Here is a 57671-nt window from a genome sequence, read left to right as displayed (position 1 = left end):
AAAAGAAAGTATACGGATTCAAGCCTTCAGAATTGACTGACACTTTAAAAAGCCTGAAAAACAATGATCTCGACCTGTTTTGGAAAACAGCAAGAAACAATCCAAAAGAGGCAGCTTCCTGCTTAAAAACACTAATTGATAATGAAACTGCAGATTCTTATTTTTGCTTTGACGCTTCATCACTTTTAATAAGGCTTGATAGTACTGATACTTATTTACCAACAGTAATTGAAGGTCTTAAAAAGTGTGAATTGAATGATTTACAACTTTCAACCTATCTCGAAATTTGTTTTTATCTTAACTATCGGAAACAAGATATTACTGAACTGGCCACAAAATTAATTAGTGTTCCGGATGCTAAAATTTTTCTGTCAAATCATTTTCTAACGCTAAATGCTATTGATGCTAGTATCTTTTTGTTCAACAATATGAGTGCTGAAATCGCAGAAAAAACGCTTATCTCAGCTATATCAAGTGGCAATTCAACTGCAAAGCATAATGCTGCTGTACTACTGAATTTAATGGCGACAGATAACGGAGACCAATTTCTAAATTCATTGATTGAAACAAAACAGCTTAAAGATTTCACGATTCAATTTATAATGAAAGACCGAAAAACCTTTATCATTAAGCCAAAAGGATCAAAAAGCCGCTCTGAAATTCTGGAATCACTAAACGATGTTCCTTATAATTTTGAAAAAGAGTTTTTTGGATTTGCCGGAAATAAGGAATTGACAGGTTCAGCCTGTAAAATGCTTAATAAACAAGATCTGGATAAAATAAGAATTGCCAGACAAAAAACAACGCCAGGGCTTTCTGACGAAGCTTTGCATGAATATTTTGCATTAACAACAATCCTGATGACAGTGAGAGACAAAAAAGAGAGTAAATAAGTTGGTAATGTAAAATATTACTATTGATATCAAATCCGATCTGTGAAAGTAAGTCGGATTTTTTTATGCCATATTGAAATAATTATATTTATTTAACCAGTTGGGTGAAATTAAAAATGAGTGTCAGGCTGAGTCCATTAGTCTTCGCTCAGGATAAACTTAGTCGAAGCCCTTTCGTGTTCAAAAGCCTTCGACTCCGCTCAGGATGACATCAATTCCTTAAGTCATAAATGATGTTTTACTCCCGATTTATACTTTTTATAATCAAATCAGTTTTTTTAATCAATTTCACCCAACGGGTTTATTTGTTAATTTGATAAATTTCAGAAATGGTAAACTGCTTTTTTGTAGTAAAAAAAATATATTTACAATATCAAATAAAATTTAAAATACATTATGGAAAGCACACCTATATTTTTTGCAGACGGCGAAAGCCCGAAAATGATTGACGCCTTCAAAAAAGCACAGGAAACGTTTAAATATTTCTGGAGAGAATTATCCTGGGAATATCGACGCATTATTCCCGCATTAGAAGTAGCCTGCGTAAAACTGGCCTTTACACAGGAAATTGAGAATGAAACAATCGTTGAGCATATGTGGATCAATGACATCAATTTTGATGGCGAAAAAATATATGGCATTTTGGTTAATGACCCTAACGAATTAACAAATGTAAATAATGGCGACGAAGTAGAAATTCCGTTTAATCAGATAAGCGACTGGTTATTTGCAACGCAAGGCAAAACATATGGAGGATTTACCATTCAGGCGATGCGTTCAGAAATGACTCAAAAAGAACGAGAAGAACATGACGATGCCTGGGGTATGAATTTTGGAGATTTTAATGACATTCTGGTTGTATATGAACAAAAGGAAAACCCTCAAAATTTAACTGAACATCCTATGAGCATAAATATGAAAGAAAGTCTGGAAGATTTCATCAAAAACAATCCTACGGAGCTTACTTCAAAAGATGAATTGGGCTACACCTTTTTACATCGGGAAACAATTGCCGGAAATAGTACTTCTGTACAAGTTTTAATCGACTCTGGAGCCGATGTTAATGCAAAAACCAACAATGGTAAAACAGCACTCGATTTTGCCAGACAACTAAACTGGGAACATGTAATTCCGCTTTTTTAAACAGATACAGCTACATTATGACATTAGAAGAATACAAAAAGCAATTTAGAGACGATGATGCTGTTGGATGGCTCGAAATAGACAAAGAGTTTGATCGCCTTTATCCAGGTCAGGAACCGAAACATTATGCCCCGGCAATCAGTTATATGCTTGGAGGAGATAATCCGCTTGATGGAGTTAGTGTTTACGAAAGTAAAAAACAGACAGACCATTTTCACTTTATCACTTATGGATTTTCAGAATTATATTATGATGAAGAAAAAGTAGCAGGCGAATTCAGCAAATGGGGATTTGAACTTACCTTTAGATTAAAGCCTTTCGAAAAAGATAACGGAAATCCCTCCTGGGCAATTGCACTTTTGCAGAATATTGCAAAGTACGTTTTTAGCAGTGGAAAATGGTTTGAAGAGTATCATTTCATGCCTGCCAATGGTTCAATACGGCTTGAGACTGACACTGATATTACAGCTTTGTTTTTTGTTGAAGATCCTGAAATCCCTAAAAAACAAACACCTCACGGAGAAGTTTCATTTTTGCAGATTGTAGGGATAACGAATGTAGAATATGAATCCCTTTTAGAGAATCCCGGTACAGCAGAAGAACTTGTAAATAAATTAAAGGAAAATAATCCATTGTTAATAACAGATTTAAACAGAAAATAATGGCACATTTATTCTATTCACATCTGGTTTTTATTCCGCCATCATCAAATGCAACAATTGCTATTTTAAAAGAATACCTGGATGATTTTTATCAAAGACCTGTTATTGAAGATAAGCCCAAAATTGTTTCTGATAATAAACGTATAACCATCACTTTTAGCGACGGTTACAACTTTTACATTCATTTAGCAAAAGAAGATTATGTTATTACAGAAGCTGCAGAAATAGCAGACTACAGAAAAACAGACTGGAATGAAAATGCTTTTGACAAAGAAAAACTAAAGGCTTCTGGAAAACGATTTGAAATTTGGGGAGATCCGGATTTTGACATGGATTATTTTAATGACAGCCTTTTTATATTGGAAATAATAGAAAAGTTTAATGATGTGATTATTTTAGAAAATCAATAATTTTTTTGCAAAAGAAATTGAGGAAGTTATCATGAAAATCAAAGAACATTATGCTTAAATGAAAATTGAAACTCACATTATAAGTAACATTCGAATTGCAGAAATAATTGCAGAAAATATTATAATCGATTCCAGCGAAGATGGTGCACAATTACTGGCAGATGTCTATTACCAGGATTTTGATCACATTATAGTATATGAAAAAAATATAACTCCCCTATTCTTTGATCTTAAAACCGGTATTGCTGGTGAAATTCTTCAAAAATTCTCTAATTTTCGTGTTCGTCTGGCAATTATTGGTGATTTTGAAAAATTCCAAAGCAAAAGCATCAGGGATTTTATTTTTGAGAGTAATAAAAATCGACAGATTAATTTTACTGCTTCTTTGAAAGAAAGTCTGGAAAAGCTTTCAAGATAATTTTTTCATGGATTTAATCCGATTTTTTAAATTTCAGAAAACATATTTCACTACTACGCAACCCTTTAACAAAATCTGTATCTCTTAAGTAAACTATCCTAAATTTTTAACCCATGAAAAAGTTTACTATACTATTGATTTTCGCAGCCCTTATTTCATGCAGTAATGATGACAACAATGTATCCTCTAAAAATGATTTAAATGGCAAATGGAACTGGATTATTACCTCAGGAGGATTTGGAGGCGGTGTTCAGACTCCGGAAACGACAAAGCAGACGAGAGTTATTCAATTCTCAGACAACACTTTAAGAACTTATATAAATGGAAACCTATTCCAGACTCAAAAATTTACTATTCAGACTAAACCATCTGTTTTTGGTGGCAATCGAAAAGTAATTGTCATAAACAAGGAAAGTTTATTAAATAATGAGGTTAGTATTGATCATTCTTTTAATATTATTGGCAAAAAACTCTATTTAAGACAAGAGTGTGTTGATTGCTCTACATCTGAATATGAACGCATAAAATGATACTTTTTCTCATTTTTAAATTCTTATAAAAACGAAACCTCTATCCTAGCCATGATCGAAGCGGTATCCTCTGGCTGCAGGGTTTGCAGGCAGAGATATAGCGCAGAGCAGGACAAAAGGTGCTGATGAAAAGGAATGTTCTGCTCTTTAACTTCATCATAAAAATTGTCCGAATTGATACTGAAGTTGTCCTTTTAACCCCCTAATCTATTGAATTTTAAAGTTTAAATTTGTGTTATGACTTTTTAAAACATACAAAATGAGTATATCAGATTTTAGTACAGTAATACAGGTTGATCAGTCTCCGTCAACAGTTTTTAATGCCGTAACAAACGTTCGTGGCTGGTGGTCGGAAGAAATTGAAGGCGATTCGGCAAAACTGAATGATGAATTTAATTATCGTTATGAAGATATTCACCGCTGCAAAGTGAAATTGACAGATGTGATTCCGAACCAAAAGATCGTTTGGTTTGTGGAAAAAAACTATTTTAAGTTTACAGAAGACGAAACCGAATGGACAGGCACAAAACCAACTTTTGAAATTACGGAGAAAGACGGTAAAACAGAACTTCGGTTTACCCACGTTGGCCTGGTTCCGGAATACGAATGTTTTGATATCTGCAGGGATTCGTGGACCAATTATATTCAGAACAGCTTAAAAAAACTCATTACAACAGGCAAAGGCGAACCGAATGCGAGCGGAAAACCCCAGACGGAAAACGAAAGAAAGCTGAGTGCCGGCGAATAATGGTGTTTTAAAAACCAACAATAAAATTTATTCTGTTTACAAAACTACAGGCACAATTGTCAAAATATTCAGGTTATCAGCTTAACTTTACAGTCTATAAAACTAAAAACGTTAAAATACAGCACCATGGATATTTTGGAATTAATGAAAAAAAGATACTCTGCGAAAAAGTATAATGCTGACAAGGCTGTTCCGCAGGAAAAAATCGAAGCTTTGAAAGAGATTTTATACCTGAGCCCTTCTTCTATAAATGTTCAGCCATGGAAATTTACATTTGTTCAAAATACGGATGTTAAAGCACAATTAGCCGCGGTTTCGATGCACAATCAGGAAAAAGTAAATCAGGCGCAGCTGGTAGTGGTTTTTAGTGTTGCAGATGATCTGGATGCTTTTCAGCAAATAGTAGATACACAAATGCCCGAAGCCCGCAGAAACTGGTACAACCAGATTAAAGCCAGTAAGCCTGAAGCCGAATTAAAAACATGGTTGTCTCAGCAAGTATATATCGCCCTGGGAGTTGGTTTGACCGCAAGTATTGCATTAGGCCTGGATTCGACAGCTATGGAAGGTATCGAGTCTGATAAATACAAAGAAATCCTTAATATGTCGGCCTTCAAACCATTATTTGCAATGGCAGTTGGTTATGGTGCTGAGGATGATTTTAACCGAATTGAGGCTACACCAAAATCGAGAAGATTACTGGAAAGCGTGATTGAGAGTATCTAAACCAGCTGTACACATAAAACATGACCACCGACATCATAGAATTAAACAATTTTATCGTACTCATTGAGCAATCGAATGCCGAGAAAACTTTTGTTCAGAAATGTGAAATAGACGGAGATGCGGTTGGTTTTGCTTTTTATGGTTCAGGTAATGTAGAGTTAGAAATCAAACACAACAATCAGACAAAATATTTAACGAATACTACCGGGCTGGCGATTTCCTTTTTCGGCAATCAAAAAGTAGAATTTGCCCATAAAATTGCGCCTGATAAGCCTTTGCAGTCCATCAGTATTTTTACAAAACTTAAAAACCTGCATACATTATCGCAGGTCGAAAAAGAAATTTTCGAAAAGCAGCTGCCTGATTTATTACATCCAAAAGAACATTTTGTAAAAGGCCCTACTCATTTTATGACGCTTGACATGCAGCTTGCTGTTCAAAAAATTTTTAATACTACCTACTCCGGCAATACCAGACTGCTATTTTTAAAAAGTCAGGTTAATGAATTACTGGCACATTATTTTGCGCTTTTGTCTGATAAGCGAAAAGTAGAACTGAGCGAAAAGGATAAAGAAAAACTTTTTCAGGCAAAAGATATTGTGAGTGATCAGTATTCAAAACCTCCCACTATCTCAGAATTGTCAAAATTAATTGGTCTCAACAGCACCAAATTAAAAAAGAATTTCAAGGAGTTATTTGGTATTCCAATTTTCAAATACATCCATGAAGAACGGCTAAACAAAGCTTACCAATTACTTTCTCAAAGTGACAAAACGGTACAGGAAGCTGCCTGGGAAGTAGGTTACGAAAGTCTGAGCTCGTTTTCGAATGCTTTTCAGAAGAAATTCGGGTCAAGACCGAACGAAGTAAAAAAACAATTCCTTTCAAACAAATCTTAATTCTTTTCCGACAAATGATTGGTTTATGATATGTGCAACTTTGCAGTATCATTAATCTTAAAATCATATAAAATGGAAAATCAGAAAATCTTGGTCCTTGGCGGAAACGGAAAAACCGGACGCAGAGTAACTCAATTATTAAAAAAGGTAAGCGACACCGAAGTTTACATCGGTTCGCGAAGTGGCATCCCTCCTTTTCACTGGGAAAATCCCGAAAGCTGGTCTGAGGTTATCGAAGGAATTGATACGGTTTACATCACTTTTCAGCCCGATCTTGCCATTCCGTCAGCACCGGAAACGATTCAGAAATTTACAACTCTGGCCACTCAAAACGGTGTTCAGAAAATCGTACTCCTTTCCGGAAGAGGCGAAAAAGAAGCGCAGGTTTGCGAAGAAATTGTAAAATCAACAGCAAAAAACTGGACGATTGTAAGAGCCAGCTGGTTTAATCAGAATTTTAGCGAAAGTATCTTTTTAGATCCTATTCTGGCTGGTCATGTCGCCATAGCACGAGCCGAAACACCGGAACCTTTTACTGATGCCGATGATATTGCGGCTGTGGTAACCGAAGCGCTTTTAAACGAAAAACACAACGGAAAAACATACGAACTTACCGGTCCAAGGTTACTCAGCTTTGAACAAGCCGTTGCCGAAATAGCCCAGATTACAGGCAGGGAGATTCAGTTTCAGTCGCTTTCTGTAGACGAATATATTGGCATGCTCCGTGAATATCAGGTTCCCGAAGAGGAGCTTTGGCTGGTAAACTATCTTTTTACTGAAGTTTTGGATGGCCGAAATTCGAGCATTACCAACGATATTGAAAAAGTCTTAGGCCGAAAAGCCAAAGATTTTACTGACTACGTAAAAGAAACTGCGCAAACCGGAATCTGGGAGACTCCTAAACTGATAGCAACACAATGAATTATCCAAGAGCCATTGTAGCAGGCTTTATTGCATGGCTTTGTGTTGTGATCACTTTTTACGTTCTGGAACACATTCCGTTTTTTAAGGAATCGGCGACTGTCCAAGCCTTCATTGCCGCTTTTACCATTATATTTTATGCCTGGTTTGCCGCCTGGTTTTATTATAAAAAAGCAGTAAAAAAATCGGGACTTCTGGAAGGAATTGTGATCACAGGCACTCCATTGATCCTGGACGTTTTGGTAACGATCCCGCTTATCGAAATCCCAAAAGGAAGCAGCTACGAGGCCTTTTTCAGCAACCCTTTGTTGTGGATTCTGGCGGTTCTCAATGTACTGACTGTTTTTGTGTATTTCAAAAGCCCCCCATGTCAAGCCAAAACTAACATGCCACATTTTTACACCCATCCGGTTTGCGATAAGCAGATCGGATTTTTTTATGGCATGCCCCGCAGAAAAAGCGGGTCGGGCTATTCGCTAAATTTTTTGTTCCGTTTCTCTTCACAAAAAGATACCGCTGCTATCCCTCATGCGGCAATTGTTTCCATCAGAAATTTTCATGTAATTAGGTACGATATTTTTCCCGAAATGTCTTTCCGAAAACAAATATTTAAAACAGAATTTTCTTATATTTATTTTTCCTTAAAATCAAAAAAATGAATTGGTCTTCCAAATTAATCCATCATAAAAAAGAAATACGAATCGCTGTCTATTTTGAAAAAAATGTACAATTAATTGAACGGATCAAACAATTTCAAGGTGCCAAATGGAGTCAAACCTTAAGAGTATGGCATTTACCGGATAATGAACAGAACCGAATACATTTTAAAATACCTGCAGCATACTTATCATTTCCCTCACAAGAAGGAATTTTAGCCGTACAAAAGTTTAGCTATTGGCTTGCTTCGAGACGCTACAGTACTAATACTGTAAAAACATATACTGAAGCTTTAAAGTCCTTTTTGGTTTTTCATCGGGAACTTCCTGTTTCCGAAATCACAAATGAACACGTCATTGCCTACAATAATGAGTATATATTAAAAAACAATATTTCGGTCTCTTATCAGAATCAGATTGTAAATGCCATCAAATTATTTTTCAGAACTGTCGAGAACAAAAAAATGGTAGTAGAAAGCATTTATCGTCCCAAAGGTGAAAAAAAGTTACCCAATGTATTGAGCAAAGAAGAAGTTAAACTAATATTAAACGCTCATCATAATATCAAACACAAAACAATGCTTTCATTAATCTATAGCTGCGGATTAAGGCGTGGTGAATTATTAAATCTAAAACCCGCCGATATTGATTCCAAACGAAACTTAATCCTGATAAAACAATCTAAAGGCAAAAAAGACCGCATCGTTCCGCTTTCTCCAAAAATATTAGAAATGCTGCGAAGTTATTATATCTGTTATAAACCAAAAACCTGGCTATTTGAAGGACGAAACGAAAACGAACCTTACGACGAACGCAGCTTATCAAACGTTTTGAAACAAGCCTTAACAAAAAGCAATATTCAAAAACCTGTAAGTCTGCACTGGCTGCGCCATAGCTATGCCACTCACCTATTAGAATCCGGAACCGACCTCCGCTTTATTCAGGAACTTTTGGGACACAGCAGCAGTAGAACAACAGAAATTTACACACATGTAAGCACGAAAAGTCTGCAGCAAATAAAAAGTCCGTTTGATGATTTGTAGTAAAATATTTCTATATTAGCATTCAGTAAAAAAAGCCAATTTATGGCATAAAGCCAACACAAAAATAGCTTATTGAAGCCATTTTATGGCTGGTATAAGTAAGTTATGAGCAATACTAGAAAAACATTATCTTAAAATAACATTATGTCATTCTTTAAAAAATTATTTGGAAAAGTCAGTGAAACTGAAAAGGTAAAAGCAGAAAATATTGCTTCCCAAGAGTTAACGCAAAAATCATACGTTGAAGAAAATGAAACTGATAAGGAAAGTATAGAAAATTATCCTGCTGAAGAATTAAAGCAAAAGTTTTTTAGAAATTTAGAATTAATGGTGGAATATGACATTCTAATAGATAATTATTGCGATATTTTTGAAACTTGGGAAGACAAACCTATAGGTAGTAAATTATCATATAATGAAATTCATCCAAAAATAAAACACATTTTAGAAGTAGAATTTTCAGAAGACATATGTGAAAGAGTAAAAAATGGCGAAATAAATTCCGACGAAATTGAAAGTTTTATTTCAAAATTAGATGCGGATTATCTACTTTATAAACCACAATGTGATTACACACAAAAAACAGAAGATAATCTACTTGATAAGTTCAAAAATGGTGAACTATAAGTACTGCTCATAACAAGCTTTTGGCAAGATTGCGAATTTTGTGGTAAATTCACGTTTACGTTTCGCAAGAAACTTTATCTTTGATAGAAAATAATCGGTTCCAAAGTTCGCAACCTCGCCAAGCGCCGAAACGTTAGCCGTAATTACAAAACCGAACATACTAAATTCATGAAAATAATAATATTTTTTTCAATAATATTATTAACCTGTGTTTGTTTTTCTCAAGGCGATGAAAAATATAAACTTGAAAAGGATTTCTTTCTTTTAGGAACTTTATCAGATTATGAGGGCAGGTTTAAAGATCCATTAACACAAGATGTGGTTGATTATTATAATGGAATTGAAAAGCCTATTATGTCTTTTAATTATAATTTATTTAAAAATACATACGAAGATTTAAGTGTGTTTGAAGACATTTTAAAATCTCAAAAACTTACTGCAAAAATAAATTCATATTTTAATTGGAAATACGATGAAAATTTTACAAATGCAAATAGAGATAGTCTCTATAACGGACACATTAACATTAAAAAGATTAAAAATGTATCTCAGAAAGTTTCATTTATCTTAGGAGTTTATACTCGTTTTGGAGCAAAAAACGATACTACTTTCTGTATTAGAATGGCTAATTGCTATGATAAATTTGAAACATGTAAAATAGTACTTAAAGATTTGAACTGTAAAAATATAACGACAGAAATTTACGAAGCGATACCATTTACCTATACAATATATTTTCAACCAAGTGATAGATTAAGAAAATACTTAACTCATTATTATTTTATTCGTGAGAAAGTTTGGAAATAAAAGTAACTACGGCTAACAGCTACTCAGCAGGTCATAATCCTTCTTTTGGGTTTTTCTGCAATGAGCACGCATTTGATTGGCAATTTCCAAATACTCTGACCTGATGAACTTGTACATCCGTATTTTGCTACAAACTGTACTGAATTTTATATCTTCAAGCCATACCATAAAATCTTTGGTCCAATTTGAATTATCAAATTCTTTAGGTATTACTATTCCATGAAAGAGCAGCATGCTTTTGATATGCAGTTTGGCTTGTCGGAGTTTTTTAGTCACTTGGGTTCTATGACGGGCCAAAGTCGTAAACTGTTCGTATTCTTCACTAGGAATATAAATTCCCCTGAGACCGCCTGCCTTTAATTGATTGAACAGGTTTTTGGAATCCAGGGCATCTGTTTTTTGATAGCGCTCCTTGTCTGCTGTCTTTACATCGGATGGATTGACTACCAGAACACTCCAACCTAAGTTTAAAAAATAGCGCGCTGCAGAAAACCCGCAACAGCCGGCTTCGTAAACTAGATCCACATCGTGACTCAGAAATGTTTGCTCCACATATTGAAATAAATCCTCATCAACAGAAGGCATCAAATACGTTTTATGAAAAAACAAATCAGTTTGAATGGAAACTGTCCAGCTTTTTTTGTGAATATCTAAACCAATGAATATCTTTGGTTTAATTAAGGCATCTTGTAATGGCATAATCTTCGTTTTTAGTAACTCTAAGTTATGCTTTTACATAGATGCTACAACTGATTTGGGCATTTGGCTTAATGGGAAATTGGTTTTGTATTTGGGATAATTTGGCAAATCCGAAAGATAACGCTGATTTAATCCCAAACTGCTTGTAGCGCGAGAACGTTGGCATACATTTAAAAAAAACGAAGGAGAAACCAATATCTAAAATAGAATGAAGAAAATATTATTTTTAATTATCTTAAGTCAACTAAGTTGCAAATCACAAACAGATTGTCCCGAAGGAATAAATTTACTACCAATGTATGGAGAAGTAAAGAAATGTGAACAACAAATTGAATTAGATGATAAATTTATTCTAGAATCAGAAAAACAATTCAAAGACAGAAAAAAAGCATCTGAATACTATGTATCTAAAGGTTGGGAATATTTCTATAAAGATGATAATGATACATCTATGAAACGATTTAATCAGGCTTGGCTTTTAGATAAAACAAATCCACAAGTCTATTGGGGTTTTGGAAACCTATTAGGTAGAAAAAACGAATTCGAAAAATCTATCAAATATTTACAGAAATCAATCGAATTAGAACCAAAAAATGCTAAAGTTTATGAATGTATATCAACTAGTTACGGACAAATATTTTTTAAAACAAAAGATATTAAATACTTAAACCTAACAATTGAGAACTTAAAAAAAGTAATAAAAATTGAACCGAAAAATGGAAGAGCATTAGGACAATTAGCAGGTTCATATGCTTATATTATGCAAAAAGATAGCTTAGCAAAATACATAAAAAAAACCGATGAAATAGACCCTAATTTTGTCAATCCAAAAGTAAGGGAAATCGCGAAAAAGAAATAAACGCCTGCCAACAGTAAGTTTTAAAAAACCCTGCAGAAAATGAACTATAGAATTTTATACATATTTATTCTTTTTTTGCTTTTCAATTTTGATTGTTTTTCGCAATCCAAACTTCCTTTTTATGAACAATTAGCTTTTGACTTCTACAAAGAAAATATTCTAAAAGCCTATCCAGTTAAAAGTAAAATAACTATATTTAAGTCTCTTAATTATGATTCAAGTGAGGAAATTTATTATGTCCCTTCTGAATGTTTAAAAACAGAACTTCAAAATTATGGAAAGAATATAGAAAAGTTAGAGTATTCAAAATACTGGAAGAGTTTTGAAGATATGAAAATAGATCTCAATTTAACAAATATTGACAAAAACCAGTTTAAAATTAAAAAGTTTAATCATGGTAACTTTCCAAAACTATTTATTCATTATCCAAAAATATATCAAAATAGAATTTTTGTTATTCTACATGAAAAATATGAGAATGGTGGAAATTACTATACCGTTGAGTTTAATCAAGCTGGAGAAATTATAGATTGGTGTAAATCAAAATATGAAACCGTAACTTTACATTAAAACCTACTGGTAACAGCGGTTTCACTCAACGGCTGGTTTTATTTTTCTAAGGTGGAAAGTACTAAAAGGATAATTCTATATATTTAACTAAACAATTAACGAGTTGCCGCTGCGTGAAGCCGCGAAACGTTAGGCGTCAGTTTAATAAAATTCAAAGAAACTCCAATGAACAAAATTATTTTATTTGTATTCGCATTTATAATCTTTTCTTGTTCGAAAACAAGAACTTTAATTCTTAAAACGGAAAATGCCGAAGGAATCTCCAATGAGACGAAATTAAAAGTTAATGGATTTGAAATTGGAAAAATTGAAGATGTCCAACTTGATGAAAATGGAAATGTATTAATTACAGCAAATCTAAAATCGGAATTAAAACTTCCAATCGATACAGAATTTGCAATTGAAGATGAAGGATTTATTAGTGGAAAAATTATAGCTGTTAAACTTGGGAAAAGCAACGAGCAACTTAATGAGAAAAGCATTGTAATTTTAACAACACAAAAAGAAACTCTTTTTAAAGATTCACTGAAAATTAAAATTGAAAAAGCAATAGATCAAATTAGCGGAAAGGATAAAAATGATTCAATTTTAATAGAATTGAGGAGGCTAAATAAAAATCTTGAGAAAAAATAAAACCGAACGCCTAACAGCTACAATGGAGTTTGGCAATTGGCATAATGGGAAAATTGGTTTTGTATTTGGATGGTTTGACAAATCGAAGAATGGGCTTAATTTAGTCCAAAACTGCTTGTAGCGCGAGAACGTTATGCGAAATTTCCAAATATCTTAAACAGGCAACAACTGACCACAAAATAAGCATGAACTTTTATATAAAAAATCTCATTACATATCTCTATTTAATCGTTCTGAGTCCTATTGTATTTTTACTATATGTATATTTTCAACATTATAGTGGACAGCACGTACTTATCGGATTAATCCTAATGATATTAAATTGTCTAATAGCTTCTGTACTTTCATTTTTATTGCTCTTTATTTTTAAACGCAGTTCTCAAATATCGTTATTTAAAAGCTCATTAATATTTTCAATAGTATATGGGCTCACACTCTTAATCATTTTTGACATTAATCCATTTCAATATCACCAAACTGAAATTCAAAATATTAAACGTTGCTTTTTATTTAGCGAAATAATTGCTTGGTCAACTCTCTGCATTTTATTGAAAGTGACAAGAAACTTCGAATAACAGCAGGTTTGTGCAATTTGCTCAATTTTAATTACAGGAAGTTTTTCTTCACGAAAAAGTTTTATCTTGCCGAAAGAACTCAGTTCGCTGGCATCACAAACTAGCACCACCCGCAACCGTTATAGGGCATTTTAAAAAACGACACTAAAGAATAATGATAATCATCAAATATATATTGACTTATTTATTTATCATATCTATAATGACCATAATTGGTTTAGAAATGGAGTTTGACATTATTATATACTTAATTATATATGCACTTGTAGGACTTTGCCTTTTTTACTTTTCAATGAGATTCAATTTATTCAGATTAAAACCAAGTGCTATTAGTTTCATAATTACTACTTCCCTATTTTTTACATATATTCTTACGTCAAGTATTATAATTTATGAAACTGATTTAGCTTATTCAAAATTAAAATCAATTCCAATTGACAGTTTGATTAAATATCGTAATACTAAAAATATTAAAGCTATACCTCAAGAAAATAGACGAACTTGGATAGGAATCAGATACAAAGAAATAAGAATTGTATCCGAAAACAGAATTGGAAATATAAATGCAGTTGGATGGCAAGGAAATTCAGTATTTGCTTATTATGATTTTGACAAAAAAGAATATCATGGAAGTTACCACTAAAATGAGAAGAAAAACGCCCTATAACAGCTACAACGGATTTGGACAATTGGCGTAATGGAAAATTGGTTTTGTATTTGGATGGTTTGGCAAATCCAAAGAATGGGCTTAATTTAGCCCGAAAACTGCTGATTACCATAACGCTAGCCGTAATTATACCAAAAAATCGTGAAAAATTACCTTTATAAAATGGAAAACGAAAAAATATTCACAACTAAAACAGGATTCTGTCATATTTTATCAGACAAAATAATTTTGTCAAGAGACGGAATAATTGGAAATGTAGCGAAAATAACTGTCGGAAATGGAATGTCTAGAACTTTATTAATTTACTCTACAATTTCAATTTTCTTACTATATTCAGCATATTCAAGCTTTCAAAAGGGAGAAAATGTTTCAGTTTTATTCTTTGGTTTATTAGCAGTATTCTTAATTTACGGAATTATAAAAAGTATTAACAACTCTGCAACTCCAATAATAGAAAGAAGTAAAATAAAAGAAGTGAAATTTATAAATGCAAAAGTTGGACTAACACGTTCAAGATTTGAAATTTTGTTTGAAGACGAAAATGGAAAATTAAAAAAGCGTTTGATTATGCTTCCAGGTTCATTAAATGACGGAACAAACGAAACAGAAAAAGCTTTGACGATAATGAAAAGCGAAAGAATATTAGCATCTTAAAGAAATAACGCCGGCTAACAGCTACAACTAATTTTGGGCAATTGGCATAATTGAAAGTTGGTTTTCTATTTGGATGATTTGGCAAATCCGAATAATGGGGTTAATTTAGTTTCAAATCGGCTATAATACCAGAACGTTGGCAGATATTGACCCAAAAAACATGAAAAAAGCACTCATTTATTTAATATTTTGTACAACCATTAGTTTTGGTCAAAACCTTGATACTGTTAAAAGGATTGAAATTTCATATGGATACGGAGAGCAATGTTTTCCTAAAAATGGTATTTATTCTCGCTCAGAGAACTTTACTTTTGAGAAATCTGAATCTAAAAATTTCTATTTAACAAGATTTAAAAAGTTTAAAGCACGAAAAAAAGGAACAGTATTTAGTAAAGATTCTGTAATAACAATTCTGGAAAAAAAAATTGATTCAAACCTTATTAAAGACTTAATAGTAAACATAAATAGCAATAAAGAAAATTTCTCTTTTACATTTTTAAAATCAAAATTAAAAGAACCTACTAAAAAACAAATAAAAAAATCAGCTCATAAAAGAGATAAATTTTACAAGATAGAATGCGATGGATTATTTGATTGTGAATATAGAAATCAGATAATCGATTCAATAAAGAGTTTTGATAAATTTGACAAATTTGTTTCATCTTTAGACTTATCTTCTAATTAAATGCTTGTGATTGGATATTGGAATAAAGCACAAATAACTTTATTCTCTGAAAATAATACTGTGATTTATCAATTTTCTTTTATTAATAATAAAATTGGACAACCTATCATAAAAAATTATGATAAAAATTTTATGAATAGCTATAGTTTTATAAATCTAATAGCAAATGAAGTTATAAGAGAAATAATCCCCAGAAATTCAATGACATTTAAAGCATTTGATTTGAAAAATGTGAATGATGATTATATTAATTGGTATTTAGGAAATAATTAAAAAATGCCTGCCAACAGCTACAACGTATTTGGGCAATTGTATTAATGGAAAGATAGTTATTATCCGATGAATGCGATTAATTTAGTTCCAAACCAGCTGTAGTGCCAGAACATTATAATCCATTTCATGAAAGAACTGCAAAAAATAACATTTTTACTTTTTTTACTTCTTATTTCTTGTAAGAACGATAAACTAAATTTATCTTTTGACAAGGAGCATGAAAAAATACATCAAGAAGATGAAAAAATTGATGAAGCATTTACAAATTTTCAGAATCTTTTAAACAAACTATATACGGAGTCTGAAACAACTCCAAAAAAAGTTCTATTGAAAATTGACAGTTTATCTAAAGTAAACGAAGTTGAAAAGACAAATATAAATCTCAAATAAAACACAACATAGCTGAAGATTTAAGAATGTTTAAAGCTGAATTACTTTATAATATTGGTAAATATGATAAATCTATAGAAGAATTAAAAATTGGAAATAGTGAACACGATAAAATAGGATTGGTTTGTAATTATGTAAAACTCAAAAAATTTGATAAAGCAAAACGAATTTTAGATAGTATTCCTGATTACACCTTTAACACTTTTATTTATGCGAATTTTTATGAAACAATAGGAAAAAAGAATGAAGCTTTGAAAATCTACAGAACTATACAAAAAGATAAAGACATTAATCATTTTGTATATTATAAACTAGCTGTCAAAAGGATAAAAGAATTGAAGAAGCAAAATCCAATTTTATTAAAGAGTGTTTATTATGAAACCGGAAGGCCAGATTTTGAAGTTTGTGATGCAGACAATAAAAATAGAACTAAAGTCATTGAATTGGTTAGAGAACTTCCGGAAGTAAAAGACAAATTTGAAAAAAATGCAGGAATTTCAATTTTAGAAGCACCAAAAAATAATGGGAAAAACTATTATTGGGTAAACTTTTATGAAACTAACTCATTAATTTTCAAAACAGAATATGATTTTTTTATTTATCAAAAAACATTTGAAATAAAGTACTATGATAAGAAAAATAAAAAAATTATGAGCTTGGAAGAATGGAGAAAAACGTTGTAAAAAACGGCTTATAATATACTACAACGGATTTTGGCAATAGGCTTAAGGGGAAGTTGGTTTTGTTTTTAAGATGATTTACTCTGCCTGTTCACTATCTCTCCGGTGGCAAATTCGTAGAATGAACTTAATTTAGCCCCAAACCCACTGTAGTAGCCAAACGTTATGTAACACTTTGACTAAACGAAACTGAATAAAAATGAGATTTTCAAATAAGGCTTCAAAATATCTAATAAAATTAAACCGAAACAAAAATTTTGTAGTTAGTCGGGAAAATTTAATTGATTATTTTAAAAGACATAATATTCCTGTGTTTGAAAAAATAATTGAATTTCAAATAGATTTTTCAGGACTAGAACTGACAATTCAAAATAAAAACTCCTCAAAATTTAATGCGTTTCTAATTTCTAAGGAAAATATTTTAAAAAATTTAGTAATTGATTATTTAATAGTTAACAACAAATATTATTTTTTTTGTGGTGACCATGAAACTGCTCAATTTTGGTTTGTAATCAGTGAAAACGGAGAAATATGCACTTATGATAATAATGACGAAACTGTAAATATTATTTATTCTTCTTTTGAAAAATTCATTGAGAGTTATGCTTTCATTGACTTAATAAATCAAAATAAAAAATATGAATATCCCGGTTATTTTAACTTAATAGAAAATAATCGTTTTGAAGAATTAACTAAAAATTATTTTATACATAATTCTTCAAATGATGAATTTAATAAATGGATAACAACTGAAAAATTGATCATAAACAAAGGAATTTGGCTGCATGAACATTCTTTTTATATTCATATTTATGGTGAAACAAAAAGTGAGTGTGAAGAGTTTATTGAATTATTAAAAAGAGAGGAAATAATAAAATAATAGCGATCGCATAACAGCCACAACGGATTTGGGTAATTGGCTTAATGAAAAGATGATTTTGCATTTGAGTGCATTTGCTTAGCCTGTTCACTATAGGGTGGCGAATCCCAAGAATGGGTTTAATTTAGTAGCTGTAATACCAGAACGTTAACCCAAATATTTGATTTTGAATAAAATGATCTTAACAACAATTGAATACAGAAAATTGAAACTAAATAAATCAAGAAATGAATACAAAATACTGTTGGTAACACACTATAATGTCAATACTAATATCTAACCCCATGAAACAATATATTTTTTGGATTGTTCCCTTCATCATTTTTATAATATATAAGAAAAAATATGTAAAAAAGGCTGAAGCTGAAATTCAAAAATTCAATATTCTAAAAGACATGGAAACAAAACAAACCCAGCAATTAGAATTCTTAAAGGTTAATGTTTTTAATGGACTCAAAAACTTAAATCAGGGTTTTGATGCAGAAGAGATTTATTATTTTTCAGAATCTGACTTTGAAATAGTTCTCGATAGAGTTGAAAAAATTGGAATTGGAATTCTAGGAATTGAACCTTGGCTAAATGAAAAATTTTATAATGTAAAATCTTTTGACGATTACTCTAACGACTGTAAAGATCCAAAGTGGTATAGAAAAGCATTTACAGAATTCAAAGAAGATGGAGAAAAAAATCTTTTATATGCAGCTAGTTATCAAGTTTAATAAATAGTTTAAATACTACCACTAACAGCGATTTAGTGAAATGGCTGGTTTATTCTTTCCGCTTCCTAAAAACTCATATCTTTAACAGAAATAAACCATTCCAGCAACCCACAAATAACAACTAAAAACAGTGTCTAATATTCAACAAAAAAGCAAAAAATGAACAGAATCATCCTATTCCTTTTAATTACATGCAGTACTCTATATGCCCAAAGTGAACAGAATAACAAACCAAAAATTAGCGCAATAGGTGTAGGAACTGTTACAGCTTTTCCAAATGCCTGTCAAATTACAATTGCTTTCAATCATGTAAAACCTACTTTGCGCGAAGCAATTAATGAAAATCAAAAAACAACAAATCAGGTTTTAAAAATTGTAAAAAAATATGTTACTGATTCTTTAGATATTAAAACGAGTCTTATAGCTACAGATAAATCAACCCGATGGGACCAAAAACTGAATAAAGAAGTTTTTGTTGGTTTTGCATCATCTCAAAAGTTAATATTTACGCTCAAGGATATCAAAAGAATGCAGGATTTTACAGAGGAATTACTCGCTACCAAATTCAATAAAATTGAAAAAATTTCATATTTCAACACCGACGCTTTTGAATATTTAAAAAAAGCTCAGGAATTAGCTGTTCTTGACGCAATTGAAACAACAAAAAGACTCGCAAAAACCAGTGAGATAAAAACAGGCGGTATAATTTATATGCAGTCAAACAAAAGCCCTAACGATAATTCAGGAAACAGAGTCGAAACCTATCAGTTTGAGTCTTACGGAAAAGGAATGGGCGGAAGAGGTGTAAGTTCAAGTGGCGAACTAATAAATTATGTTGTTTCAGTAACCATGTACACAGAAATAATTCAATAAGGCATATTCAACAGCAGAATACTAAAAAATGAAAATATGAAGACCATTTTTTTTCATTTTTGCTATTTAGCAAAATTTTTAGTTCTAAATGAAATCAACGATTTTAAACAACATATGAATACTTTAAAAACGAAGAGAATTAATCGAAAACAAATTTGAAAATAATTGACTTACAAAACAGGAACAAAAGATTATTTAGAATTACCAGACAACTATCAGTAGTAGCGATTTGCATTCTAATTTTTCTGATTTGGTACAAAAACAACAAATCAGAATTTGTGTATGACCCGACCGTACCCTATCCGCTTTTAAATTCAGGAGATTTTTGGGTTGATAAATTTGATGATAGAGGATTGCAAAATGCAATTATATACCGTGACAAAATATATTGCAACACGATTGATATTGGGGACAACAATAACTTTTTTTATTGTTTGAATCCTAAAAACGGACTTGTAGTTTGGCGTGCGCCTGTTGACGCTTTTGCGAGTCAGCCTGCATCTTTTCAAGACGAAACAGTTATTTATTGTTCCTATTTAGGCGATATTTCAACATTTAACAACAAAGGAAAAATAATATGGAAAGCTAAATTTGATTCCCCTTATGGAGGACATTGGGCAGACACAATTACTTCCGTGTTATTAGTAAAAACGGTTTATTGGAAACAGGTAGCTGCTTACGATATAAAGTCGGGAAAACTAATTTCGAAAACTGAAAATGACTCTCTCTAAAATCTAATTCGTAACAAAATGAGAGACGGAAGTTTAATGAAAAAACATAATTATAAATTTACGAGAATGGATAAAACCTACACGATCAAATGCAAACCATTCATCACTACTGAAGTCTGGAAATATAAAATTGAAATAAGTAAATAACCATTTACATTTTGAACTAGATAAAGTGGTTACAGAAGCAAATTTCGTTTGGATAAAAAAGACATTTAAATAAACCACATCTAACAAGAACGTTAGCAATAAAATTTTATGAAATACACATTCAAGATAATAATTGGACTTTTATTTTTCAATAATTCATTCGCACAGCAAATTGACACACTAAAAGTAATCGTCTTGTCACCATATAAAATAGAGGTTGCCGACAACTATTTGACTGAATATAATAAATTAAAAAAAGAAATAGTAGAAAATCGCAGTGCTCTAAAAGAGCAAAAAACAAAAGACAAACAAGCAAACATAGAAGAATTTAACAAACAGCCCGATTACACAAAAGTTATGTTCGAGAACGAACTTAACTTTTACGACAGCCTTACAATTGATAACTATGTTGCAACGATTGTTAGGGAATATATTGCATACAGGCTTTACAAACCATTTAAAATAAAACCAAGAATTATATTAGTATCAACGATAACCTCAACCTCAGATAAGAAACAATATTCAGATATTGCAAATAACAAAAAAAACTTCTTCATTATAAATTTCCCTAAAATGAAGTTTTACAAGGAAAAGGGTGAACTTAAAATACAGACAAATATTGAATTGTATTCAGCTAAAACAAATGAAATCTTATTATCCAAAGATAATATTGGTATTCCCAAAGGTGGTTTAACAGATTATCCTATGTGTTCAGGAGATAACTGGGACTGTGCAATCGTAAATTCAGTTTATCCAAATTTAATTGACGTACTAAGGATTATAGCTGAAAAGAATGCTGAAGTAAAATGATATCAATACTAACAGCTTTCGTGGACATTTAGTAGAAGTATCGTTTTAAATTCTATATTCGTAAAACAGAGAATAGGTTGATTGAAATTACGAAACTTTTACAAAGCCCAATACTGCTATTCAAAATACAAATAAATTATGATCAAAAAATTAACTCTTTTAGCCATCATTATAATGTCTTTTTGTGTGAATGCACAAAAAAACCTGATATCCGATTTTCAAAAGGCAGATATTCTTTTAAAAACAAACAATATTGATTCGGCATACTTCAAATTCAAAATACTAGAACAGACAATTCCTAAAACCGATACCCTTTACAAATACTCCCTGTGGTATTATACATTGACCACAAGTCAATTGGAATACGAAAACAGACTCAATGAAAAATTTGACAAATCTTTAAAATTGGGCATTGAAGCATTAGCAGCTATCGAAAAAGGAATCCCTTTATTTGATGCAGAATTTGCCAAACGCAAATATTTTATGATCAAAAACATTGTTGTGTCAAACTTTGGCTTAGGAGATTTTAACGAAGGAAAAAAATGGAAAGAAAAATTATACCAGGCAAAAGAAAAAAAAGAACTTCCGGAAGGATTAGATGAAAGCTTTAATTTTGACTTTTTTAGGTTCGAAAATAAAAACATTTGGGCTTACGAATGGTTTCATCCATTACCAAAAGACAGATTTAGCAGTACGTTTACAAAAGTGGTATATTACGTTTACAGCACAGACGAAAATGGTAACGACAAAGACCAGCTTTATAGATTCCATGTTTTAATGTTTCATGGAAGCAACTTAAATTTCGATTATGTACTGACAAAAAAAATCGAAACCGCTCAAAACGAATCCAGCGGAACACTCTATGCCTACACATACAAAGAGGATATTGACTTTGCTCAGCTGCAGCTCGATATTAAAGAGGTTTTAAAAGGAAACTTAAATCCTAATATAAGAAAACTTCAAAATCAAAAGTAATAGTACTCCAATCTGGTACTCGTCTGTTAATAGTACCTATTACATTATTGAACAAGATCAGTCCGTATTAGACTGAAGTTAACCAACATTACTTAAAAACCGAATCCAAAGCAAAAAAATCATGAAAAAACCAAAACTGAGATTTGTAACTCAAAAAGCGATTGAAGAATTGACGAGAGATTTAAATTTTGTATTTGATTTGGAGGATTATCAGGATTGGGAATTTATTGTTGGGAAATCAGAGAACATAGAAAAGTATATTAAACATTACAATTTCGAAATTGACGACGATAATAAATTTGCGTTAATGGAAATTATAATTCAAGCAATTGAAGAACAAGAAACAGATAATGATTTTGTAAAGTATTCAGAAATTGTTCAAGAATTGCTTTCAGAAAACTTTCAACTACACGAGCATTCAATATTTTATTGGTCATGTTTTGACAATGAAAACCTGGAAGATTGTTGGAGAATAACACCATTAATGAGAAGTTTGTGGGAAAAACGCAACGTCGGCTAACATAGGTTTTGGATTTGATAAATACGTCAATCGAAATTATGGAGATAACTTTAGTGCATATACTCCTCATATTGCCGACACTCTAATTATAAAAGAAAAAAATAAACAAAACATAATTCAGTACAGCTATTGTTTATTGTTTATTTTGCCGGATGATGATTTTCCTTCAGACATAATTTTCTCACGGTGCTGCATTCCCCATTTTGTCATCGCTCCCACAACTTCTTCCAGCGTATGACTATAAGGCAGTAATTCGTATTCAATAGTTACAGGATAACCATTTTCGACTTTTTTTACAATAAGACCATTCATTTCCAAATCTTTAAGTTCGCTTGACAATACCCTTGCCGAAATTCCGCTTACCTGTTTTTGAATTTCCGTAAATCGCTTGTTTCCTCTCGCCATTGAAATGATAATCATCAATTTCCATTTGCCGCCTATTACATATTGAGCGTCTGAAACCGCCCTTAAAACAGCATTGCATTCTTCTGTAAATTCCTTGTTATTTGTTTGATTCTCTTGCTCTTTTAACATAACTAATCTCTTTGTTAGTTGCTAACCTTTAAGTAACGACTAATGATTTGTTAGCAAATGTACATTACTTTTGGAGAATTATAGAAACAAAAAACATTAAAAAATTATGACACTGGAAACTTTAAGAGCAAAAGAAGAATTAAGAGATTTAATTGATGCTTACGCCTATTTAGGCGATGAAAAAAAAATCCCGGAAGTGATGGATTTATTTACGCAAGATATTAATTACAAAGTATATATGGGAGGTAATCTTGTGGCCGATGTTTTGGGAAGAGAAAACATGGAAAAAGACTTTAATGTACACGCTGCTCTTGTAAAAACCTATTTTACAATGAATGGACAGCATACTGTAAAAATCGATGGTAATACTGCAACAGGCTTGTCCTTTTCCCAATTAAAAATGATAAGAGAAGTAGAAGGGCAAGATGTATTAACTGATTACAGCGTAAAATATGAAGACAACTATGTATTTCAGGATGGTAAGTGGCTAATAAAAGACCGAATTGGCTATTTTATGATTATAGAGACAAGAAACTTAAATCAATAATGCTAAAATGAAAACAAACAAAATTATTACCATATCGTTAACGGTATTGATAACGACAATCGTATTTGTAAGCGGTCTTATGAAATTTATTCATCTTCCGTGGTCGGTAGCAGGTTTGGAAAAATATAACCCAACTATTTTAGGATTAATGGAAATGGCGTTTATTATCTTATTTGCTATACCAAAAACAATAAAAATAGGTTTCATTCTGCTTTGCTGCTATTTTGCCGGTGCAATAGCTACTGAGTTATCCAGAGACGCTTCAATGCTTAATCCGGCTATTCCATTGGTATTAATTTGGATTACAGCTTATCTTCGCGACAGCTCAATATTTATAGGCTCTTCTAACTTATTAATTGCAAAGAAGTAGCGGACGAATGATTTTTGAATGAAAGCTTTGCGACAAAAAGTTGCAGGGCTTTCATTTTTATATTTATGCTATACGGCAAAATTCGCTGCACTAAAAAACGGTTACAACTAAACTTTTACCGACGCTCCAAGTACTATTAAATAAACGTTTTTATAATATTAATTGAATTAGCAAATGAAAAAAGCATTAAAATATTTGCACAATAATCAAGGTAATACAGAATTAACTAACTTATATGGCTTAAGAACTGAAATAAAATGGAAGGAATAGCGAATGCTCACATTAGAAATGGCATTTTCAACAAGCTTAAAAGCACCTCTTGACTATTTTTTGTGCTTAGGCAGCTGCTTTTGCTTTACGTGAAATTGTAGTCAACAGACAAAACAAAACCAGACAAATTAACAACAACCTGCAATTGGGGTTTGGTATAATACCCTGATAACCATAGACACTTCTACATTTATGTTTTAACGAAATCCATATATCCTTGCCTTTCCTGCTTTTAGGCATATAAATTAAGGAATGAACACTTTAATTTCATAACTTAGATTTATTTTAAAGCTATAAATCATGACTAAGAAATCTATAGCCCGAAACTTTTTAAAACTCGCTGCATCAGGACATTCACATGAAGCGTTCAGGCTGTACACAGGCGAAAATTTCAAGCATCATAATGCCTATTTTAAAGGAGATGCAAACACTTTGATGCTGGCTATGGAAGAATCTTCAAGAACCAATCCTAATAAGATTTTTGAAATTCACCATGTTTTAAGAGATGGTGATTTGGTTGCAGTTCATTCGCATGTCAAACAAAACTCATCAGATTCAGGTGTCGCTGTTGTTCATATTTTTCGATTTGAATCGGACAAAATAATCGAACTTTGGGATTTAGGACAGCCTATTCCAAAGAAAAGTATTAATGAAAATGGAATGTTTTAAACTAAAAAGAAAATTTAAAGACAATAAAATCATCAAAAAACAAATCACAGTAATGAATGTAATTCTTAGAATATCTTCTATATTTTCTTTTCTTTTTCTTCTGTCCAACTACAATTCATTCGCTCAAATAAAAGACAATTATACAAACCAAATTGACAGTTTAATTAAAGTTACTGAACCTAAATTCAATGGTGTTATCCTCATTACTCAAAAAGGGAAAACTTTATACAACAAAGCGTATGGTTTTACCAATTTTGAAACTAAAAAGCCTTTACAATTAGACAGCCAATTTGAAATTATGTCAAACACAAGACAAATCACAGCTGTTTTAATTCTGAAAGAAGTCGAAAAAGGCCTAATTGACTTAAAGGCACCCATCAAAAGATATTTGCCCGAACTTAAACAAACCTGGGCAGATTCTGTTACTGTTCATCAATTATTAAATCATACACATGGAATAGTTGACTTAGAAAAGCCGCTGTTATTCAAACCCGGAACTGAATTTAAATATGGAAACCTGAGTTATAGTTTACTTGGAAAAATAATTGAAACTACTTCAAAAAAAAGCTATTCAGAAATTGTAAATGCGTTTTTCAAAGAATTAAAAATGAAAAATACATTTTGCTATTCTAAAGATAAAATGACGGATGTCGTTTCTGGTCATATCAATACAAATAATATTTTTGAAAAGGTAACCAAAAGTGTAATTACTCCCGAAAGCACAGCTTCAAACGGAATTATTTCTACTGCAGGTGATTTAGCGATATGGAATCAAAATTTACATCACGGAAAACTTTTAAAATCTGAAAGCTATCAATTAATGTTTAAATATAATATCACGGCACAACACGGCTTTTTTGGAAAAGAAAAAGAAGGTTATGGGTTAGGCATTAGAATAATTGAAAAAGATGCTATAAAATATGTGGGACACACCGGTTTAGGAGATGGATTTTCTTCGGTTAATATTTATTTTCCGGAAAATGACTTAAGCATGATTGTTTTAGAAAATCAGTCAAATGATAATATGGATTTATTTTATGCTTCTGAAATTAAAATAAGAGCCATTTTATTTAAAAGCGATCTTTTTCATCAAAAATAAAAGACAATGGCAAAAAATAAAACGACAGAAACAGAAACCAGTGTTTTAGATTTTATAAATACTTTTGTAGATGAAGAAGCAAAAAGAAATGACGCTTTTGAACTTCTCAAAATAATGCAGAACATAACTGGTTTTGGACCTAAAATGTGGGGACCGAGTATTATTGGTTTTGGCAGTTATCATTATAAATATGCCAGCGGACACGAAGGAGATTCACCGCTTGTTGGATTCTCGCCAAGAAAAGCCGCTATTTCACTTTATATTTATCTTTCAGATAATAAAGAGGAATTGGTTTCAAAATTTGGAAAACACAAAGCGGCAAAAGGGTGCATTTACATTAAAAAACTAACTGATATTGATCTTGAAATTCTGAAAATAATGATTTCAACATCAGTAAAAGAATTACAAAAATTATATCCTTCTAACTAAAAAAGATCATGAGCCTAACAATAATTCTTATTTTACTAGTATTCATATTTTATTTTTTATTCCATCCCAGATTCGGAAAACAACCTTCTGGAGAAAGATTGGCTTTAATACAAAAATCTCCTCAATACAAAAATGGAAAATTCGAAAATGAAAATTTCACTCCGGAACTAGCCGAAGGCTATGGTTATTATGATGTTTTAACCGAATTTTTATTTAAGAAGGTTGACCGAAAAACCCCAACTGATATTATTCCTTCAATAAAAACGAATTTAAAGGAACTTCCTTTATATCAGGATGTTTTAGTTTGGTTTGGGCATTCCTCCTATTTTATTCAGCTTGAGGGAAAACGTTTTTTAATTGATCCTGTTTTCAGTGGCAACGCCTCTCCTATTTACGGAACTACAAAAGCCTTTAAAGGAACTGATATTTACACCTATGATGATATTCCTGAAATTGATTATTTGCTAATCACGCACGACCATTATGATCATTTAGATTATAAAACCATAATGGAACTGAAACCAAAAATAAAAAAAGTAATCACGGCACTTGGCGTTGGTTCGCATTTTGAATTTTGGGGCTTTTCAGTAGAAAATATTATCGAAAAAGACTGGCACGAAAAAGTAACATTAGATCAAAATATAATGCTTTATACTGCTCCATCAAGGCATTTTTCCGGCAGAAGTATCAAGCGCTGTAATACACTTTGGACTTCTTTTATTTTAGAATCCAAAGATTTCAAAATGTATTTGGGCGGCGACAGTGGTTACGATTTCCATTATGCAGCAATTGGCGAAAAATATGGTTCTTTTGATATTGTACTTATTGATAATGGCCAATATAATCCGGCATGGAAATACATTCACAATTTGCCGGAAGATGTAATAAAAGCAATGAAAGACTTAAAAGCAAAAAGGGTCTTTCCGGTGCATAATTCGAAATTTCCTTTATCTCTTCATTCATGGGATGAGCCTTTAATTAAAGTAACCGAATTGAATAATTTGTCTGAAAATCCGATTCCTTTAATAACTCCGATGATTGGAGAGATCGTTGAATTGAAAAATGACAAACAAGTTTTTCAGCAATGGTGGAAAGGAGTCAAATAATAAATTGTTAATGGTGAATTGTAATTATTAATTTAAACCATATATTCTTAAACTTCGGAATTTTTCACCCCATAAAAAGAAAAAAAATTGAACCTAAAAAAAAACATACTCGCCCTTAGTTTACTAATTTGCACTTCTGTATTTTCTCAAAACACCTACGTCTTTTTAGGATCCTACAACAGAGATAAAACCGCAGAATCAATTCAGGTTTATCAGCTGGATACTTTAAATGGAAATTTAACTAAAATTACTTCGGCAAAAGACATTATAAATCCATCGTATCTGACTGTTTCTCCAAACGGAAAATATGTTTACGCCTGCACAGATACAAAGACACCAAACTCAGGAAGTGTAAGCAGTTTTGAATTTAATTCGGAAAATAAATCACTGACTTTTTTAAACAAACAGGGAAGCGGCGGTGAAAATCCGGTTTATGTTTCGGTTCATAAAAGTGGTAAATGGCTTGTAAATGCTAATTATACTGAAGGAAGTGTCTCAGTTCATCCTTTATTAGAAAACGGAAAAATCGATTCAATTGCTCAAAATTTTCAATATGCTGACGGAAGTGTTCATAAAGAAAGACAAACCCGCTCCCATGTGCATTCTGCTATATTTTCTCCTGAATTTGATTATCTGTTTTTGCCCGATTTAGGTGCTGATAAAATACGCTGCTATGCTTTCGATGAAAATAAAAAACAGCCTTTAACAGAAACAAAAAATCCGTTTACCAAAACAGATTTAGAAGCAGGACCGCGACATTTTACTTTTCATCCCAATCAAAAATACGGTTATTGCATTGAAGAAATGGCGGGTTCCATAAGTGTTTATCAATATGAAAAAGGAACTTTAACAAAGATCCAACGCATCAATACACATCCTGATAAAATCAAGGAAGGTTTTGAAAGCTCCGACATTCATATTTCGACTGACGGAAAATTTTTATATGCTTCTAATCGGGGAAAAGAAAATAATATTGTCATTTTTTCTATTGCAGAAAACGGGCTTTTAAAAAATATTGGTTATCAATCGACTTTTGGAAATCATCCCCGAATTTTTGCCATTGATGAAACAGGGAAGTTTTTGATTGCGACAAATGTAAATTCCGGAAATGTGATTGTTTTTAAAAGAAACCCAAAAACCGGATTGCTTAAAAAAGCCGGAAAGGAAATTAAAATGGAAAATGTTTCCTGTGTTCAGATTAAACAAATTTGATTTTTTACTTCCCACTGATTTGAACTGATTTTTTCTCAATTACGACTAATCTTTTTCAAAAAACTAAAAAATGAATAAACCACAATTTAATTTACAGCCAGAAATTTTAGAAAACGAAATCACAAAATTAATTCCGTTACAGGAAAAACATTTTGAAGCATTATTTGAAGCTGCTTCCGACCCACTTATTTGGGAACAAAATCCTGTAAAAGACCGATATCAAAGAGAAGGTTTTAAAACTTTTTTTGAAATCATAATTACAAAACATTCATTCCTAATTCTCGATAAACAAACAAACGAAATAATGGGAACGACTAGTTTTTACGATTACAATCCCGAAAAATCAAATATTGGAATTGGCTACACTTTTATTACAAGAAAATATTGGGGCGGTCCTTATAATAAATCAAATAAAAGTTTATTAATCGATTATGCTTTTCAGCATGTTGATTCGGTGCTTTTTCACGTTGGAGCAGAAAATTTTCGTTCTCAAAAAGCCGTTTTAAAACTCGGTGCAGAAAAAATCAATGATGTGGTGTTTCTGATTAATGGAGTCGATGTGCCTTATTTTGAATATGAATTAAAAAAGTTAAACAAAGTTAAGAGTTCTTAAAATTTTCCGTTTTAATACTCCTAATATTTAACTCATAACACTTAACTTAACCTAAAATAAATGAAAAGAATTACAGTCTTTTGCGGATCCAGTTTTGGTACTGAAGAAATTTACAAAGAACAGGCAGCCTTACTTGGTGAAACATTGGCAAAACAAAATATAGAATTAGTTTACGGCGGCGCTAATGTAGGTTTAATGGGCGCTGTTGCAGATGCTGTTTTAAATAACGGCGGAAAAGCAATTGGTGTTTTACCCAATTTTTTGCGATCAAAAGAAATTGCGCATCTGGGCTTAACAGAACTTATTCTGGTGGAAAGCATGCACGAAAGAAAAACCAAAATGAATGATTTATGTGATGGCGTTATTGCGCTTCCGGGTGGTTTTGGAACTTTAGAAGAACTTTTCGAAATGATTACATGGGCTCAATTAGGATTACACAAAAAACCAATTGCCATTTTGAATATTAATGGTTTTTATGATTCTCTAATACAATTAACTGAAGTCATGGTTAGTAAAGGTTTATTGAAAGATGTTAATCAGCAAATGCTTTTGGTGAGTAACGATATTGATGATTTATTGAATAAAATGAATAATTATACAGCGCCAACCGTTGGAAAATGGATTGATAAACAAGATGTTTGATTTTTTTCAACATACTGATTTTCTATTTTTAACATAATTTACAGAATAACTTTCTTATCTTGTGATTCAAAAAAAACTGAAATTCCCTTATTCAAAAATGAAAAACTTAAAAGCCTTTTACCTTTTATTCACCCTTATTTTATCTATAAATTTTACAAACGCACAAGATACGGATACCGGAAACTGGTTTATTTATTTTGGAAATCAGGCCATCAATGAAAAATGGAACTGGCACAACGAAGTACAATATCGTAATTATAATTTTGCGGGCGATACACAACAATTATTATTAAGAACCGGAATTGGATACAATCTTACTGAAAACAATAATAATATTTTATTAGGATACGGTTTTATCAATTCACAAAATTACATTCCGGGAACAGACGATAAAACAGATAGTAATGAACATCGCATTTATCAGCAGTTTATAACACGTCAAAATTTTGGCAGGTTTTATTTGCAACATCGTTATCGTGTGGAAGAACGCTTTTTAAAAGATGATTTTCAAATGCGTTTCCGCTATTTTTTAGCTTTGAATGTTCCAATTAACAAGCCTAAAATGGAAGAAAATGCATTTTATATTTCGGCTTATAATGAAATATTTCTAAACACAGAATCACCAACTTTTGATCGTGACCGTTTATATGGAGCATTAGGATATGTGATCAACAAAAATTTCAGAGTTGAAGCCGGTTTTATGAGACAAATTCAGGAAAAAACAGGACGTAATCAATTTCAAATCGTAATTTACAACAACATACCTTTTTTTAGCAGTAAATAACATTTCAAATCCGTAAGTATGGCAACAGTAAATAATAATTTTGCAAAAGCCGAAATGCTGATCAGAAAACCCGTTTCAGAAGTTTTTGAAGCATTTGTTAATCCTGAAATAACAAGCAAATTTTGGTTTACTAAGGGATCAGACAAATTAGAAGAAGGCAAATCGACTGTATGGACCTGGGAAATGTATGGCTTTTCGCTTAATGTTTTAACTAAGGTAATTGACGAAAACAAACGAATTGTAATAGAATGGGGAAATAGCGGAGAAGCAACGATTATAGAATGGGTTTTCAACTCGTTGGATGAAAAAGAAACTTTTGTAAGCATTACCAATTCTAATTTTAAGGGCGATACTGACAAAATACTTTCTGAGGTTCGAAATTCTACAGAAGGTTTTACACTGGTTTTAGCCGGAGCCAAAGCTTTTTTAGAGCATCAGATACAGTTGAATTTAGTGTTGGACAGATTTCCAAAAGGCCTGAGTTAATCATTCTAAAATAATTATCATGGCAGCAATTCCTATTTCAAAACCGGTTAATATTGATGAATACATTGGAAGTTTTCCAAATGATGTACAGGAAGTTTTAGAAAAAGTAAGAATGGTAATTCATAAAGCTGCCCCTGATGCAAAAGAAAAAATCAGTTATTCAATGCCTGCTTTTGAACAAAACGGAATCGTTGTTTACTTTGCAGCTTTTAAAAATCATATTGGGCTCTATGCACTGCCAAGCGGTCATGAACAATTTAAAGAAGCACTCTCTAAATACAAATCAGGCAAAGGTTCCGTACAATTCCCATTAAATCATCCCATGCCATTCGATTTAATAACCAAAATTGTAAAATTCAGAGTACAGGAAAATCTTGAAAAAGTAAAACATAAATAATCAAATATGAATTTATCTGAACATTATAATGAGCTTTTCAAAACATCATCTGAACTCATTTTATCTGAAAATTATACAATCGACCCAAAGATTAATAATGATTCTGATAAAAGATTTGGAGTTACTTTACTTGTCCGTCCCAGTAAAGAAATAAAGGCCAATGTACAGGAATTTCTGAAAGAATTAAAAAATATAGAGCCGGATCAGTATTATTACCCAAGCTCTGATATTCATGTAACTACTATGTCTATTATTTCTTGCGCCGAAGGATTTAAACTGGATAAATTTTCTACATCAAAGTATGTTGAAATCATTGAAAAAAGTCTGGTAGATGTCAATAAAATTCAAATTGATTACCGGGGCGTAACCTTATCTCCAGATGCGATAATGATCCAGGGTTTTCCGACTGATGATTCATTAAATATTTTACGTGACAAGCTTCGTGATAATTTCAAAAATTCTTCCTTAAAACAAAGTATCGACAGCCGTTATAGTATTACGACAGCCCATTCGACAGTGATGCGTTTTCAGAAAAAATTAAAAAATCCAAAAAAACTAATTGAAGTCGTTGAGAAGTTCAGGAACCACAATTTTGGAAAATTTACGGTTGAAAAAATTGAATTGGTTTATAATGACTGGTACCAGCGCGAAAGAAACACTATTAATCTATGTGATCTTTATCTGTGATTTTTTGCTGTTACTTAATAATATTTGAATTTTAAAGGCTTAAATAATTTATTAAATTATCCTTTCCCATATTTTCTAAAAGCAACGATTGTTTGATAGACACCATAACTAATAAAAATTCGTGATAACCAAATAACTAACTTTACTGTCCAATAATTATTTTCACAAGAGTATTTTTCGAGTTCTAACTTTGGAAAACTTGTAATAAATATTACATAATCTTGATATTGGTAAAGCAAATCGAAAGATATACCAATTGTTATAAGATATACAATAAAGAAGAATAAACCTACTATTAAAGTAAACAATATCCCTCTTAACCAACTTCTTCCGTTATCATTAGATAACCAATTGAGTAATAATAAAATTGAATCAAATCCTATTTTCTTGCTAATAAGCAATGTCTTATACTCCAATGATTGGTATTTAATTGAACTTTCTACATCCCCTTTGTTTCTTGCAATATGTTTAAGTTGGTTGTAAATACTTCTTAAATTTGCTGCATTTTTCTTCTTTTCCTTGAGACCAAAACCTAATCTAGAATCTTTACTATAAGACCTTATTGAATTAGGATATACATTGAAATTTATACCATTTAAAGTAGAATTAGCAATTATAATTTCTTTAAAAATATTAATATCAAAATTAATAAAATTTATATTTCCTGTTATAGAATCTGAAAGTATAAAATGTTTTCCTGATTTTATATTTGAAAAGGTTACATTACCATTATTTTGAAATTCTTGTAAACATAAAAACGAGAGATTCAAATCTTTAAAAATAATATTGCCCAAATTTATGTCTCTCAGTGATAAATCTGCATTAGCTTTTTCAATGATTATGTTTCCTTGATTAGTGCCATCAATATTTATATCTACTTCTTGTTTAGGTGAATTATGAACATCCCATTCTTTTAAATCGTTATTAAAATGGAATAACTGTTTAAAACTATTATGAGAGATATTTAATTTTTTGATATATACAATTTGTAATTGCATATCCATATCAAAAATACAAGAATGCATTGTCAGAGTTTCAATTTTAATATCTTTAGCCATCTCTTTAATAAGCTTATATTCATTTATAAGAACTAAACTTTGAAATATACTTCTACTAAAACTTACATATACAAATTGGCCTTCTTCAAAATCTATTCGTTTTTTAAATGTTGATGATTCAAAACAAAGGTTTTTAATTTTAATGTCTTTACCAAAATTTATTGATTTTTCAAAAACTCCTTCAAAAAGTACATTTTCATATTCACTCCCGTAAAAAGTTAAATTAGATTGACATGAAAAAGACTTAATTTTGAGATCAAAAATTTTATTCTCTATTAAGAATTCTATCTTTGGCTCTCTATTTAAACGATCTATATTAACGTCTTGTAAACTAAGTTTATGAATTTCTGACGAAACAAATTGAAGATTTTGATATTCCCCACTAATTTTCAATTCTTCAGCAATCACGTTTCTTACTACAAAATACGAAGAAGTTTTATTTGAAACTAAATCAATATCTTTTGAGAATTTACAATTAGTAAATCCTCCTAAATGGATAGAAAAACTTGATAGTCGAAATATTCCTTCAAAGATGCAATCAGTAAAAGAAAGCTCACGGGCTTCAACATTTTACAAGAAAAATGTATTTTTAAAAGTACAATTATAAAAAAGTATATCTCCCTTTGTACTAATATCTTTCTCAAATATGAAATCTGTAAATATTTTATCCTCAAATTTCTTGTCTAAGTCATTATTATTGAGAAAAATTGATTCAACCATTTTGTCTAATATTTATATCAAAATTCTATCCCTTCTTCAAAATATTTCCTAAACCTCTACCAATTTGTTCAATCGCTTCAAGACCTTTTGTTAACGGTGTAGCACTAAAATCTTCGTAGGCATCCATAGAAGTTACTTTATTGTCGTCTTGAGGATAAACTAGAATTAAATTATTATCATTAAAAGATTTTTCGAATTTCTGAGGTAATTTATCAAAAATAGACTGGTAGGAGACAGAGCCTTTTCTTGATAAGTTAAAAACAATCAAATCGGTTGGTTTAATTTCATCAGAAATTGCTTCAAAATCATCCCATTCTAAAATGCCTTTGAAACCTAATTTTGCATTCAATTTTAAGCTATTCGCAATTTGCTGAATAGCCTGATGGGTTTTATATTCGGCATAAATTACAATTGGAATACTTAATTCCTGTGATAATCTGGATATTTTCTGCAATAAGAGATGAAAGCCAACGCCTCTTTCTGAAAAAGGCGGGCAAATAAAAACCAATCTTTTCTCTTCAATAAATGTCTTTTGAAACCTGCAGATGAACAAGGTTTTATCGACATTATTGATAATTGAATCTACATTTTCTCCAAAAATTTTATCCAAAAAACCGGTTTTTCTTGGCCAGCCTATGATTACGATATCTGACATGATTTCTTTGGAAGTTCGGGCAATTCCGCTAGCCGGATTATGGTCAATCCTGGCAATTGTATTAATTTTTATTTCAGAAGCTGATCCCTGAATAACAAACTTATCAACTGCTTTTTTATATTTTAAAATATTGATTTCGGCTTGGTCGTTGTTAGGCACAATCGTTAATAATGTTACGGGATTCGCCGATTTTTTATCTTTTATTAAAAGTGCGAAATCCAATAACGGTTCTGTCGCTGATGTTTTCGCTAACGGAATCAAAATGTGTTCATCTAAAATCTGGTCTTTATTCGCATCCTCATGAGAAACCTCTTCCTCACAGATTGCAATCTTTTTTGCCGCTTTTTCGGTAGCAAAAGAAGCTACAATACAAGTTACCAATATTAAGATAATAGTTCCGTTCAATATATTTTCATCGAGAATTTTTGCTTTAAATCCAACTAAAATTACGGCCAGGGTTGCAGCTGCATGTGCACTGCTCAATCCGAAAATTAACTGTCTTTCAGTTTTGGTATATTTAAAAACAATCTGGGTAAAAAATGCAGCAATCCATTTTCCAAAAATAGCCACAACACTCAACGTTCCGGCAACAATTAAGGCTGTTGGGCCGCTTAAAATAACACTGATATCAACCAGCATTCCCACAGAAATTAGGAAAAACGGAATAAATAACGAATTACCAATAAATTCAATCCTGTTCATTAACGCTGATGAGTGCGGAATTAAAGGATTTAAAGCCAAACCTGCCACGAAAGCCCCAATAATTGGCTCTACTCCTGCTACCTCAGCTAAAAACGCCGCAAAAAAAACGACTGAAAGTACAAAAATATAATGGGCGTGTTTTTCACTTTCTAGTTTTTTAAAGAACCATTTTGCAATTCTTGGAATCAGCAAGAACATTATAGCTGAGAAAATAGCAAGCGAAACCCCTAATTTTATCCAGAAAGCCTGATTTAAATTTCCCTGACTGCTACCCATAATAACGGCCAGAATAATTAATACGGCTGTATCAGTGAGAATCGTTCCCCCTACGGTTATAGCAACAGCCTGATTTTTGGCAATTCCCAATTTACTCACAATAGGGTAAGCAACCAAAGTATGTGTTGCAAACATACTTGCTGTTAAAAAACTGGCATTAAAATCATATTTCAAAAGATAAAAACAAACCGGAAATCCTATTGTTAGTGGAAAAATAAAAGTGAAAAAGCCAAATAGCAAACTTTTATTTCTATTCGCTTTGAACTCATTCATATCCAGCTCTAAACCTGCAATAAACATGATATAAAGTAATCCGATAGTAGAGAACAAATCGACTGCAGAATTTTTAGCCAAAATATTAAGTCCATGCGGGCCAATGATAACCCCTGAAATAATCAAACCAATAATTCCGGGAATATTAATTTTTTTTAATAAAATAGGAGATAATAAAATGATGAAAAGTATCAACGAAAAAATCAATACGGGATTGTTAAGCGGTAATTCAAATTCGTTTATAAAATGCCTGAAGAATTCTATCATAATGTAATTTTAGCTACTGTGAGTTGATCTGTTTCTCAAAAGAATATTTTAAGAATTTAAGGCTAAACACCCAAAAGTCGCAGTTTATTTTGATTATTAAAAAACTAAAAAGATCAGTTTCTTGAACAAATATTTCTTCTACAAAAATACCTAAAAAAAGGCCGAACTTTCTATTAAAGGCCTATATTAAGCATTTAATTTTATTTCATTGACAAATCATTAATATTTAATATATTTTTTAACAAAACTGCAACATTAACAAACAAAAACGAAACTTCTTTGCATTATTCAACTATCTTTGTTTTAATAAAATTTGAACAATGGAAGAATGTATCTCTGTTTTTGATATGCTTAAAATTGGGGTTGGCCCATCTAGTTCACATACATTAGGACCATGGCGGGCAGCTGAACGTTTTTTAGAAGAGCTACGAAGCCAGTCTGTATTAAAAGAAATTACAAGAGTTAAGGTTGACTTGTACGGATCACTTTCATTAACCGGAAAGGGACACGCAACTGATTTAGCTGTTATGCTGGGATTAAGCGGTCAGGATCCTGAGTATATCCCAATCGAAAATATAGCCGGAATTATCAAAACTATAGAAACCAAAAATGAGATTATTCTCGGCAATCAATTCACAATTCCGTTCTACTTTCTTCAGGACATTATTTTCAACAAAGACTTTCTTCCTTTTCATGCTAACGGATTAAAGTTTACTGCTTATAAAACCGATAATACTGAATATGAATCTACTTTTTATTCTATCGGTGGAGGTTTTGTGGTTAAAGAGGAACGTACGAATGCCAAAATAAAAGAAGTCATAAAATGTGCTTTTCCTTTTCCGGTTCAAAATGCTGTTGAGCTTTTAAATTATACTATTTCAGAGAACAAATTGATTTCGGAAATTGTTTATGAAAACGAAAAATCCATGCGTCCTGAAACCGAAATTCATTCGGAATTAATGCGTATATGGAATACTATGCTTGAATGCATGTACATTGGATGCCATACAGGAGGGGTTCTTCCCGGAGGACTGAATGTACGCAGAAGGGCCTTTGATATGCATCAAAATTTAATTGGCTTATCAAATTATAATGATCCGCAATCCTGGCTGGAAGAAATTAGAAAAACGGAAGTAAAATTTCGTCAAATCTTAAAATGGGTTAGTTGTTTTGCACTTGCTGTTAATGAAGTTAACGCATCCTTAGGTCGTGTGGTTACAGCACCTACAAACGGAAGCGCCGGTGTAATTCCAGCTGTATTAATGTACTATCTGGTAATTGAAAATCATAATGCCGGTGAAAAAGAAATCAAACAATTTTTGATGGTTGCCGGAGAAATTGGAAGTATTTTTAAAAAAGGATCTACAATTTCTGCTGCAATGGGAGGCTGTCAGGCTGAAATTGGTGTTTCGTCATCGATGGCTGCTGCAGCGCTTTGCGAATTAATGGGCGGAACGCCTGCACAGGTTTTGATGGCTGCAGAAATTGCCATGGAGCATCATTTAGGTTTAACCTGTGACCCAATAGGCGGACTAGTTCAGATTCCGTGCATCGAAAGAAATACAATGGGCGCCATAAAAGCCATAAACGCAGCCGAACTGGCTTTAGAAACAGACTCTAAAAATGCCAAAGTACCATTAGACAAAGTAATCAATACGATGTGGCAAACGGCAAAAGATATGAATTCAAAATACAAAGAAACTTCTGAAGGCGGATTGGCGATTGCCGTAAATATGGCTGATTGCTAAAAATTATTATATGAAAAAATATTACTTTATAGCGGTACTGTTTTGCTCTGCTTTATTATATTCTCAAGATCGTTATTTTATCAATTCAGACACAAGGTTGTATACATCAGCCGATACTTCTTCTGAATTTTTGGGTTATTTTAAATATAGTGCGCAAGTTCGTTTATTATCTGATAATCAAAATGGCTGGTATAAAGTACTAGCTGATAATTTTAATGAAGGATATGTTCGTAGCGAATTCATATCTAAATCATTAAATGCCAGAGATGTTAAAACTGTAGATAATGAAAATCCTATTATTTATGGTGGCGATCATTATCATGGTAGCAATCACCTTTTTGTTTTAGTCGCAGGCTTAAAAGTCAGAGCGTTACCTGATAAAAATTCAAAAATCAGGGAAGTTTTATTTACCGGCGACGCAGTTACTATTGGTTATTTTCCAAAAAATGAAGAGGAATGGGTAAACATATCCGGTAGTATTAATGAAGAATATGCCAAGTTTACACTAAGAAAATTTGTCGGCAAACGACCTGATTTGAATGTTTTAATTAAAAACTTTGAAAAATTAGACGTCAATAATATTACCGAACGTAAAACGGTAAGCGAACGTATTGTTGAGTTGGCCTGGAATAGTGATTACTCAAAATTACCCTCAGCTTATGAAAAATATTATGAAGTTGTAAAACAATTAAACGATCCAAAACTTCTTGCTGATACGGAATTAAATATAGCTTTAGCAAAAGGTCTGGCAAAACACAAATCACCTGAACAAATCATTGCCTTCTCTAAAAAAGCTGAATTTGTTTTAAAAGGAACAAAGACAAAATCTCTGTATTTATCCCAAAAAGACTTGGTGAGTACATTTGGAAAACCTAATAAAAAAGCATCCATTAGTGATGATTGTGGCATTTATTTAAGCGACTTATTTTACTATTATCCGGATTTGGAAGTTTCTGTTGATGAAAAGAATAATAAAGCTGAAATAGTGAAAGTTTTTATCAATGAAAACAATAAACTGATAATCAGCCCAAATCATATATTGGACCGCTCAGTATCCGAAAAAGCTTTTATTGAAAAATATGGAACTTATATTGATGCTTCCATAAAGTCCCCACACCATTATTCAATCATTACTGAATACAGCCAATTTGGAATTGAATTCAGGAATGGAAAGCTATTTGCGATAGAAATATTCTTCTATTGCTGATTCCCAATTTATATTTATTCAATACTTTTACATTCAAAAAAAAATAAAAATGTCAGTAGCTAAAAAAGATTACAAAAGAATCACTACAAAATCGTTGATTGAAATGAAAAGTCACGGAGAAAAAATCTCTATGCTGACTGCTTACGATTACACGATGGCAAAAATTGTGGATACCGCAGGAGTTGACGTAATCCTTGTTGGCGACTCAGCATCAAATGTTATGGCAGGTCATGAAACTACTTTACCAATTACGCTGGACCAAATGATCTATCATGCATCATCCGTAGTTCGTGCTGTTGACAGAGCATTGGTTGTAGTAGATTTGCCTTTTGGAAGTTATCAATCTGATCCGAAAGAGGCCTTGCGTTCGTCTATCAGAATCATGAAAGAAAGCGGTGGACATGCCGTGAAACTTGAAGGCGGAAAAGAAATTAAAGAGTCAATCAGAAAAATATTAAATGCAGGAATTCCTGTAATGGGGCATTTAGGTTTAACACCTCAGTCTATTTACAAATTTGGAACTTACAGTGTTCGTGCCAAAGAAGATGAAGAAGCTGAAAAATTGATTGAAGACGCCAAAATGCTTGAAAAAGTGGGCTGTTTTGCAGTAGTTCTTGAAAAAATACCTGCTGATTTAGCCGAAAAAGTAGCCAAAAGTATTTCAATCCCGGTTATCGGAATTGGAGCCGGTGGCGGTGTAGACGGACAGGTTCTGGTTATTCATGATATGTTAGGAATGAACAATGAATTCAGTCCGCGTTTCCTTCGCCGCTATCTGAATTTGTACGAAGAAATGACAAAGGCAATCGGTCAGTATGCCACTGATGTGAAATCGAAGGATTTTCCTAATGAGAGAGAACAATACTAAATTAGATTTTAGACTTCTTAGACATTAGACTTCTTAGATTGAATGCTAAATTTTAAAATTAATCTAAAAAGTCTTAACCCATCTAAAATTCTAATAATCTAAAAAAGAATATGCATCAATTTAAAGAACTTTTAATTTGAAAAAAAAGTAGATTGTTTTGTTCTAAAATTTATAATGTAACTGCTTCTTTCCCGAATGAAGAAAAGTTTAGAATTACAAATCAATTACGAAGATCTGCTGTTTCTATTCCCTCAAACATTGCTGAAGGCTCTTCAAGAAATTCTAATAAAGATTTTGCACGATTCTTAGAAATTGCAATTGGTTCTGCTTACGAAGTAGAAACTCAACTTTTAATTTCATCTGATTTAGGATTTATTAATGAAGAAAACACAATGGAATTAATAAATCTACTGGAAGAAATAACTAAAATGACTTCAAGATTCAGAGCAACTTTGCTATAATCACCAAAAATCAAATCTAAAAAGTCTAAGCCAGTCTAAAATCTAATTAAGTCTAAATGAAAATTGTTTCCAACAAAAATAATCTCCAAATCCTCCACGAAGACAACCATATCATTGTGGTCAATAAACGTGTGGGAGATATTGTTCAGGGAGATAAAACAGGTGATAAACCCTTATCTGATATTGTAAAAGAATACATCAAGGACAAATATAACAAACCCGGTGATGTTTTTCTGGGCGTTATTCATCGTCTGGATCGCCCAACAACAGGGATTGTAGTATTTGCTAGAACTAGCAAAGCCTTGTCAAGAATGAATGAATTGTTCAGCAATCGTGAAACTAAAAAAACGTATTGGGCGGTTGTAAAGCAAAAACCTCAGGAAGCTGCTGCCAAACTGGTTCATTACTTAAAAAGAAACGAAAAGAACAATACTTCAAAAGCACACTTAAAAGAAGTTCCGGACAGCAAACTCGCCAGTCTGGATTATACCATCATCAAAGAGCTTCAAAATTATACCGCTTTAGAGATTAATCTTCATACGGGTCGTCATCACCAAATCCGTGCTCAGTTATCAGCCATTGGCTCTCCCATAAAAGGGGATTTAAAATATGGGGCTGACAGAAGTAATCCTGACGGAGGTATTCACCTGCATGCACGAAAATTAGTTTTCATCCATCCGGTTTCGAAAGAAAATATCACCATAACGGCTCCAACACCGGATGAAACGATTTGGAATGCTGTATGATTTTTATGATTTAATTGTCAGATTTTCAATTTATATCTGTTAACTTGCATAGCCAAAATTTAAGTTTTCACTAAAATGGACTATAAAAACGATATAAAGTACCGAAAAGAAACACTTAAAAAATTACTTTTTAATATTCAAAAAAGTGAGGATTTAATTGTAAATGCCTTATTTGATGATTTTAAAAAACCTGAATTTGAAGCTGTTTTAACAGAAACTAATTATGTTATTTCAGAATTAAAAAGCACGATCAAAAACATTGATAAATGGGCCAAACCAGTACGAGTTTTCCCTTCTCTGCTTAATTTTCCTTCGACCGATTTTATTTATAAGGAACCATACGGAAATGTTTTGGTCATTGCTCCCTGGAATTATCCGTTCCAACTGGCTTTATGTCCCTTAATTGCTGCTGTAGCTGCAGGAAATAAAGTTGTTTTAAAACCATCAGAACTTACCCCGAATACTTCTGCCCTCATTGCCAGAATCATCGAAAAATCGTTTCATATCAACCATGTAGAGGTTGTTCAGGGAGGCATTGAGACCTCTGAGGAGTTACTAGCAAAAAGATGGGATTATATTTTCTTTACCGGAAGTGTTTCAGTTGGCAAAATTGTAGCCAAAGCTGCTGCTGAACACCTCACTCCTGTAACTTTAGAATTAGGAGGTAAAAATCCTTGTATTATTGATCAAACTGCCAATTTAAAACTTGCCGCAAAACGTATTGTCTGGGGAAAATTCATCAATGCCGGACAAACCTGTATTGCGCCCGATTACATTCTGGTTCAAAAAAACATGAAGATCAAATTTATTACTTTCCTGATTGAAGAAATCATTATGGCTTATGGCAAAAAAATAAAAAACTCTCCTGATTATGCCAGAATCATAAATAGTAAAAACTGGGTGCGTTTAACGGGTATGATTGCTGAGGAAAAATTGATTTTTGGCGGAGAATCTGATGCCAGCGATTTTTACATTTCCCCTACTCTTATTGATGAACCTGAATTAGGGAGTCTGGTAATGAAAGAAGAGATTTTTGGTCCTCTTTTACCTATTTTAGTTTATGAATCTGAAAACGACATTGATGCTGTAATCAGTAAATATGAAAAGCCTCTTGCATTTTATGTTTTCAGCGAAAATCATTCTTTTATAAAAAAAATGATTTTGCGTTATTCCTTTGGAGGTGGTTCGATCAACGATACTGTTGTTCATTTTTCGAACAAAAGATTGCCTTTTGGAGGTGTTGGGCATAGCGGGATGGGCGCTTATCATGGAAAACTGAGTTTTGATATTTTCTCCCATCATAAAGCAATTGTAAAAAAAGCCAACTGGCTGGATCTTCCTATGCGCTATGCTCCATATAAGGATAAATTAAAAGCCATTAAGCGTTTATTAGACTGGATGTAAAAAACAAAATGGTCCCTACTATTTCGCAGATTATCAAATGAAATTGATTAAAAATACTATATTTACGTTTGAATAGTTAACTTAAATCTTAAAGTATAAAACAATTCTGCTAAATATGAAATCCACACTCAATCAAATCGAACACATAAAAAACAACGGCTACTCTTTAGATTTTTCAGATGTTTTTAATCATGCTTTTGAAAATTATAAAAAAATTGCCGTTTATGCAGGGCTTATTTTATTAGTTATTTCTATACTTTGCTTTTTTCTTGGTGGAGGAATATTAATTTCCTTATATGGAGCTGAACATTTCAACCAACAATTTTTTGAAAGTTTGCAGCACAAACAGCCAGATGGAACAACTTTACTTATTTATACATTTGCAATCACTTTTGTAACTGCTATTATAAGTCCTTTTATGGCAGGTTTTTTAAAAATGGCTGAAAATGCCGACAAAGACGAAGCTTTTAATTTCTCAACTGTTTTTACGTATTACAAAGCTCCTTATTTTGGACGTCTTTTTATTTCGACCTTATTGATTGGTTTAACCAGCGGACTAATTTCTGTAGCTTTCAATTTTATTGGGATTACATTTGTTGACAGTATTTTTGCCATAGTAATTTCATTATTTACATCCCTGACAGTTCCGCTTATTATTTTTGGAAATTTAAATGTAACAGATGCAATAAAATCAAGTACTGTGATTGTTAGCAAGCAACCACTTATTATAGCTCTATTATTTATTGTAGCCGGAATAGGTTCTGCAATTGGTTTTATTGGATGCTGCATTGGTGTTGTATTTACAATTCCTGTTACTTATTCTGTAAAATATGCGATATACAGTGCTATTATCGAAATAGAAAGACCAGATTCAATCGATTCAATTGGCCAGTCAGATCCCGAATAAAATAAGATCATTTAAAACCAATACTCAAATTCTATGGTATCCAGCTATAGTTTTTTACATTTTTCGGTTACGGGGCTTACCTTTATTGGCAGTGCCCTGAAATCATTTTGGGTAAACTGTATTGTTTTAAAATCCAATCTTATTTTCTACAATAGTCCTAAATTAATCATGCTAGAGTTATGCCTGATTGCTTTTATAGGATTACTGGTTTATCAATTTTTTAAGATCAAAACTAAAATTGGTTCTTTCATCGAAAAAAACAAAGAAAAAGAAGTTTCACATAAAGAATATCAACTGTATCTTTTGTTTTTTAGTATTACTATTATTGTAATCGAAATCATTAATGAAATTTTTAAAATAAGACCGCAGAGTCTTTTGTATGTCAATTTATCAATTGGGTTTTCGATATTATTATTTTATTTTTTATCGATTAAGATCGAATATTTAAGAAGTAAAATTTCAATCGTTTTTATTTCCGTATTTTTATTATTCACAGCCTATATTGCCCGAAACATTATCATTCATCCTAATGATATTGTACCAATTATTGCCTTTTTGATCACCTTTTATTTCTCTTACAGCGTTTTGAGACCAATAAAAATTTATTGGTACTTCATTGCCGGAGCATTCATTTTTCATATCATTAACCTGGCTTTTGATTTCATTCCTATAAAATCCTCTGTTTTACTCATCACTTACTGTCTGGTGATTTTTGTTATTAATCAGGTTAAATATGCTATCTTTTTAAATACTCGTGATAATTTCAGATTTACAAATGAAATAGTTCACAAAGGAAGCTCACTTACCCTTGCCTGTAACAAAAAAGGTGAGCTGATTTTCTGTAGTGAATCTATCACTGAAATATTAGGATATTCAACCGAAGAAGTTATGGGAATGGGGTTTTGGAACCTTACCGAAGATCCTGATTTTATTGGTGATCTTTTTTTTGATGACTATCAGGATAATATTTTGTACACCCGAAAATTAAAATGCAAAAACGGCGAATACAAATACATTCAATGGAAAGACAAACGTTTTTCTGAAGATTTAGTTATTGGAATCGGACAAGATATTACAGAGCAGGTTAAAATAAAGGACCAGTATAAAAACCTGATTCAAACAGCGGCAGATATTATTTTTGAAATTGACACCGAAGGCAATTTTACCTTTATAAATGAATTTGCTTTTTCTGTTTTAGAATATGCCGAAAAAGAAGTCATTTCAAAACATTATGCTAACTTCATTCACCCTGACTACCGAAAAAAGGTTGCCGATTTTTATAAAAACCTTGAAGAAAAAGAATTTAACCATGATACTATTGAATTTCCTATTCTAAACAAAAAAGGAGATGCTATATGGATTTCACAAAAGGTAATTATACGCAAAAACGATTTAGGACAAACTATTGGCTTTGCAGGTATAGCAAGGGATATTACCGAATTGAAGAATAATGAAAATGAAAAAAGAGTCAGACTTGAAAAAATTGAGTCATACAACAATTCTACCAAAAAATTATCTACCACCGACTTTAGTCATTATAACAGTCTAAACAGCGTAATTGATTTTATCATAGAGGAAGCTGCTGTTTCAAAAGCAAACAGAATTAGTTTTTGGAAGTATTTTAATGATACCATTGTTTGCAAAAATATTTACAGTAAAGATAAAAACGATTTTTATTATAAAAACATTCTTGATAAAGCATCTTATCCCATTTACTTCGAAACCTTAAAAAATAAGGCAATCATAAATGCAAGCGATGTTTTTAATAAATTAGAAACTTCTGAGTTTCAAAAAGGCTATTTCATCAAAAACAAAATACTGTCCATGTTGGATGTCCCTATTTTTTTTAGTGGAAAATTGGCCGGGGTAGTGTGTTTTGAGAGCACTGAAGAAAAAAGAGAATGGGATAATGAGGATATTAATTATGCCCGTACCATTTCAGATGTTATATCGCTCGCAATCTCATCGCAAATGCGTTTAAAAGCAGAACGGAAACTTGAGTTCAAAAGTCAATTACTGTCTGCATTAGCACTTTGTACAGAGAAATTTTTATTAAGTAAGACTACTGAGGAAATGTTTCAGGAAACCTATAACATTATAGGAAAAGTTGCCAATGCAGACCATATGTACTATTACGAAAAAGATTTCGAAACCAATACTATCAGCCAAAAATACAAATGGTCCAGACAGGAAGATCCGGATGAAAACATCATTCTTCAAAAATTTACAGAAACTGATCTGCAAGAGATAATTGAAAAAGCACAAAACAAGAAAATCCTAAATACACTGACCAAACAACTTGAAAACACTTTTTTTAAAAACTTACTTCTCACAAATAATATAAAATCGATATTAATCCTGCCTTTGTATGTTCATGATGTTTTTAGCGGATTCATTGGGTTTGATGACTGCCATAATGAGCACAGATGGTCTGAAGAAGAAATTTACATTTTCCAAACCCTTGCCAATAATATTTCATCTGCTTTAGAAAGAAATCGTAATCAGACTAAAATTATCGAAAGCGAAGAAAAGTTTAAATTAATAGCTAATAATATTCCCGGTACAGTTTATCTGTCAAAGTTTGATGCATTTTCCACGAAAATATTTGTGAATGACCAAATTTCCAATCTTACAGGCTATTCAAAAGCTGAATTTCTTGAAAATAAACTTTCGTTTTTATCCCTCATACATCCTGATGACAAAGACGAAGTTATTGACAATCAATTTCAAAATTTAAAAAATGGAAAAGCACTGCACAACACTTATCGAATTAAGCGAAAAACAGGAGAATATATATGGATTGAAGAATTTGGAGATGTTATTAAAAAAGGAGACGAAATTGAATTTGTTGGTGGAATTTATTTTGACATTACCAATAAAAAGCAAACAGAAGATGCCATAAAAGCAAAACAACTTGCCGAGGCTGCTAATAAATCAAAATCGGATTTTCTTGCCAATATGTCACATGAAATCAGAACCCCCCTTAACGGCATTATTGGTTTTACGCACCTGCTTATGAAAACTGAACTTGAAGAAATTCAGGAGAGGTATATGACCACAATTAATCAGTCGGCACATTCTTTATTAGAAATTATAAATGATATTCTTGATTTTTCTAAAATTGAAGCAGGAAAATTAGACTTATTTATTGACCAATATGACATTAATAAAATATTAGGGCAGGTATTTGACCTGATCCTATACGAATCCAACTTAAAAAACCTTAAACTTGAATTAAAGATAACTCCTGAGGTACCTCAATACATTTGGACAGATATTGTAAGGCTCAAACAAATTTTAATTAATTTATTATCTAATGCCGTAAAATTCACACATCAAGGTTCTATTACACTTAATGTTTCTGTTTTAGAAAAAAAAGAGAATGACATCTGCATCATTAGGTTTTCTGTAGTGGATACCGGAATTGGAATTTTAAAAGAAAACCAGAAGAAAATTTTCAAAGCATTTTCGCAAGAAGACAGTTCTACAACCCGAAAATTTGGAGGAACCGGTTTAGGGCTAACCATTTCCAACCAGTTGCTGGCACTTATGGAAAGCCGTCTTCAGCTTAAAAGTAAAATAGATGTGGGAAGTAATTTTTATTTTGATTTGACCCTTAAAACCAGTAATAAAAATACCATCGAAAAGTACACCGCTGATTATGGAATTTTGAATGCCCAATCTGTCTTTTTACCAAACAACACTTTAAAAAACAACTTTACTTTTTTGATTGTCGAAGACAATAAGGTAAATATGCTGCTCTTAAAAACGATTATCAAAAACTTATATTCCAATGCCTCAATCCATGAATGTGAAAATGGCTATGAAGCTGTAAAAGAATTTGAAAAGATTAATCCCGACCTGATTTTTATGGACATACAAATGCCTATCATGAATGGTTACGAAACTACATTAGCAATACGAAACTCTGCAAAAGGGAAACAAATCCCTATTATTGCTGTAACTGCCGGTACAGAAAAAGAAGAACGAAATAAATGTATCGCATCAGGAATGAACGATTATATTCCAAAACCAATCATGAAAGGTGCTGTTGAGGAGACCTTAACAAAATGGTTAAAATAATTCGAAGTTTTTATTAGCCATTTATTTAAAAAAAATATAAATTCGTGTTAACCAAATCCCAATTAACTTAAATACATTATTTTATGAAATGGCTAGGCAGAAGACAAAGTGACAATGTTGAAGACCGACGTTCAATATCGGGCGGCAAAGCAGTTGTTGGGGGCGGTATTATCGGTATTATTATTTTATTAGTTAATGTTTTTGGAGGAGAAAATGCTAAACTTATTACTCCAGTACTTGAGCAGCTACAAGGAGGGCAACCCCAAACAGAAACAGCCGCACCTCTTAGTGCTGAAGATGAAGAAATGGGGAATTTTGTTCGCGTTATACTTGCTGATAATGAGGATATCTGGGGGAAAATATTTACTGAAAACGGCATGACCTATAAAGCACCAAAACTGGTTTTATTTAGAGGCTCTGTACAAACAGCTTGTGGAGGTGCTTCCTCTGCTTCCGGACCTTTTTATTGTCCAGGCGACCAGAAAGTATATATGGATCTTGCTTTTTTTGAAGAGTTAAAAACTAAATTTGGGGCTAAAGGTGGAGATTTTGCGATCGCTTATGTAATAGCCCATGAAATTGGTCACCATATCCAGACCCTTCTGGGGACCTCTGAGCAAATGCGTCGTGACCAGGAAGGCAAGAGTGAAGCGGAAGCCAATAAACTTTCTGTTGCATTAGAACTACAAGCAGATTTTTACGCGGGGGTGTGGACACATTATAATAAAGAAAACCTAGATACCGGCGATATCGAAGAGGCCTTAAGTGCTGCGAACGCTGTTGGCGATGATGCCATTCAGAGCAAAATGCAGGGGCATGTAGTACAGGATTCTTTTACCCATGGTACATCTGAACAAAGAATGTACTGGTTTAAAAAAGGATTTACTACCGGTGACATTAAAAAAGGTAATACTTTTGATGAAATATAACCTATTTAAAACCAACCAATAATTAACCGGAAAGCATGATTTTTTAAATCATGCTTTTTTTTATAGGAACAAAATCCATTTTACAAATTGCAAAATGGATTTTCAACAGTTTATTTTTTTAATACTTACAAATTAGTTTTCTATAAATAATCTATATGGGAATACGTTTGAAGATTTATTTATTAAGTTTTTCATATAGCTTTCACACAAATAATCCCATTCTGTTATAGATAAGGATTCTTTTTCTATCTGATTCGTTTTTATATGAATATCTACAGTACGACTAAAACCGGCTTTACTTGAAATCTCTTTTCGGGTTCCTTTTTCAATTTTAACGTCATTAATATAACTTTTAAAATGATTAAAACTAAATGCTTTTATATCTGCAAAAGTCACTATTCTTCCCCTTGTCAATAAAGCATTTCGGTATTCTAAAATTCTGTCTTTATTGTTTTGTTTGTTTGTTCCTCCCACTGTATTGGTAAGTAATATTGTTTCCTTGCTCATAAAAAACAAATCATCTTTGGCTTCCAAAACTGTCCCGGCTTTAATATCATTACCATCCTCTGCACAAGTTGACCAATAACTGATTGTAAATGTTTTCCCTGAAGATTCATTCACTTTAGGTTTAATCATTAAATAAGGATCATTGTTTTTAGAAAAATTACTTTCTTTGGCTTGCTGTTCAACAGAGGCCAACAATTGATTAATTTCTATCAAAGAACTATTCATAAAATCTTTACCCAAACCTGCAAAAGAAGAGCTTTCATCTTTTAATAAATCCAATACATTCTGAAGCAGTTCTGAAGCTGATCTTGAATCAAATCTTGAAACTCCTCCTGCACGTAATACCGCATTTCCTTCTTCGATTACACCATCGCTAAAATCCTTAATTTCATAATGATTTGCATATGTATCCACAACAGCATCTACATCCAGATAAATATCATTACCTGTGTCTAATGCTACGTATGACAAAAACCCTCCAAGAGTTTTGTTTATAACATGTCGTTTTTTATTAATAACCGGAAAACAATTTGCCGTAAAAGAGACATTATCTAATATTTGAGGAATTAAAGATTCCGGAAAAACCATTTTTATCCAAATAATAGGATTTCCGTTATGCTTTGTTATATTCTCAAAAAACTTATATTCAGGATTATATTCGTTTATTTTTTTATGTTTTAATACTCCTTTTAGTGTATAAAAATTATCAAAATAAAACTCATTCACTTCCTGCATCAATTCACTCAGGTGCGTATAGTTGCGGTTTATGATATTTTCAATATCAAGACTATTTACCGGAACATTATACCCCTCTTTTACTTTAATTTCTATATCATCATGATAGCATTTCATTTGCTTTAGATAATAATGAAACATTTCTTTTTGGTGGATATTTTTAATATCAATGTATAGCATCAAATCCTCCAACTCAAATACATTAGCATCTTTTAATTCGATACCTAAAAATACTTCTCCGGAGGGCAGTGAATTTTTGTAATCTCTAACCGCATCTTTATAAAACAGATTAGAAACCTCATACAGATTTCTTTCGTACGCTACATATCTAACCTCACAAGAAGATAATTTTACTTCCAGGGTTGGCGAAAGAACAATTTCTTTAGTAATAGGTGCCAAAGGATTATAAATATTGTGCAGCCTTCTGCTCACCGTCATTTGGTTCTGCAGAGAAATTTTCATATTATTATCTATTGGCAAAGCATACATGATTGCTCTGGCCGGTTTAGCACCCGCAGCAACTTCAGGAAACATAATTTCCAGAACTCTTTCAACTACCCGTGTTTTAGAGTCTTCAAGTTCGTGTGCCACTTTTTCTAATTCATACGATAATGCATTTAGCATCATGGACACAACAGGATCAAATGAAGTTTCCATCTCTACATCTGAAAAGCCCCACGATCTGGCCGCTCTTTTTAAAACTCTGTCTTTTATTCGTTCTTGTCTCATTATTGTTCGTTGAAATCTAATATTTTTTTATATACAATTCTGTAATTTAATATCCACTATAACAAAATCTTATTTAAAAATATACACCTACTTGGAAGTATATATTTTAATCATTAACCTTACAATAAGCTCTCTAATTTTATTAAATGCTTTCTTTATTAAAATAAATATCTATATCCTTTTTAATTCCTCTAATTATCATACAGTACTACTTCATATACTCCTACTGGAGTATATGTTAGAAATCTATCATCTTTTATTTTTGTTAAATCATGAAAAGTAACAATACTATAAGAAACCACTTTAAATTTTCCTTTATTATTATTATTTATATCATATTTAATATAATAATAGCCAGCTTCAGCCATATTAAGGAATGGATTGAATAAAATGATTTCCGCCACCGCTTGAAGTCCAAAATTTATGTATCATTGCATAATCATATCCTTCAAAATAGCATTTTTCATACTCCGCATCCTGCATTTTTTTAAAACTCCCAATATTTAGATTTCATTTTTTGAGCATTTTCATCAAAAAAAGCCACAAGACAAGATAGTGTGTCATTTAAAACAAACTTGCTGTTTGTAGTTTGTATAAAATAACTACGATTTCACAGTTCTAATGCTTTATAGTGCTTTGTTTTATTATCTATTTTCTATTTATTGCAAAAAATATTTATATTTTCATTCTTTTCTGTACATGAAGAAAATATAATTAAAAAGAACAAGACAACTACAATTCTGTTTTTTTAAGGGCTATATTAAATAAATTGCTTTTATACATTTAAATTATTAATCATTTGTTTTGTGCCACCATATTACAATACTTTTAATACAATCAAATTTACCAACTTTGTCCGGACTCAATCCTTCAAATTCTTCTTCATTTGAAAATCGTTCCAGAGTGACATACATATCATAATCATCCTTAATCCATCTTGATGAAGTTGAGGAGTCACCGGGCGGGTCGAAATCTGGACCTTCAATCCCTAAACCTTTTACACCTTTATCCCAACCCTTGTAACCTATTTCTTTTAAATTGATTGTATTACCGTTATAAGTAAATTTTCCTTTGTATTCTTCCTTTGGTGCTTCTTCGAAATGTTCTTTGTCTTGTTTTCTTTTCTCCTTGACTTCTTTTGTTAAGGGAAAACCATTTTGCTCTTCAAAATTCTTAACCAAACCTAAATCCAATTCCCAATATTTCGTTACATGTAGTGTTTGTATGTGAATGTTCCCAACAATATTAGTTTCCGGATATGCTGATAAACTGATTCCTAATTTATCCCAAATAAAAAGTTTGTCGATGCGTAGATTCATTTTTTCTTCTTCTACACTGTCATATTGCCCATATATGTTAATGATTTCTTCCAGAGTCTTAACTTTTTTATAACTTTCAGTATCTTCAGTTATTTCTCCTGTTACTTTATCTCTAATCATTTTTATTATAGTAAAATAATCATTGTCTGAATGTTTATTGACATTTATTAATTTGGTTTTCCAGAAATAGTTTTTCACAACACTTACATCAGATGAATCAATATCTATTCTATCATACATTCCCATTGCATCTGTAAACTTTTCTATGGACATACCTAGTGCTATCTCTTTACTATCATAATATAATTTACCGTCTTGTATAACAAAACCAGATTGTTTTTTTATTTGACAGCCGGATAATTGTGAAAAAATTATTAACCAAAATATATTTATTACTCTCATTTATTGATCATTCGTTTTGTGCCACCATATTACAATACTTTTAATACAATCAAATTTACCAACTTTATCCGGACTCAATCCTTCAAATTCTTCTTCATTTGAAAATCGTTCCAGAGTGACATACATATCATAATCGTCCTTAATCCATCTTGATGAAGTCGACGAATCTCCCGGAGGGTCAAAATCTGAACCTCCAAGACCTAAACCTTTTACACCTTTATCCCATCCTCTGTAACCTATTTGTTTTAAATTGATTGTATTACCGTTATAAGTAAAATTTCCTTTGTATTCTTCCTTTGGTGCTTCTTCGAAATGTTCTTTATCTTGTTTTCTTTTCTCCTTAACTTCTTTTGTTAAGGGAAAACCATTCTGTTCTTCAAAATTCTTAACCAAACCTAAATCCAATTCCCAATATTTCGTTACATGTAGTGTTTGTATGTGAATGTTCCCAACAATATTAGTTTCCGGATATGCTGATAAACTGATTCCTAATTTATCCCAAATAAAAAGTTTGTCGATGCGTAGATTCATTTTTTCTTCTTCTACACTGTCATATTTACCTAAAATTTCTACTAGTTCTTCTATCGAATTATATTCCTTTTCTTTTTCATCATCTATATATGGATTAACATAAACAATTTTATTTTCTTCATTCTCATAAGCTTCTCCTCTTAATTTTATCCAATGCCACGTTCTGTTAGTAAAACCTCCTGACGAATCAATATCTATACGATCATACATTCCCATCGCATCAGTAAACTTTTCTATTGGCATACCTAAAGCTATTTCTTTACTATTATAGTATAGTTTACTATCCTGTATAACAAAACCTGTTTCCATTTTTTTTTCTTGTTTAGATTGACAACTCACTAATTGTACAAATGTGATTAATGCGATGGTTTTTAAAATTTTCATTATCTATAATTATTTAGATTTTAGTCTCTGCCAAGTTAGTCTATTATTTGTGATCGTGACCTGCTTCTTTCATAACCTCTTCATAACTTTGTTTTCCGGTTTTTGTTTTAATTTTCTCCAATCCCTTTTCTTCCCATAATTTATTTAAACGTTCCCAGCCTGCATTCCATTTTGCTGGAATTTTATTGATTGCCGCTTTAAATTCCTCTTTTTGCTTATCTGTCGTATTAAAATCACTAATTACAGAAATTTGATTGTATAGATTAGCAATTTCTTGATAACCATGCCTTATACCATATAATACAATACTTGATTCGTGTGCCAACTTAACTTTATTGGGGTTGTTTTTACACCAGTTAATAACTTTCTCATCCATCCAGTCGGTATGCATAGGATGCTGAAATAAAATTTTATCAGCGAAATCTTTAATTTTAGTAATTCCTCCTTTTTGAAGAAACAATTCTCCTACTTTAAAAACGGCTTCTTCTGCTAATTCTACTGCCAGATGATGGAGTGGCTGAATTCCGTTGTCTTTCGCTAATTGAGTATGAGTCGGACCATATGGGTTTACCTTCCAGTTCCCCGATTCTAATAAATTCAATTCGTTATCTAAATAAGTTTGATAATCATCTATTAAATTTGCAGCACTTAAAAATAAAAAATGATAAAAGACATTTTTTACCACATTAATATAACCCGTAACGTATTCTAATATTCCAAAACCATTCATTACGTTTTTGTAAGATGTACCAAACCATCTTTCCGTCACCATAAAATCCCTAATACTCAAATAGGTTAAAAATGCTTCAGAATAAATATTATCATCAGTTCCTTTATATGACGCTTGCTTTTCTTTGGTATCCGATGCCTGAGCATTTGATATATCTTTTAAGAATTCATAAATTAGAGCATCATTAAAAGTTCTCTCCCCCTCTTTAAGTTCATCTTGCTTTTCAACATGAATCGAAAATTGTTTATTAATGATTTTGGGGGCTATACTTGCAATCGTATCCAATAACCCAAAACTACCTGTCTGAACAATAGGGCATTCTGCATGAGCGTAATATAATCCTTTGTTTTCTAAATAGTTGACATGTCCTAAATTCGCATAATATTGTGCCGGATGTACCTTTTTTGGATCTTTATCCGACATAAAACTTTTTACAGAATTAGTCCATAAATCACTATTATTTATCGTTTTAAATTTTATTTTATTTCTGTCTATAACTGAATTTATCGCATGTGCATTATTAGAAATATCGGCTTTATGATTTTTTAATTCTCCTTTTTTACAGGTAACAGGCATATTATCCCACGGAAAAACCTCAGGATCATACACTTTCATAATCGCAATTTCACAAAAATTACTGTGAGCAAAGTAATCTTCAAGGATATGCAAGGCTGCCCCAAAGTTCATTCTCCCCTTAGTAGTATTAGGATCTGAATTATTAATATAATTTATAAAACAATCATAAGCACTTTCAAATGGTTCTTTACCATTCCCTCTTATATAGTTTTTAGTACCAGTCGCTTTATTATTATTCCATTGTTCATCTATTGGATCTTTTACAAAATCAGGATCCAGTTGATTGTTCAAATCTTTAGGAGGACAGGCTTTTGGGGGTACTTTCTTTCTATTTTCCTCACAGATTAATTTGCGATGTAAAGCTGCGGGATTGTCAATATGTTCCTGTGGCCTGTAAACCCCTAATAAGTCTGTTGTAACTTTTGCATATTTAGAGCGGAAGTCCTGAATATATTTAATATAATTTTGAGGCCTTTTATCCTTATCTTCCTTAGTTTTTTGTTCTTTTAAATCTCCAAATTCTTTTAAGCCAATTAATTCTACTAAAGATGTTATGGCTTCACGGCTCAATTTAACCGGAGATAACTTAGTAGGTTTCCATACAATTTCAGCTTCAAAATTTTTAAGTCTAAATCCAACAGGAAGATTAAAGGTTCTCTCATCAGCTTTAGTGACATAATTTTTATCCATTAAATCACTTAGTTCATCAAGTAACTTTTTATTCTCGTCTTTATTAACGTGTTTGTCTTCATATTCTTGACTTAACTTATCTAAAGAGTTTGCCATCGGCCTCACAACCATGGGATCGACAAACTGAGAAAAATCCCGTAACCAGTTGCCAAAATATATTTGAGATCTTTCTATATTTTCTCCTTTAGTATTATTTTTATATCTGGCAATTCTTCCAAGACCTTCATTTTCTATTGACTGATGCCCCAAACCATGTAAATCATCTCCAAGACCGGCACCAAAAAACTCATAATCAGCGAAATAATTATCGTCTTTTTCAATTCTATTATCTACAAACTCATTTAATTTTTCATTTAAATCAGCAAAATCCCAAGTTAATTTTTTCTCTTCTCCCTTAATAGTCGCTGTCGCATAATGCTGTTCTTTAATTTTAAACGGATCTATATAATATTTTTTATATTTTCTGTTCATTCTTCCACTAAAGAGGGCTCCTTCGTCATTTTTTGCATCTCCTTTTTTAGTTGAATATTTATTACGCAATAAGTAATCAAGATGATGCCCAAATTCTTCCACCAAAGCAATCATTAACAGTTTTTGGTATTTATTGTCTTTGATCGCATTTAAAATAAATCCTTCAGAAATGATAATGTGATTTTTTATTTTTTCATTTTCTCCGGAATAATAAGCTGCGCCATAACCAGGTAAGCTTAATGCAACTGTTATCTTTGGATTTAAACTTTCTTTCTTTTCTGAGGCATCCTCATAAAGTTTTTCATAAGCTTTTAAAGGAATATCTGCTCCGAATATATCTGCCATCCAGAAACAGAACATAGCTTTACTATCCTTTTTTGCAAAAGCAAATAATTGTTCAAGGGCAAATTTACTTTCTAATATAAACTCACTTTCTTCTACTTTTAATTCCGGGGGAGAATAATCACTGTATATAACACCATTTTCCTCTCCTTTTAAATCAATGCTTGCATTACTATTTAAAACCAGATTGTCCTTATGAGCTTCATAATTTACTTTATCAGCAATTTCGACCAATTCTTTAGCTCTAACAGTATAGCTGGTTTTAGCATGTATTGTAATATTTTTAGCTTGTTTAGTAATACCCATAATTAAAACATTTTAGATTTTTCGGTACTGTTTTTTTCTATGGTTTTACCACTTTGGAGTGTCATGTTTTCTTTTTCACTAAAAATAGTTACTTTTTCGGCAAGGGTATTAAAATCAGCGGTTTGTCGATGTGTTTTATCTGATGATATTTCATTTCTTACATCAGAGTTTTCCATAATTTCTCCGGCAGCGGTTTGCATAATATCGTTTCCTGCAACTACTGTTATATCATTATTTGCCGAATTATCCATATTTTCTCCTGCACTAACAGAAACATTTTTACCTGCAGTAATACTAACATTTTCTCCGGCTTTTACTGTAAAATTCTTTGGCGCATTAACATCAATATTTCCCTGACCATCCATTTTCCAGGTATTGCCACTCGGGTCTTCGATTAAAATACTTCCATCTCCGTCATTCAAAATAAATTTGATTCCTGAACGCGTGTGAATCGCCTTAACATTATTCTGACCGTCTGCATAACCGCTGGTAGCACTTCCATTATACTGCGTTCCTAAAACATACGGATTCTGTGAATTGCTTCCTTCAAAGCCTACTAAAACCTCTTCACCGATTTCGGGAATAAAGTAAAATCCTTTTCCTGAACCTGAATGTGGCTGTATCATTCGTAGCCATTCACTTGAATTGTTTCCGCCTGCCCAGTTGAACTGTACTTTTACACGTCCTAATCCTTCCGGATCGTTGTTGTCTTTTACTTTGGCTGGCTGTGTTTCTGCTTTAGCAAATACATTGACGTCTGTATAATGTGGTGCTGCAACATCTGCCGGAATGGCTTTGAAATTACAGGCATAGTTTCCATGAACTTGCGAAAGGTGTGTCACTTCTGTTACAATCAGTTCGTGCTCTACAGTCTGGTTTACGATGCTGAAAACCTGTCCAAGTCCTAACGGAAAATAAGAGGTTCCGCTGTAATACACACTATTGGCGTCACTTCCTGCTGTTTGCAGTTTGACCAT

The 57671-nt window shown here is 31.9% G+C and carries 63 protein-coding genes (1 of these 63 running past the window's edge); 53 read left to right on the top strand and 10 right to left on the bottom strand.

What is annotated here, in order from left to right:
• The 14 genes from JE46_RS13025 to JE46_RS12960 form a co-directional block, all read left to right on the top strand.
• Positions 1–893, top strand: the 3' portion of a protein-coding gene (locus JE46_RS13025) for a hypothetical protein (RefSeq protein ID WP_031455730.1). It extends 82 nt beyond the left edge of the window; the window shows 893 of its 975 coding nt (coding positions 83–975); its start codon lies off the left edge, out of view; it ends in the stop codon at positions 891–893.
• Positions 894–1289: 396 nt separating this feature from the next.
• Positions 1290–2036, top strand: a complete 747-nt coding sequence (locus tag JE46_RS13020) for a YegJ family protein (protein WP_031455729.1) — start codon at positions 1290–1292, stop codon at positions 2034–2036.
• A gap of 17 nt (positions 2037–2053) precedes the next feature.
• Positions 2054–2698: a suppressor of fused domain protein gene (locus tag JE46_RS13015; protein ID WP_031455728.1), complete on the top strand. Its 645-nt coding sequence runs from the start codon at positions 2054–2056 to the stop codon at positions 2696–2698.
• Complete coding sequence (locus tag JE46_RS13010; RefSeq protein ID WP_031455727.1) at positions 2698–3108, top strand: hypothetical protein; 411 nt, start codon at positions 2698–2700, stop codon at positions 3106–3108. The genes JE46_RS13015 and JE46_RS13010 overlap by 1 nt, the downstream gene beginning before the upstream one ends.
• A 58-nt stretch (positions 3109–3166) precedes the next feature.
• Positions 3167–3526, top strand: coding sequence for a DUF4180 domain-containing protein (locus JE46_RS13005; RefSeq protein WP_031455726.1), 360 nt, complete (start codon positions 3167–3169; stop codon positions 3524–3526).
• 113 nt (positions 3527–3639) lie between these two features.
• Complete coding sequence (locus JE46_RS13000; RefSeq protein ID WP_031455725.1) at positions 3640–4056, top strand: hypothetical protein; 417 nt, start codon at positions 3640–3642, stop codon at positions 4054–4056.
• A gap of 259 nt (positions 4057–4315) precedes the next feature.
• Positions 4316–4804: an SRPBCC family protein gene (locus JE46_RS12995; RefSeq protein WP_031455724.1), complete on the top strand. Its 489-nt coding sequence runs from the start codon at positions 4316–4318 to the stop codon at positions 4802–4804.
• Between the two features lie 126 nt (positions 4805–4930).
• Positions 4931–5530 carry a nitroreductase family protein gene (locus JE46_RS12990; RefSeq protein WP_031455723.1) on the top strand — a complete coding sequence of 200 codons (600 nt, stop codon included), beginning with the start codon at positions 4931–4933 and terminating at the stop codon, positions 5528–5530.
• Between the two features lie 20 nt (positions 5531–5550).
• Entirely contained in the window at positions 5551–6429 is an 879-nt protein-coding gene (locus JE46_RS12985; protein WP_031455722.1) for a helix-turn-helix domain-containing protein, read from the top strand.
• Positions 6430–6501: 72 nt separating this feature from the next.
• Positions 6502–7350 (top strand): Rossmann-fold NAD(P)-binding domain-containing protein, encoded by an 849-nt coding sequence (locus JE46_RS12980; protein ID WP_031455721.1) that lies wholly within the window; start codon positions 6502–6504, stop codon positions 7348–7350.
• Positions 7347–8009, top strand: coding sequence for a DUF5367 family protein (locus JE46_RS12975; RefSeq protein ID WP_031455720.1), 663 nt, complete (start codon positions 7347–7349; stop codon positions 8007–8009). Before JE46_RS12980 ends, JE46_RS12975 begins: the two co-directional genes overlap by 4 nt.
• Positions 8006–9049, top strand: coding sequence for a tyrosine-type recombinase/integrase (locus tag JE46_RS12970; protein WP_031455719.1), 1044 nt, complete (start codon positions 8006–8008; stop codon positions 9047–9049). Before JE46_RS12975 ends, JE46_RS12970 begins: the two co-directional genes overlap by 4 nt.
• A 144-nt stretch (positions 9050–9193) precedes the next feature.
• A complete protein-coding gene (locus JE46_RS12965; RefSeq protein ID WP_031455718.1) occupies positions 9194–9676 on the top strand; it encodes a hypothetical protein in 483 nt (160 codons plus the stop codon).
• Positions 9677–9844: 168 nt separating this feature from the next.
• The gene (locus JE46_RS12960; RefSeq protein ID WP_031455717.1) at positions 9845–10483 is read left to right on the top strand and encodes a hypothetical protein; all 639 of its coding nucleotides are present in this window, start codon (positions 9845–9847) and stop codon (positions 10481–10483) included.
• A 12-nt stretch (positions 10484–10495) separates the two neighbouring features.
• Here JE46_RS12960 and JE46_RS12955 read toward each other — a convergent pair whose 3' ends face one another.
• Positions 10496–11182 (bottom strand): IS110 family transposase, encoded by a 687-nt coding sequence (locus tag JE46_RS12955; protein ID WP_236010830.1) that lies wholly within the window; start codon positions 11180–11182, stop codon positions 10496–10498.
• Between the two features lie 208 nt (positions 11183–11390).
• On the opposite strand from JE46_RS12955, the gene JE46_RS12950 reads away from it, so the two are divergent.
• The 17 genes from JE46_RS12950 (at position 11391) to JE46_RS12870 (ending at position 22823) form a co-directional block, all read left to right on the top strand.
• The gene (locus JE46_RS12950; protein ID WP_031455715.1) at positions 11391–12041 is read left to right on the top strand and encodes a tetratricopeptide repeat protein; all 651 of its coding nucleotides are present in this window, start codon (positions 11391–11393) and stop codon (positions 12039–12041) included.
• A 39-nt stretch (positions 12042–12080) separates the two neighbouring features.
• Positions 12081–12611: a hypothetical protein gene (locus JE46_RS12945; RefSeq protein WP_031455714.1), complete on the top strand. Its 531-nt coding sequence runs from the start codon at positions 12081–12083 to the stop codon at positions 12609–12611.
• A gap of 165 nt (positions 12612–12776) precedes the next feature.
• Positions 12777–13244: an MlaD family protein gene (locus tag JE46_RS12940; RefSeq protein ID WP_031455713.1), complete on the top strand. Its 468-nt coding sequence runs from the start codon at positions 12777–12779 to the stop codon at positions 13242–13244.
• Between the two features lie 867 nt (positions 13245–14111).
• Positions 14112–14462 carry a hypothetical protein gene (locus JE46_RS12930; protein WP_031455711.1) on the top strand — a complete coding sequence of 117 codons (351 nt, stop codon included), beginning with the start codon at positions 14112–14114 and terminating at the stop codon, positions 14460–14462.
• A 186-nt stretch (positions 14463–14648) separates the two neighbouring features.
• Complete coding sequence (locus JE46_RS12925; RefSeq protein WP_031455710.1) at positions 14649–15140, top strand: hypothetical protein; 492 nt, start codon at positions 14649–14651, stop codon at positions 15138–15140.
• A gap of 160 nt (positions 15141–15300) precedes the next feature.
• Entirely contained in the window at positions 15301–15825 is a 525-nt protein-coding gene (locus JE46_RS12920; RefSeq protein ID WP_157505921.1) for a hypothetical protein, read from the top strand.
• A complete protein-coding gene (locus JE46_RS12915) occupies positions 15826–16098 on the top strand; it encodes a hypothetical protein (RefSeq protein ID WP_031455708.1) in 273 nt (90 codons plus the stop codon).
• 126 nt (positions 16099–16224) lie between these two features.
• Positions 16225–16488, top strand: a complete 264-nt coding sequence (locus JE46_RS12910) for a hypothetical protein (RefSeq protein WP_031455707.1) — start codon at positions 16225–16227, stop codon at positions 16486–16488.
• 26 nt (positions 16489–16514) lie between these two features.
• Positions 16515–17171, top strand: a complete 657-nt coding sequence (locus JE46_RS12905) for a tetratricopeptide repeat protein (protein WP_031455706.1) — start codon at positions 16515–16517, stop codon at positions 17169–17171.
• Between the two features lie 196 nt (positions 17172–17367).
• Positions 17368–18048: a hypothetical protein gene (locus JE46_RS12900; RefSeq protein ID WP_031455705.1), complete on the top strand. Its 681-nt coding sequence runs from the start codon at positions 17368–17370 to the stop codon at positions 18046–18048.
• Positions 18049–18332: 284 nt separating this feature from the next.
• Positions 18333–18767, top strand: coding sequence for a hypothetical protein (locus JE46_RS12895; protein WP_051872883.1), 435 nt, complete (start codon positions 18333–18335; stop codon positions 18765–18767).
• Between the two features lie 159 nt (positions 18768–18926).
• Positions 18927–19640, top strand: coding sequence for an SIMPL domain-containing protein (locus JE46_RS12890; RefSeq protein ID WP_031455703.1), 714 nt, complete (start codon positions 18927–18929; stop codon positions 19638–19640).
• A gap of 155 nt (positions 19641–19795) precedes the next feature.
• Positions 19796–20371 carry a PQQ-binding-like beta-propeller repeat protein gene (locus JE46_RS12885; protein ID WP_031455702.1) on the top strand — a complete coding sequence of 192 codons (576 nt, stop codon included), beginning with the start codon at positions 19796–19798 and terminating at the stop codon, positions 20369–20371.
• Between the two features lie 18 nt (positions 20372–20389).
• Complete coding sequence (locus JE46_RS24630) at positions 20390–20518, top strand: hypothetical protein (RefSeq protein ID WP_262494097.1); 129 nt, start codon at positions 20390–20392, stop codon at positions 20516–20518.
• A 108-nt stretch (positions 20519–20626) separates the two neighbouring features.
• A complete protein-coding gene (locus JE46_RS12880) occupies positions 20627–21328 on the top strand; it encodes a hypothetical protein (RefSeq protein WP_031455701.1) in 702 nt (233 codons plus the stop codon).
• A gap of 138 nt (positions 21329–21466) precedes the next feature.
• Positions 21467–22303: a hypothetical protein gene (locus JE46_RS12875; RefSeq protein ID WP_157505920.1), complete on the top strand. Its 837-nt coding sequence runs from the start codon at positions 21467–21469 to the stop codon at positions 22301–22303.
• Positions 22304–22424: 121 nt separating this feature from the next.
• Positions 22425–22823, top strand: coding sequence for a hypothetical protein (locus JE46_RS12870; protein WP_051872882.1), 399 nt, complete (start codon positions 22425–22427; stop codon positions 22821–22823).
• Positions 22824–22949: 126 nt separating this feature from the next.
• Here the strand turns inward: JE46_RS12870 and JE46_RS12865 are convergent, their stop codons facing one another.
• On the bottom strand, positions 22950–23357 hold the full coding sequence (locus JE46_RS12865) for a winged helix-turn-helix transcriptional regulator (RefSeq protein ID WP_031455698.1): 408 nt from the start codon (positions 23355–23357) through the stop codon (positions 22950–22952).
• A gap of 106 nt (positions 23358–23463) precedes the next feature.
• Here JE46_RS12865 and JE46_RS12860 point away from each other — a divergent pair, with 106 nt between their 5' ends.
• The 13 genes from JE46_RS12860 to JE46_RS12800 all read left to right on the top strand — a co-directional run bounded on the left by JE46_RS12860 (position 23464) and on the right by JE46_RS12800 (position 32668).
• Positions 23464–23904 (top strand): nuclear transport factor 2 family protein, encoded by a 441-nt coding sequence (locus JE46_RS12860; RefSeq protein WP_031455697.1) that lies wholly within the window; start codon positions 23464–23466, stop codon positions 23902–23904.
• Positions 23905–23911: 7 nt separating this feature from the next.
• A complete protein-coding gene (locus tag JE46_RS12855; protein WP_031455696.1) occupies positions 23912–24274 on the top strand; it encodes a DoxX family protein in 363 nt (120 codons plus the stop codon).
• A 570-nt stretch (positions 24275–24844) separates the two neighbouring features.
• Complete coding sequence (locus JE46_RS12850) at positions 24845–25213, top strand: nuclear transport factor 2 family protein (RefSeq protein ID WP_031455695.1); 369 nt, start codon at positions 24845–24847, stop codon at positions 25211–25213.
• Positions 25194–26312, top strand: coding sequence for a serine hydrolase domain-containing protein (locus JE46_RS12845; RefSeq protein ID WP_236010816.1), 1119 nt, complete (start codon positions 25194–25196; stop codon positions 26310–26312). The genes JE46_RS12850 and JE46_RS12845 overlap by 20 nt, the downstream gene beginning before the upstream one ends.
• 6 nt (positions 26313–26318) lie before the next feature.
• Positions 26319–26741, top strand: coding sequence for a DUF1801 domain-containing protein (locus JE46_RS12840; protein ID WP_031455693.1), 423 nt, complete (start codon positions 26319–26321; stop codon positions 26739–26741).
• A gap of 8 nt (positions 26742–26749) precedes the next feature.
• The gene (locus tag JE46_RS12835) at positions 26750–27847 is read left to right on the top strand and encodes an MBL fold metallo-hydrolase (protein ID WP_031455692.1); all 1098 of its coding nucleotides are present in this window, start codon (positions 26750–26752) and stop codon (positions 27845–27847) included.
• Positions 27848–27934: 87 nt separating this feature from the next.
• A complete protein-coding gene (locus tag JE46_RS12830) occupies positions 27935–29059 on the top strand; it encodes a lactonase family protein (RefSeq protein WP_031455691.1) in 1125 nt (374 codons plus the stop codon).
• A 70-nt stretch (positions 29060–29129) separates the two neighbouring features.
• A complete protein-coding gene (locus JE46_RS12825) occupies positions 29130–29672 on the top strand; it encodes a GNAT family N-acetyltransferase (protein WP_031455690.1) in 543 nt (180 codons plus the stop codon).
• Positions 29673–29732: 60 nt separating this feature from the next.
• A complete protein-coding gene (locus tag JE46_RS12820; protein ID WP_031455689.1) occupies positions 29733–30314 on the top strand; it encodes an LOG family protein in 582 nt (193 codons plus the stop codon).
• A gap of 97 nt (positions 30315–30411) precedes the next feature.
• Positions 30412–31098 (top strand): DUF2490 domain-containing protein, encoded by a 687-nt coding sequence (locus JE46_RS12815; protein WP_031455688.1) that lies wholly within the window; start codon positions 30412–30414, stop codon positions 31096–31098.
• Between the two features lie 18 nt (positions 31099–31116).
• Entirely contained in the window at positions 31117–31584 is a 468-nt protein-coding gene (locus JE46_RS12810; RefSeq protein ID WP_031455687.1) for an SRPBCC family protein, read from the top strand.
• 19 nt (positions 31585–31603) lie between these two features.
• The gene (locus tag JE46_RS12805; protein WP_031455686.1) at positions 31604–31981 is read left to right on the top strand and encodes an iron chaperone; all 378 of its coding nucleotides are present in this window, start codon (positions 31604–31606) and stop codon (positions 31979–31981) included.
• Positions 31982–31987: 6 nt separating this feature from the next.
• Positions 31988–32668, top strand: a complete 681-nt coding sequence (locus JE46_RS12800) for a 2'-5' RNA ligase family protein (protein WP_031455685.1) — start codon at positions 31988–31990, stop codon at positions 32666–32668.
• Between the two features lie 56 nt (positions 32669–32724).
• On the opposite strand, the gene JE46_RS12795 is transcribed toward JE46_RS12800, so the two are convergent.
• The gene (locus JE46_RS12795) at positions 32725–34134 is read right to left on the bottom strand and encodes a hypothetical protein (protein ID WP_031455684.1); all 1410 of its coding nucleotides are present in this window, start codon (positions 34132–34134) and stop codon (positions 32725–32727) included.
• Positions 34135–34471: 337 nt separating this feature from the next.
• Complete coding sequence (locus JE46_RS12790) at positions 34472–36619, bottom strand: cation:proton antiporter (RefSeq protein WP_031455683.1); 2148 nt, start codon at positions 36617–36619, stop codon at positions 34472–34474.
• A gap of 320 nt (positions 36620–36939) precedes the next feature.
• Here JE46_RS12790 and JE46_RS12785 point away from each other — a divergent pair, with 320 nt between their 5' ends.
• The 9 genes from JE46_RS12785 to ypfJ all read left to right on the top strand — a co-directional run bounded on the left by JE46_RS12785 (position 36940) and on the right by ypfJ (position 48972).
• Complete coding sequence (locus JE46_RS12785) at positions 36940–38367, top strand: L-serine ammonia-lyase (protein WP_031455682.1); 1428 nt, start codon at positions 36940–36942, stop codon at positions 38365–38367.
• A 10-nt stretch (positions 38368–38377) separates the two neighbouring features.
• Positions 38378–39574 carry an SH3 domain-containing protein gene (locus tag JE46_RS12780; RefSeq protein WP_031455681.1) on the top strand — a complete coding sequence of 399 codons (1197 nt, stop codon included), beginning with the start codon at positions 38378–38380 and terminating at the stop codon, positions 39572–39574.
• Positions 39575–39623: 49 nt separating this feature from the next.
• Complete coding sequence (gene panB, locus JE46_RS12775; RefSeq protein WP_031455680.1) at positions 39624–40442, top strand: 3-methyl-2-oxobutanoate hydroxymethyltransferase; 819 nt, start codon at positions 39624–39626, stop codon at positions 40440–40442.
• A 152-nt stretch (positions 40443–40594) separates the two neighbouring features.
• Positions 40595–40903, top strand: a complete 309-nt coding sequence (locus JE46_RS12770) for a four helix bundle protein (protein WP_236010806.1) — start codon at positions 40595–40597, stop codon at positions 40901–40903.
• Positions 40904–40959: 56 nt separating this feature from the next.
• The gene (locus JE46_RS12765; RefSeq protein ID WP_031455679.1) at positions 40960–41649 is read left to right on the top strand and encodes an RluA family pseudouridine synthase; all 690 of its coding nucleotides are present in this window, start codon (positions 40960–40962) and stop codon (positions 41647–41649) included.
• A gap of 75 nt (positions 41650–41724) precedes the next feature.
• Positions 41725–43053 (top strand): aldehyde dehydrogenase, encoded by a 1329-nt coding sequence (locus tag JE46_RS12760; RefSeq protein WP_031455678.1) that lies wholly within the window; start codon positions 41725–41727, stop codon positions 43051–43053.
• Positions 43054–43168: 115 nt separating this feature from the next.
• The gene (locus tag JE46_RS12755) at positions 43169–43960 is read left to right on the top strand and encodes a hypothetical protein (RefSeq protein ID WP_031455677.1); all 792 of its coding nucleotides are present in this window, start codon (positions 43169–43171) and stop codon (positions 43958–43960) included.
• Between the two features lie 33 nt (positions 43961–43993).
• Positions 43994–48043: a PAS domain S-box protein gene (locus JE46_RS12750; protein ID WP_031455676.1), complete on the top strand. Its 4050-nt coding sequence runs from the start codon at positions 43994–43996 to the stop codon at positions 48041–48043.
• A gap of 83 nt (positions 48044–48126) precedes the next feature.
• Complete coding sequence (gene ypfJ, locus JE46_RS12745; RefSeq protein ID WP_031455675.1) at positions 48127–48972, top strand: KPN_02809 family neutral zinc metallopeptidase; 846 nt, start codon at positions 48127–48129, stop codon at positions 48970–48972.
• A gap of 132 nt (positions 48973–49104) precedes the next feature.
• Here the strand turns inward: ypfJ and JE46_RS12740 are convergent, their stop codons facing one another.
• The 6 genes from JE46_RS12740 to JE46_RS12720 form a co-directional block, all read right to left on the bottom strand.
• On the bottom strand, positions 49105–50943 hold the full coding sequence (locus JE46_RS12740) for a type VI secretion system baseplate subunit TssF (RefSeq protein ID WP_031455674.1): 1839 nt from the start codon (positions 50941–50943) through the stop codon (positions 49105–49107).
• A 191-nt stretch (positions 50944–51134) separates the two neighbouring features.
• A complete protein-coding gene (locus tag JE46_RS24040; protein ID WP_157505919.1) occupies positions 51135–51311 on the bottom strand; it encodes a hypothetical protein in 177 nt (58 codons plus the stop codon).
• Between the two features lie 423 nt (positions 51312–51734).
• Positions 51735–52664 (bottom strand): DUF7738 domain-containing protein, encoded by a 930-nt coding sequence (locus JE46_RS12735; RefSeq protein ID WP_031455673.1) that lies wholly within the window; start codon positions 52662–52664, stop codon positions 51735–51737.
• On the bottom strand, positions 52665–53579 hold the full coding sequence (locus tag JE46_RS12730; protein WP_031455672.1) for a DUF7738 domain-containing protein: 915 nt from the start codon (positions 53577–53579) through the stop codon (positions 52665–52667).
• A 43-nt stretch (positions 53580–53622) separates the two neighbouring features.
• Positions 53623–56694 (bottom strand): HET-C-related protein, encoded by a 3072-nt coding sequence (locus tag JE46_RS12725; RefSeq protein WP_031455671.1) that lies wholly within the window; start codon positions 56692–56694, stop codon positions 53623–53625.
• 2 nt (positions 56695–56696) lie between these two features.
• On the bottom strand, positions 56697–57671 hold a 975-nt coding region (locus JE46_RS12720; protein ID WP_031455670.1), incomplete at its 5' end, for a phage baseplate assembly protein V.

The sequence above is a fragment of the Flavobacterium chungangense LMG 26729 genome (assembly GCF_000735715.2).
GTDB classification, from domain to species: domain Bacteria; phylum Bacteroidota; class Bacteroidia; order Flavobacteriales; family Flavobacteriaceae; genus Flavobacterium; species Flavobacterium chungangense.
This window is presented reverse-complemented; position numbering and strand designations above follow the sequence as displayed.

Bases quoted from the DNA above. Each gene is read 5' to 3' on its own strand.
- JE46_RS13020 (WP_031455729.1), top strand. From the start codon at position 1,290: ATGGAAAGCACACCTATATTTTTTGCAGACGGCGAAAGCCCGAAAATG.
- JE46_RS13015 (WP_031455728.1), top strand. From the start codon at position 2,054: ATGACATTAGAAGAATACAAAAAGCAATTTAGAGACGATGATGCTGTT.
- JE46_RS13010 (WP_031455727.1), top strand. From the start codon at position 2,698: ATGGCACATTTATTCTATTCACATCTGGTTTTTATTCCGCCATCATCA.
- JE46_RS13005 (WP_031455726.1), top strand. From the start codon at position 3,167: ATGAAAATTGAAACTCACATTATAAGTAACATTCGAATTGCAGAAATA.
- JE46_RS13000 (WP_031455725.1), top strand. From the start codon at position 3,640: ATGAAAAAGTTTACTATACTATTGATTTTCGCAGCCCTTATTTCATGC.
- JE46_RS12995 (WP_031455724.1), top strand. From the start codon at position 4,316: ATGAGTATATCAGATTTTAGTACAGTAATACAGGTTGATCAGTCTCCG.
- JE46_RS12990 (WP_031455723.1), top strand. From the start codon at position 4,931: ATGGATATTTTGGAATTAATGAAAAAAAGATACTCTGCGAAAAAGTAT.
- JE46_RS12985 (WP_031455722.1), top strand. From the start codon at position 5,551: ATGACCACCGACATCATAGAATTAAACAATTTTATCGTACTCATTGAG.
- JE46_RS12980 (WP_031455721.1), top strand. From the start codon at position 6,502: ATGGAAAATCAGAAAATCTTGGTCCTTGGCGGAAACGGAAAAACCGGA.
- JE46_RS12975 (WP_031455720.1), top strand. From the start codon at position 7,347: ATGAATTATCCAAGAGCCATTGTAGCAGGCTTTATTGCATGGCTTTGT.
- JE46_RS12970 (WP_031455719.1), top strand. From the start codon at position 8,006: ATGAATTGGTCTTCCAAATTAATCCATCATAAAAAAGAAATACGAATC.
- JE46_RS12965 (WP_031455718.1), top strand. From the start codon at position 9,194: ATGTCATTCTTTAAAAAATTATTTGGAAAAGTCAGTGAAACTGAAAAG.
- JE46_RS12960 (WP_031455717.1), top strand. From the start codon at position 9,845: ATGAAAATAATAATATTTTTTTCAATAATATTATTAACCTGTGTTTGT.
- JE46_RS12955 (WP_236010830.1), bottom strand. From the start codon at position 11,182: ATGCCATTACAAGATGCCTTAATTAAACCAAAGATATTCATTGGTTTA.
- JE46_RS12950 (WP_031455715.1), top strand. From the start codon at position 11,391: ATGAAGAAAATATTATTTTTAATTATCTTAAGTCAACTAAGTTGCAAA.
- JE46_RS12945 (WP_031455714.1), top strand. From the start codon at position 12,081: ATGAACTATAGAATTTTATACATATTTATTCTTTTTTTGCTTTTCAAT.
- JE46_RS12940 (WP_031455713.1), top strand. From the start codon at position 12,777: ATGAACAAAATTATTTTATTTGTATTCGCATTTATAATCTTTTCTTGT.
- JE46_RS12930 (WP_031455711.1), top strand. From the start codon at position 14,112: ATGAGATTCAATTTATTCAGATTAAAACCAAGTGCTATTAGTTTCATA.
- JE46_RS12925 (WP_031455710.1), top strand. From the start codon at position 14,649: ATGGAAAACGAAAAAATATTCACAACTAAAACAGGATTCTGTCATATT.
- JE46_RS12920 (WP_157505921.1), top strand. From the start codon at position 15,301: ATGAAAAAAGCACTCATTTATTTAATATTTTGTACAACCATTAGTTTT.
- JE46_RS12915 (WP_031455708.1), top strand. From the start codon at position 15,826: ATGCTTGTGATTGGATATTGGAATAAAGCACAAATAACTTTATTCTCT.
- JE46_RS12910 (WP_031455707.1), top strand. From the start codon at position 16,225: ATGAAAGAACTGCAAAAAATAACATTTTTACTTTTTTTACTTCTTATT.
- JE46_RS12905 (WP_031455706.1), top strand. From the start codon at position 16,515: ATGTTTAAAGCTGAATTACTTTATAATATTGGTAAATATGATAAATCT.
- JE46_RS12900 (WP_031455705.1), top strand. From the start codon at position 17,368: ATGAGATTTTCAAATAAGGCTTCAAAATATCTAATAAAATTAAACCGA.
- JE46_RS12895 (WP_051872883.1), top strand. From the start codon at position 18,333: ATGAAACAATATATTTTTTGGATTGTTCCCTTCATCATTTTTATAATA.
- JE46_RS12890 (WP_031455703.1), top strand. From the start codon at position 18,927: ATGAACAGAATCATCCTATTCCTTTTAATTACATGCAGTACTCTATAT.
- JE46_RS24630 (WP_262494097.1), top strand. From the start codon at position 20,390: ATGAGAGACGGAAGTTTAATGAAAAAACATAATTATAAATTTACGAGA.
- JE46_RS12880 (WP_031455701.1), top strand. From the start codon at position 20,627: ATGAAATACACATTCAAGATAATAATTGGACTTTTATTTTTCAATAAT.
- JE46_RS12875 (WP_157505920.1), top strand. From the start codon at position 21,467: ATGATCAAAAAATTAACTCTTTTAGCCATCATTATAATGTCTTTTTGT.
- JE46_RS12870 (WP_051872882.1), top strand. From the start codon at position 22,425: ATGAAAAAACCAAAACTGAGATTTGTAACTCAAAAAGCGATTGAAGAA.
- JE46_RS12865 (WP_031455698.1), bottom strand. From the start codon at position 23,357: ATGTTAAAAGAGCAAGAGAATCAAACAAATAACAAGGAATTTACAGAA.
- JE46_RS12860 (WP_031455697.1), top strand. From the start codon at position 23,464: ATGACACTGGAAACTTTAAGAGCAAAAGAAGAATTAAGAGATTTAATT.
- JE46_RS12855 (WP_031455696.1), top strand. From the start codon at position 23,912: ATGAAAACAAACAAAATTATTACCATATCGTTAACGGTATTGATAACG.
- JE46_RS12850 (WP_031455695.1), top strand. From the start codon at position 24,845: ATGACTAAGAAATCTATAGCCCGAAACTTTTTAAAACTCGCTGCATCA.
- JE46_RS12845 (WP_236010816.1), top strand. From the start codon at position 25,194: ATGAAAATGGAATGTTTTAAACTAAAAAGAAAATTTAAAGACAATAAA.
- JE46_RS12840 (WP_031455693.1), top strand. From the start codon at position 26,319: ATGGCAAAAAATAAAACGACAGAAACAGAAACCAGTGTTTTAGATTTT.
- JE46_RS12835 (WP_031455692.1), top strand. From the start codon at position 26,750: ATGAGCCTAACAATAATTCTTATTTTACTAGTATTCATATTTTATTTT.
- JE46_RS12825 (WP_031455690.1), top strand. From the start codon at position 29,130: ATGAATAAACCACAATTTAATTTACAGCCAGAAATTTTAGAAAACGAA.
- JE46_RS12820 (WP_031455689.1), top strand. From the start codon at position 29,733: ATGAAAAGAATTACAGTCTTTTGCGGATCCAGTTTTGGTACTGAAGAA.
- JE46_RS12815 (WP_031455688.1), top strand. From the start codon at position 30,412: ATGAAAAACTTAAAAGCCTTTTACCTTTTATTCACCCTTATTTTATCT.
- JE46_RS12810 (WP_031455687.1), top strand. From the start codon at position 31,117: ATGGCAACAGTAAATAATAATTTTGCAAAAGCCGAAATGCTGATCAGA.
- JE46_RS12805 (WP_031455686.1), top strand. From the start codon at position 31,604: ATGGCAGCAATTCCTATTTCAAAACCGGTTAATATTGATGAATACATT.
- JE46_RS12800 (WP_031455685.1), top strand. From the start codon at position 31,988: ATGAATTTATCTGAACATTATAATGAGCTTTTCAAAACATCATCTGAA.
- JE46_RS12790 (WP_031455683.1), bottom strand. From the start codon at position 36,619: ATGATAGAATTCTTCAGGCATTTTATAAACGAATTTGAATTACCGCTT.
- JE46_RS12785 (WP_031455682.1), top strand. From the start codon at position 36,940: ATGGAAGAATGTATCTCTGTTTTTGATATGCTTAAAATTGGGGTTGGC.
- JE46_RS12780 (WP_031455681.1), top strand. From the start codon at position 38,378: ATGAAAAAATATTACTTTATAGCGGTACTGTTTTGCTCTGCTTTATTA.
- panB (WP_031455680.1), top strand. From the start codon at position 39,624: ATGTCAGTAGCTAAAAAAGATTACAAAAGAATCACTACAAAATCGTTG.
- JE46_RS12765 (WP_031455679.1), top strand. From the start codon at position 40,960: ATGAAAATTGTTTCCAACAAAAATAATCTCCAAATCCTCCACGAAGAC.
- JE46_RS12760 (WP_031455678.1), top strand. From the start codon at position 41,725: ATGGACTATAAAAACGATATAAAGTACCGAAAAGAAACACTTAAAAAA.
- JE46_RS12755 (WP_031455677.1), top strand. From the start codon at position 43,169: ATGAAATCCACACTCAATCAAATCGAACACATAAAAAACAACGGCTAC.
- JE46_RS12750 (WP_031455676.1), top strand. From the start codon at position 43,994: ATGGTATCCAGCTATAGTTTTTTACATTTTTCGGTTACGGGGCTTACC.
- ypfJ (WP_031455675.1), top strand. From the start codon at position 48,127: ATGAAATGGCTAGGCAGAAGACAAAGTGACAATGTTGAAGACCGACGT.
- JE46_RS12740 (WP_031455674.1), bottom strand. From the start codon at position 50,943: ATGAGACAAGAACGAATAAAAGACAGAGTTTTAAAAAGAGCGGCCAGA.
- JE46_RS24040 (WP_157505919.1), bottom strand. From the start codon at position 51,311: ATGGCTGAAGCTGGCTATTATTATATTAAATATGATATAAATAATAAT.
- JE46_RS12735 (WP_031455673.1), bottom strand. From the start codon at position 52,664: ATGAGAGTAATAAATATATTTTGGTTAATAATTTTTTCACAATTATCC.
- JE46_RS12730 (WP_031455672.1), bottom strand. From the start codon at position 53,579: ATGAAAATTTTAAAAACCATCGCATTAATCACATTTGTACAATTAGTG.
- JE46_RS12725 (WP_031455671.1), bottom strand. From the start codon at position 56,694: ATGGGTATTACTAAACAAGCTAAAAATATTACAATACATGCTAAAACC.